This window comes from Paenibacillus sp. TY11 (genome assembly GCF_059772165.1).
In genome coordinates this window covers 1-57,671 of record NZ_JCBAIQ010000016.1, presented here as the reverse complement: position 1 = coordinate 57,671, position 57,671 = coordinate 1, and the positions used below count along the sequence as shown (strand labels likewise).

Here is a 57,671-nt window from a genome sequence, read left to right as displayed (position 1 = left end):
GTATATCCACCAAGGCGACCAGCGAGAGTGAAGCTTTAATTAAGCTGACGGCTACGGAAGTAGAAATTCAGCAGCGACTTTCCGAATATATGTATGCAAGCGAGGATGTTACGCTGGAGAAGGTTATCGTAGATCTAATGGTCAAACGCGGACTCACTGTGAGTGCGGCGGAAAGCTGTACAGGTGGAATGCTGATGGAACACATCACTTCCATACCGGGCAGTGCTGTTATGTTTCAAGGTGGCATCGTGTGTTATTCCAATGAAATGAAGATGAAATTGCTCAACGTGCCTCAAGATTATTTGGAAGGGGATCATGCGCCAGGTGCAGTGAGTGAGGAAGTAGCCCTTGTGCTTGCAGAGCAGGCGAGAATGATCATGGACAGCGATTTTGGACTTTCAGTTACTGGTGTAGCTGGACCTGGATATTCCGAACGGAAGCCAGTCGGTCTGGTGTATATTGGCATTGCTGAGCGCGACAAGGAAACGGAAGTACATGAGCTGAGACTGAGTGGTAACCGTGAAACAATCCGTCTGCGATCAGTCAAAGCAATCCTGTACAGATTGTGGCGCAGACTGGTAGAGAACGAGAAGCTCTCTTAACTATCTATTACAGTGTGGGTCGTAGAGTTGTTTTAGATAGATATTCATGATATAATCATCTTATCGGAAGAACCGTTGCAAAGCCTTTTGCTAGCGGTTCTTTTTTTGTTTTAAGAGACAGGTATAATTATAGAAGAGAGCTGTGCGAACAAAAAAACGAATGTATGTTCGAAAAAATGCTTGGCAAGCGTGTCAAAACAAGGTATTATTAAAGTACAAATAATGAAGGATGTGAGTTTATTGTCAGATCGTCGTGCTGCGCTGGATATGGCGCTCCGTCAAATAGAAAAGCAATTTGGTAAAGGTTCCATTATGAAGTTGGGTGAGTCTACCCACATGCAAGTGGAAACGATCCCCAGTGGTTCGATTGCTTTGGATATTGCGTTAGGAACGGGCGGCTTTCCAAGAGGCCGGGTTATTGAAATATACGGACCGGAATCATCCGGTAAAACGACAGTAGCTCTTCACGCTATCGCAGAGGTGCAAAAAACAGGCGGACAAGCCGCCTTTATCGACGCCGAGCATGCGCTTGATCCGTCGTATGCAAGCAAGCTGGGTGTCAATATTGATGAGTTGTTACTATCGCAACCAGATACAGGAGAGCAGGCGCTTGAGATTGCGGAAGCCCTTGTACGTAGTGGAGCAGTAGACATTGTAGTTGTTGACTCCGTAGCGGCACTTGTGCCGAAGGCAGAGATTGAAGGCGAAATGGGAGATTCCCACGTCGGTCTTCAAGCACGTTTGATGTCGCAGGCATTGCGTAAGCTGTCTGGAGCCATTAATAAATCGAAAACCATTGCTATTTTTATTAACCAGCTGCGTGAAAAAGTGGGTGTTATGTTCGGTAACCCTGAAACAACACCAGGTGGACGTGCCTTGAAGTTTTACTCTACGGTACGTTTGGATGTTCGTCGTATTGAAAGCTTGAAAATGGGTAACGACATTGTGGGTAACCGCACACGTATTAAAGTCGTGAAAAACAAAGTTGCCCCTCCTTTCCGTCAGGCTGAAGTGGATATTATGTACGGTGAAGGCATTTCCAAAGAAGGTAGCTTGATTGATATCGGTACGGAGCACGACATTGTCGACAAGAGCGGAGCCTGGTATTCCTACGAAGGTGAGCGCCTTGGTCAGGGACGTGAGAATGCAAAGCAATTTTTGAAGGAAAATCCGAACATTGCCAGTACAATCGAACAAAAAATTCGGGTGGCCAGCAATTTGATTACAACGGTTGCTCCGCCTACAGAAGAAGAGTTGGCACAGCAAGCCAAGGAAGAACAGGAATTATTGGAGCTTGAATAAAGCTTGGTGAATCCTGGTGTGTGTACTGGAGCCAGGGTTATGGCACAGTCCGTTTGAATAGCATGATTCTGATGCCCTGCACAGTTGTGCAGGGCATTTTTGCATCAATTAAAGTCTGCTTTGTCAGCGGAATCTAACTTTTGCGTAGCAGGTGATCAGAGACTGCTTTCGTGAATTTCAAAGTGAGGGAAACATATTGCAGTTGGACGATGAAGATGAATACACTTCGGAAGAAAATAAGCAGCAAGGGATCTCTCTTTTTCCGGATCATGAGGAATTGATGATTACTAGGGTAGAGCAGGGACAGGGACGCAAACGTGGAAGGTATATCATTCATTTTGGCCCGTATTCACTGTCTGTATTGGAAGATGTAATGATCAAGTACAATATGTTCAAAGGAACGTCATTCGTCAAAAAAGAACTGGAAGACATCGTTCTGGCAGATGAAAAGCAACAGGCTTATGTACTTGCGCTTCGCTATTTGGGGCGAAAGCCTCGCACACGTCAGGAAATTGCCCAGCGTTTGGTGCAAAAGGAACTGGATCAGTCTGTTATTGACGAAGTACTGGTCCGACTGCAAAGGGAGCAACTCGTGGATGATGATTTATACGCCCGCCAGTGGGCAAGGCAGCGCATAACAAGCCAACGTAAGGGGAAGATGTGGGTTAGGCAAGAACTTCGTCAGAAGGGCATCTCTAAAGCCTCTATCGGGGAAGCGTTAGGTGAGATCACCGACAATGAGGAGTGGGAGAGCGCTTTGATGGTCGGTCGTAAGAAATGGAATCAGATACGTGGTGATATAATGGAGAAAAAAAGGAAAACCTTCCCTTTCCTCATGAGACGCGGATATTCGGGGGATATGACACGCCGCGTGGTCAATCATCTTACTGCGACCGAGCATGAGGCGGCTTCCGATGACGAGGAATTATTGCAGTGGGAGGAATAGTTGCCAAACGGCTGCTGAACCTTTGGCTAGTATGAACGGACAGGATGAGCCGGTTATTACATGGAAAGCTGCACGGTAGTCTACTAATGTTTGCATTCCCTTGACAATGCCATTTGTCAAATAATAAAATATATATGAAACGATACTTGTGGAACGCCCTTTTTCCTTCCAAAAAAGCGGAATCCATGGGTGAGTTCTCATCGCCAAATAACAAGTGATGCCGCTATGCCAGGCGGAATTGTACATGTGAGAGCATGTGCATATGAAATGAAACGACCTTGTGTCGTTATCTTAGTTTGACGATCAAAGTAAATGTGACAATTGCAAAAAGTCCCAAGGAATGCCTTGGAGGAACCAACGGGGAGGTGAACAGTATGATGACTGCGATCTGGTTCGTTCTCGTTGCTGTAGCCGCGTTATTCTTTGGGTTCGGGATTGGTTATTTTATTCGCAAATCTATTGCAGAAGCTAAGATCTCCAGTGCGGAAGAAGCTGCCGCGCAAATCGTGGAGAACGCGAAAAAAGAGGCAGAAGCGCTGAAGAAGGAAACGGTATTGGAAGCGAAAGATGAAATCCATCGCATCCGTGCCGAAGCTGAAAAAGAAACTCGTGAACGTCGCAATGAAATTCAACGACAGGAACGAAGATTGCTGCAAAAAGAAGAATCGCTGGATAAAAAATTGGAATCGCTGGAACGCAAAGAAGAACAAGTGGCCAACAAAGAGAAACGAATCGATGAAACCCAGCAGCAAATTGATTTGATTTACAAGAGCCAGGTAACTGAGTTGGAGCGTATTTCCAATCTGACGATGGAGGATGCAAGAAGTATTATTCTGACCAACGTAGAACAGGAAGTTCGTCATGAAACAGCTCAGATGATTAAGGAAATTGAACAACAGGCCAAAGAAGAAGCGGACAAAAAGTCTCGTGAAATCATCACACTGGCCATCCAACGTTGTGCGGCAGATCATGTAGCAGAAACGACGGTTTCTGTTGTTACGTTGCCGAACGAAGAAATGAAAGGCCGGATTATCGGGCGTGAAGGCCGTAATATCCGTGCACTTGAAACCCTTACAGGAATTGACCTCATTATTGATGATACGCCGGAAGCTGTTATATTGTCCGGATTTGATCCGATTCGTAGAGAGATTGCGCGTACTGCGCTTGAGAAGCTCGTAGCGGACGGTCGGATACATCCGGCTCGTATTGAAGAGATGGTGGAAAAATCCCGTAAAGAGGTGGACGAACGAATCCGTGAGTATGGTGAACAAGCCACCTTTGAGGTGGGTGTGCATAGCTTGCATCCGGATTTGATTAAGATCTTGGGACGTCTCAAGTTCCGTACGAGTTACGGACAGAACGTATTGAAGCACTCGATGGAAGTTGCATACTTGACAGGTCTGATGGCCGGGGAACTGGGCGAGGACGTTGTACTGGCAAGACGGGCAGGCTTGCTGCATGACATCGGGAAGGCGCTAGATCACGAAGTGGAAGGATCACACGTTGAAATTGGCGTGGAACTGGCGAAGAAGTACAAGGAACACCCGGTCGTCATCAACAGTATTGCTTCACATCACGGCGACTGCGAAGCGACTTCAGTGATCGCCATGCTGGTTGGGGCGGCAGATGCCCTGTCAGCAGCAAGACCGGGAGCGCGGCGTGAAACGCTAGAGACGTACATCCGTCGTCTTGAGAAGCTGGAACGCATCTCCGAATCTTTTGAAGGCGTTGAAAAATCATACGCGATTCAAGCCGGACGCGAAGTTCGTGTCATGGTACAGCCAGAGAAAATTGATGATGCGGAAGCATTCCGACTGGCCCGCGATATTACGAAAACGATTGAGAATGAACTGGACTATCCGGGTCATATCAAGGTTACCGTCATTCGCGAGACCCGTGCGGTAGAATACGCAAAATAAAAGCATTTCAATGAAAAGTGGCCGCTGCTTGTAGGGCCACTTTTCATTATGTAAGGCAGACTAGGGAGGGCTTTCTATCAACGTATTATTTATTGGAGACATCGTCGGCAGTGTAGGCAGAAAGGCACTGAGGGAGAATCTTCCTTCGCTAAAATCAAAATATAACCCGCATGTTATTATCGTCAACGGAGAAAATGCGGCTTCGGGAAGAGGAATTACCCCAGCCATCGCCAGAGAGTTTTTTGATTGGGGCGTTCATGGGATTACGATGGGGAATCATACATGGGACAACAAGGAAATATTTGATTTTATAGATGATGAGCCGCGGATCATCCGTCCAGCTAACTTTCCACCAGGAACACCGGGCAGGGGTTATACAGTTGTAAAAGGTGGAGGTAAGGAGCTGGCAATTGTTAATCTGCAAGGAAGAACCTTTTTGCCAGCTATTGACTGTCCATTCCGTGCAGCCGATGAAATTGTAGATGAGCTGCGCAAAAAACATAAGCATATCCTAGTCGATTTTCACGCCGAAGCAACCTCGGAAAAAATCGCTATGGGTTGGCACTTGGATGGACGTGCATCAATCGTGGTAGGTACGCACACACATGTACAGAGTAATGACGATACGATATTGCCACAAGGAACTGCGTATCAGACAGATGCGGGAATGGTAGGTCCTTATGAGGGAGTGCTTGGAATGCAGAAAGAGGCTGTGTTACAGAAATTCCAGACCCAGCTTCCGGTACGCTTTCAAGTGGACATGGGCAAATGGCACTTTCATGCCATCAGCGTAGAGCTGAATGATAATGATGGAAAAGCTCGTAAAATTCAGAAAATCAGACTTAAAGAAGATGAATGGCGGATGGATTAACTTTTTTGTGAGTTACTTAAGGAAAGAATAAGGAAAACTGTCACCAAAAAGCAGGAATTTTTTGCTGGCCCTCGAATAACATCTAATAGTGGAATCAAACCATCATCATTCCCAGGGGAGGTACTTACTATGGATGTATTAAAAGTATCAGCAAAATCCAATCCCAATTCAGTTGCAGGCGCACTCGCAGGAGTACTGCGTGAACGCGGAAATGCAGAATTACAGGCGATTGGAGCGGGTGCACTAAACCAAGCCATTAAAGCGGTAGCCATTGCCCGGGGATTTGTCGCACCAAGCGGAGTGGATTTGATTTGTATTCCTGCTTTTACAGACATTGTTATTGATGGAGAAGACCGGACTGCGATCAAACTGATTGTAGAGCCAAGATAATAAATGGAAGTGGCCTGAGCCTGTTTACGATTTGTAAACGGGCTTTTTTGCATTGTGGGTCTGCTTCTATGATTTTTAAAATAAATTTGTGGTGGTGCATCAATTTAAATGGAGGTAAAGTGCATGAATGATAAGCTAAAAGCGAGTTGGCCAGTTGTTGACTTTCACTGTGATGTGTTATGTAAAATGCAGCTCGATTCGCGGATAGATTTCAGTCATCCATCGCTTGATGTTACAAAAGAGCGTTTGCTAGAAGGCAACGTGTGGTTGCAAACGTTCGCTATATATATTTCACAGGTATTGGGCACGCCCAAATTTGAGCATGTGGTTCGTCAAATTGAGCTGTTCAGGCAGCATGTCACCTCTACCTCAGGTGGGTTGAGACCTTTGCTGTGGAGGGAAGACTTGGCAATACGTAAAAATACGTCCGCTGTGCATCAGGCGGAGCAAATAAAGCAGACAGGAGAAGAGAAACAGGCGGAAAAACGAACCCATTTGGATGGTAATGGAACGGATCATACATGGTCACCTTGGGCGTTGCTTTCACTGGAGGGGGCAGATGCGCTGGAAGGGAATCCGTTTTATGCGGAATTGTGCTATGCCATGGGAATACGGTTGATCGGGCTGACATGGAATTATGCGAACTGGGCAGCTGACGGCATTATGGAGCATAGAGGTGGCGGCCTGACTCGCAAGGGGCGTGATTTGGTCAATCGCTGTAATGACCTGGGCCTGCTGCTAGATGTATCGCATTTGTCCGTACAAGGCTTCTGGGAGGTGCTGGAGGAGGCGGCTCTACCACCCATTGCCTCGCATTCGAATGCCTTCGCGAGATGTGCTCATCCCCGTAATCTACGGGATGAACAGATTCGTGCACTGATCGCCCGTAACGGACGGATTGGTTTGACCTTCGTCACGATGTTTCTCAAAGAGCAGGGTACGGTAACCTCTGAGGATCTGCTACCGCACATTGAGCATATTTGTTCATTAGGTGGCGAACGACATTTGATGTTTGGGTCTGATTTTGACGGTATCGAACACCATGTGCAAGGGCTGGAGCACTCGGGGAAATATCCGGTTTTTGCAGATCTGCTGCTGAAGCATTACCCTGAGGAGCTGGTCAAGGGATGGCTGGGAGGACATGCGCTGGAATATTTGCAAACGAATCTGCCTTCCAAAATGTCTTCTTAAATAGCTATTTATAGCAGTTATTTTTGGCTACGCACACCCTTGACAAAGCGAGATCTATTACGAAATAATTGGAGCATCTTAGAATTGCATGGTGCTAAATTAACGCTTGCCGAAATATGACATACGTTGGAGCGAGCCTGACGGGTCACCATGCTGCACCGCCATATCAGAGGGAGGCTCCATTACATAATGTTGATAAAAAAGGTTACCTGGCTTGAACTCTTTTATGACTTATTGTTCGTAGCCGCTGTCTCCAAGGCCACTCATGTTTTACTACATGTTGAGCATGGTAGTATTTCATGGGAACATCTAGGGAAATTTATTTTGATTTTTATTCCGATATGGTGGGCATGGGTGGGACAAACTGTCTACAATAATCGTTTTGGTCAAGACAGTCTAACGCATCGAATCTTTATGATCATGCAATTGTTTTCCGTATTAATCATGACCGCCAGCCTTAATATAGATTTTGATGCGTATTATGTATCTTTTCTTGTTGGCTATATTGGTTTAAGAGGTTTGACTGTCGTTCAATATTTACTTTCGGCACCCAAAGAAACGGCTCATAAACAGGAAACAGCTCGTTTTTTCGGAACCTATTTGTGGATCGGAATAGTCATCTCTAGTTTCTCCCTCTTCTTTGACTCTTGGGTTCGATATTTGATTTTATATACCGGCATTGCTGTTGATATCCTCGTTCCTTTGGTTGGTCGTAAAAAATTGGTGATCACACCTATCCATACGGAGCATCTTTTAGAGCGCTTTGCACAGTTCACCTTAATCCTGCTTGGCGAATCAGTGATAAGTATGCTTTCTGTTTTACAATCCGATCATTTTACGGTCTCTTCCGTTGTATTTGCTGCTTTAGCTTTTGTATTAGTTATCGCAATCTGGTGGCAATATTTTGAGAATGTGGAAAAGCACGTAGATAAATCAAAACAAACAGCAGGACAGACTATTATTTATGGTCATTTGTTTATTTATCTTTCACTTAGCATGCTAGCTGCTTCGATACAGCTCTTGTTTTTGGGACAAGTAGCTTATATCTTTGTACTTTGCTTTACCTTTGCATCTGTTTTTATTTACTTTTTGTCGGTTTTACTGGTATTCCATCAGTACAGACTAAGTCATCTTAAACCAAGCTTCAGAGTCATTCTTTTCTTAACTGGAATCCTCTGTGTCTTATTTATTCTTAATGTATTTATTGTTGTTCCTTCTCATCTCATCGTAGCTGAAATCATGCTATTCTTTCTCCTGTTTGCTAAAACGACGGTTTGATCCGATTTATATGGACGATATTTAAGGCTGATTAGGGCGAAAAAGGGAACTTTATGCGCTCTCCTTTTCTTTCTTGGCAAAATAGGCGTATAATAGCATAGATGTGTAAAGTATTGTATAGAGAAAAAGGAGTGACCACACGATGAGTAAAATCGTACCTGTCGGCGTTTCCGCCCGTCATATTCACCTGACTCAAGAGCATATTGAAATTTTGTTCGGAGCAGGCTATCAATTAACTGAATTTAAACCTTTGTCCCAACCAGGACAATTTGCCGCAAATGAAACGGTAGCTGTAATTGGTTCTAAGGGCCAATTTGATAAGGTTCGCATTTTGGGACCCGCTCGTCCCGCTTCCCAGTTGGAAATCTCTCGCACTGATTCCTTTGCTATTGGTGTAAAAGCACCTGTACGCGAATCTGGTAGCATTGATGGTACACCAGGAATCACGGTAAAAGGACCAGCAGGAGAAGTGGAACTGCAAGAAGGCGTAATTGTAGCAGCCCGCCATATTCATTTCCATACATCTGATGCAGCTAAATGGGATATTAAGGACAAGCAGTTGCTGAAAGTACGTGTCGGCGGCGAACGTGGCCTTGTATTTGAAAATGTTCTTGCACGTGTGTCCGATTCTTTTGCTTTGGATATGCACATTGATACAGATGAAGCGAACGGAGCCGGTGTGAAAAACGGTGACAACGCTGAAATCGTAGACTAATATACACGTATTTAAATGCCGGAAGGCTTAAAGAGTCCGATTCTTGCAAAAGAATCGGGCTTTTTACATACTATATAATTCACAAATACTTCACTTATGTACAAAAAGAACATTGGTTCAAATTGCACTCAATGGTATCTGCGGTTGGTCTATGGCGATGGCCTATAAATCATGCTATAATTTAGTGTAATGCCTTTTTTAAAGGTTTTTTAGAACTTAAAATAAATTTACCCATGCCTAAAGATACAGTAAAATCACAAATTAGTTCGTGAAATAGATGGTGTAAGGAGTGACCAAGGAATGGAAAAGAAAACAAAAGATTACTCCAAATATTTTGATTTCTCGGATGCGAAGATTATTTCTGAAGATGAGCATAGCAAAAAGATCCGTATTCGCGGACGTGAAATCAACATTATGGCGGAGCCGAACCATAGAAAAGAAAAGCAGCGCGGTAAAGAGGATGTACAGGTATTGTATGATAACGCAGTCCCGGATGAGCTAAAGCATATCGGTGAGGGCAAGCATTATATCGTATACACATTCGGTTGCCAAATGAACGAGCATGATTCCGAAACCATAAAAGGCTTGCTGGAGCAAATGGGCTACCAGGCAACCGAGGATCGGAAGGAAGCAGACATCATTTTACTGAACACTTGTGCTATCCGTGAAAATGCGGAGGATAAAGTATTTGGCGAGCTGGGTCACCTCAAGCATCTTAAAACAGAAAAGCCAGGACTGCTGCTCGGCGTATGTGGCTGCATGTCACAAGAAGAGAATGTCGTTAACCGGATTATGCAAAAACACGGTTTTGTCGATATGATTTTTGGTACCCATAATATTCATCGTCTGCCTCAGCTCGTCAAGGAAGCACTCTTTAGCAAAGAAATGGTGGTCGAAGTGTGGTCTAAGGAAGGCGACATTATCGAAAACTTGCCGAAGAAGCGCGAGGGTATGCGGGCTTGGGTGAACATTATGTACGGTTGTGATAAATTTTGCACCTATTGCATTGTTCCCTTTACACGTGGTAAGGAAAGAAGCCGTCGTCCAGAGGATGTTATCGCTGAAGTACGGGATTTGGCACGTCAAGGTTTTAAAGAGATTACCTTACTGGGGCAGAATGTTAACGCTTATGGCAAGGATTTGAAAGATTTGAATTACAGATTTGGGGATCTGATGGATGATATGCGCAAAATCAATATCCCGCGTGTACGTTTTACGACATCACATCCACGTGATTTTGATGACCATTTGGTTGAAGTGCTTGGTAAGGGTGGCAATTTGGTGGAGCATATCCATCTGCCTGTTCAATCCGGTAATACGGATATATTGAAGAAAATGAACCGAAAATATACCCGTGAGCGTGTTCTGGAACTGGCTGCGAAGATTAAAGAAGCTGTTCCGCATGTTTCTTTGACAACAGATATCATCGTAGGTTTCCCGGGCGAAACAGACGAGCAGTTTGAAGATACTCTATCTTTGGTGCGCGAGGTTGGCTATGACTTTGCCTACACATTTATTTATTCACCACGTGAAGGTACGCCAGCTGCTTCGATGGAAGATAATGTGCCTATGTCGGTCAAAAAAGAGCGTCTCCGGCGTCTGAACATTGCTGTGAACCAAAACAGCCTTCGCTTTAATAGTCGATTGCGTGGCGAGGTGGTTGAAGTGCTGGTGGAAGGCGAGAGCAAAAATGACAGCGAAGTGCTTGCCGGTCGTACCCGTTCCAATAAGCTGGTACATTTTGAAGGTTCTAAGGATCTGATTGGTACCTTTGTTCAAGTGAAAATAACGGAGCCTATGACCTTTTACATCAAAGGTGATCTGGTTCAAACGGCAGTAGCGGTTAACGGATAAAAAGAATAGTCTAGCGGATTGCATGCGGTTTGAGTAAAGGGCTGTGTGCAAGGCCGTCTAAGTGAGAAAAGGAGCGATGGACAATGACAGAGGAGCGGTTGCAACAAACAGAACTTCAATCGGCGGCGCGCCAGCATGATCATTTGGTCAATCGCGATATGATATTGGCAAAAGCCAAAGAGTTGGCGGGTATTTTGAGTAGCAGTGAGGAAGTACAGGTATTCCGGAAAGCAGAAGAAAAGATTCAGGATCATCAACGCATCCAGCAACTGATTGCAACGATGAAGAAGAAGCAAAAGGAAATTGTAGCATTTGAATCCTTGAAGAATCAAAAAATGATTGCCAAAATAGAGGCTGAACTTCAGGAGCTACAGGAGGAGCTTGACGGTATTCCAATTGTAACGGAGTTTCAGCAGAGCCAGGTGGAAATTAATGAGCTACTGCAAATGGTGATCATGGCCATCCGTGATACCGTTGCTGAAAAGGTCAACGTAGAAGAGGGAAAAAGCACTTCCTCCTCTAATTGCAGTGACTAGAATGAGATTTATGGTGTGGAGGCTTAGCTTCCACGCCTTTTTTTCGGAAGCAATTAGCCATCGCATATGTTTATGAGACATCAAGAGAAATGGGACAACATAGAAGGGACGGAAGCAAGGGAATGGATAAGTTGCGTAAGATGCTAGAAGGCGAAAATAATACTTTTTGGGAGTTTTTAGGGTGTGAACTGATTACAGCTGATGCAAACGAGGTACATATCGCTTTGGAGGCCAAACAACAGCATACCAATGTGATGGGTATTGTTCATGGGGGGGTGCTCACTTCATTGATGGATCAGGCGATGGGGATGGTCAGTATGGCTTCACGAAATATGGATCCATGTGTAACGACGAACCTGAATGTTCATTTTTTGTCAGCCATGAGGCAAGGACGATTGGAGGTCAAGGCGCGGATTCTTCATCAGGGAGGCCGCACTATAACCACCGAGGCAGAAGTAAGGGATAGCGAAGGTACACTCGGTTCTACATCTACAGCGACCTTCCGAGTATTACGAAAACAAGCAAGTGATTCAGGTAAGGCCTGACGCTTGACAAAAATTTTTATTATGTCATAATGAATTTATCAAAACGATATAATATGGTGATGCCAATGGATAGCAATCGTATAAACGAAGAGGCGCAGAAGGCGTCGTACAACATTAAGAAATACCGCACCCCGGATGGTGCCCCGGCGGATATCGTTATGTTTACCTTAACGAAGCGGGAACGTAAGACGGTAACAAAGACATTGCCGATTCGGGAGCTGAAAGTGATGCTCATCAAGCGCCGCAGTTGGCCGTTTGCGGGACGCTGGGCGTTGCCTGGAGGGTTTTGTCAGGAAGATGAATCCATGTATGGAGCGGCCAAACGGGAGCTGTTAGAGGAAACGGGTGTGGACGGCGGGCATCTGGAGTATTTGGGTGTATATAGTGGACCGGGACGTGATCCGCGCGGGTGGATCATATCGCATGCGTTTTTTGCGCTGGTAGAGGAATGGATGTTGGAGCAGCGTCAGGCGGCCGATGATGCTTCCGAGGTCGGGCTATTCACGATCCGCGAAGCGTTGGAGGAATTGGAGCTGGCATTCGATCACCGGGATATCATAGTAGATGCTTATCGCAAAATTCAGTTGCAGATGCTTCAGACGACGATAGCCAAGCAGTTTTTACCGCCACATTTTACACTGGGTGAATTGTATCAGGTGATTCAGAGCGTTGTACCGGATTTCGAAGAGCCGAACTTTATTCGCAAAATAACATCGACTCGTAGCAGACAGGGAATACTGGAAGAGGTGCGTGATGAGAACGGCAAACCGCTCAGTTCCAACCAGTATTCACAAAGACCGGCACAGTTGTACCGTTTTAGTGACAGAGTACCGCGTTTATCTATCTATACGTAACGTCTAATGGAATAGGCTACGATATAGAACGTACAATCTCACTTTGAGGATAAGGAGCTGACTGTACGATGAAGGCACTGATTGTTATTGATTACACGAAAGATTTTGTGGACGGTAGTTTGCCTGTAGGACAACCTGCGATTGAGTTGGATGAACGGATCGCAGCAATTACGCAGGCATACGTGGATCAAGGGGACTTTGTTGTCATGGCTGTGGATTTACATGAAGAGAATGACCTTTATCACCCGGAGAGCAAGCTGTTTCCTCCACATAATATACGTGGAACCAATGGACGACAATTGTATGGCAAGCTCCATAGCCTCTATGAGCAACAAAGTGATCTTATCTATTGGTTGGATAAAACACGGTACAGTGCCTTTGCTGGCACAGATCTGGAGCTCAGGCTGCGTGAACGTGGTATTCTGGAAGTTCATCTGATGGGTGTGTGTACAGATATATGTGTGCTGCATACCGCTGTAGATGCTTATAACAAAGGTTTTGCTATTACCGTGTACAAGGACGCTGTGGCGAGCTTTAATCAGGCTGGACATGATTGGGCTTTGGGTCATTTTGAGGGAGGTCTTGGAGCCGCGGTACGGTCGGCTGAGGATACGGTTTTACGCCAGAAGAAGTAAAATAACTTAACGATTGAGCACCAATGTCCGATAACAAAATGGAACCGGATATTGCTGAATCTGGGCAGATGAGGCGGTACGCCGCCACAAAGCCGGGGACAGTCAGAGAGGATGATTACGATGCAGTCAACGAGCCTCGCATTACATACAGATAAATATCAGATTAATATGATGTACGCCCATTGGGTGAACGGAAGTCACCAGCGTAAAGCTGTGTTCGAGGCGTATTTTCGTAAGCTCCCCTTCGGTAATGGATACGCGGTGTTCGCTGGTCTGGAACGCATTGTGAATTACATTGCAAATTTGCGGTTTACAGAAGAGGACATTCGCTACCTGTCAGAGCAGGAGGAGAAGTATGATCCCATGTTCATGGAGGCATTACGCCAGTTTAAGTTTGGCGGAACTGTCCATTCGATGAAAGAAGGGGCACTTGTTTTTCCGAACGAACCTCTGGTACGTGTTGAAGGAACGATTATGGAAACGCAGCTTGTCGAGACGGCGTTGCTAAATTTTATGAACTATCAGACACTCATTGCGACAAAGGCGTCGCGCATCAAGCAAGTGGCAAGTGACGATACACTGCTCGAATTTGGCACACGGCGTGCGCAGGAAGCAGATGCGGCGATTTGGGGAGCCCGGGCAGCTTATGTCGCAGGCTTTGACGCGACTTCTAATATGCTGGCAGGCGAGCACTTTGGAATCCCGACGAAGGGGACACATGCCCATTCGTGGGTGCAAACCTTTATGACAGAGCAGGAGGCGTTTGACGTGTATGCGAAGGTTTTGCCAGATCAAGTTACGCTACTGGTAGATACCTTTGACACGTTGGAGAGCGGTGTTCCTCATGCGATTCGGACAGCAAAGATGCTGGAGAGTCAGGGCAAGCGTATGAATGCAATCCGTCTGGATAGCGGTGATTTGGCTTATCTATCCATTCAGGCGCGGGAAATGCTCGATGCTGAAGGCTTGGATTACGTACAAATTGTAGCTTCCAATGATTTGGATGAAAATACGATTTTCAATCTGAAAGCCCAAGGGGCACGTATTGATGTATGGGGTGTAGGAACACAGCTTATTACAGCTTCGGATCAACCTTCACTTGGCGGGGTGTACAAGCTGGTTGAGCGGGAAGTGGATGGCGAAATGCTGCCGACGATTAAGATTTCGGGTAACCCAGAAAAAGTATCTACACCAGGCAAGAAGGATGTATATCGCATTGTGGATAAGAAGAAGGGGAGAGCCGTAGCCGATTATATTTCTTTCCCGGATGAAGAGCGTCCGCGTAATGGTAAGCGTCTGAAGCTGTTTAATCCCTTGCATCCGTATATGAAAAAGTATGTAGAAAATTACGAAGCCGTACCGATGCTTGAGCCTATTTTCGTAAACGGACAGAAGGTATATGAGCTTCCCGAGCTGGATGAAATTCGTGCCTATCATAATTCACAGTTGAAACTGTTTTGGCCAGAATATTTGCGGAAGCTGAACCCTGAAATTTATCGCGTGAATCTTAGCGAAAAGGTGTGGGAGCTGAAGCAAAAGCTGATTGACAGCTACATGCAGCCCGAAGTTGAAGAAAAGGAATAGTTTGAAGAGGCACCTCATGAATGTATGGGGTGCCTTTTTGTGTCGTGTGGAAATAGGAGCTTATTTATAAATTTCTCTCATAACATGTCGCAGCTCAGGGACAATAATGCGTTCCATTGCCAGACGAACGGCTCCGCGTGAGCCAGGCATAGAAAATACAGCTGTCTGGCCCACAGTGCCAGCTACAGCCCGGCTTAATATAGCTGCTGAACCAATGTCCTCGGCAAAGCTTAAATAACGGAAGATTTCCCCAAATCCAGGTAGTTCCTTATCCAGTAGAGACGACACGGCTTCATATGTTGTATCACGTGGAGAAATACCGGTACCGCCTGTCAAAAGTACAGCCTCGATGTCATCCTGTGCCGCAGCTTCGGATACTAACTGCCGGATACCTTCATAGTCGTCCTTGACGATGACATATCGAACAACCTCATATCCATTATTTCTCAGTAGATCCATGAGCAGTCGTCCCCCAGTATCTGTTTCCACGGTGCGTGTGTCAGAGACGGTCACGACCATGCAATTAACCTGCTGCGGGGATTCCTGCCGATGCTCCTCTACAGAAGACATATTCATTGAAATGTTCACTCCTTGATCGATGGTTAGACATACACTTTTTACAATAGAGGAATGACTGAGCGTATGCAAGTCAGAAACAGGGGCTAAAAAGCCATGTGATTAATATCCTTGCGCTTGCACGTTGGAATATAGTACACTTCCTTACATAAGTCGGGATTTTTTGGTTTTATTTTGTTGAAAGCGCGAACATCAAATGATTAGTCTCAACGGTCAGTGGGTAATAGTACAGCAGGGTCAACAACTGGGAGGTAATGTAATATGAATCATTCATACCAACAATGCGTAGATGCTTGCCTGGAATGTATGAACGCTTGTAATGTATGTTACGTAGCGAGTTTGAAGGAATATGATTTAGCTATGCTGCGTGAATGTATTCGAGTGAGTAGGGAATGTGCAGAGATATGCGGGTTTGCTGCTCAAATGCTGCAGCGCGGAACGGATTTTGCCGAGCAAATCTGTGAACTATGCGCTAAAGCCTGTGAGGTATGTGCTGCTGAATGCAGCAAGCATTCCCATGATCATTGCAAACATTGTGCAGAAGCCTGCCGTCGTTGCGTTCAGGCCTGCCGCCAATTGGTGGCAGTGTAATTACATATATGAACTAGTGCCTGAAGAGGAAATAAAAGGTTGCTTTCTACTGAATAGGTTTGTATAATGATGGGAATTAACGTCATGGAACGGGAGAGTAGCAACGGAGTCGTATCATTACAGCGAGCCGGAAGAGGTGGAAGCCGGTATGAGATCCGATGTGAAGCGCACCCGGGAGACGGTTGATCCAACGAGGAGAACTTTTAGTAGATCAGCCCGGCAGACACCGTTATTAGTCATTGGAGTGAAATCGCGATTTGTGTAAGTTGGCTTTAGCTGCACAACCGATTTACGAAGAGTGGTACCGCGGGGATATTGAAGTTCTCGTCTCTTGAATTATTTCAAGAGGCGGGGGCTTTTTTTGTTAGATACTATGGAAGAAGGAGAGAGAAAAACATGTTGTTGATTGCTACTCAAGCTATATTGGCCCATACGGGCTTGGAGGAGAAAGAAGTTTTATCTTTATTTGAGGTGCCTCCACAGCCTGAATGGGGAGATGTGGCGTTTCCCTGTTTTGTACTGGCTAAAAAGTTTCGAAAGTCTCCACAGCAAATTGCACTGGAATTGGCGGAGCTAGTAAGCCATGAAGAAGGTTTAACCGCTTCAGCATCGGGTGCCTATGTAAATATAATACTGGATCGATCTGTTCATATTCCGCTTATGTTTGCTGAATTGAGCAAGGCTGATTTCCTCAAGCCCAATATCGGACACGGACAGCGGGTGGTGATTGATATGTCTTCGCCCAATATTGCCAAACCGTTTGGTATCGGTCATCTCCGCTCTACTGTTATCGGTGCTGCCTTGTATCGCATACTTGGTGAGACCGGATATATTCCAATTAGTGTGAATCATCTAGGGGATTGGGGGACACAATTTGGCAAGCAAATTGCGGCCTATAAAAGATGGGGAAATGAGGAGCAGCTACAACATGATCCGATTGGTGAATCGCTAAAGCTATATGTGCGTTTTCATCAGGAGGCTGAGCATGACCCGTCTTTGGAGGATGAAGGCCGCGAGTGGTTCCGACGTTTGGAGCATGGGGACGCTGAGGCTCAGCGACTATGGGAGTTTTTTGTTGAAGTCAGTCTGGGTGAATTTGATCGTATGTACCAGCGTCTGAACATTACATTTGACCATGTGCTGGGAGAAAGTTTTTACAATGATAAGATGCAGGCAGTTGTCGCCCAATTAAGAGCAAAAGGACTGCTGGAGGAAAGTGATGGGGCGCTCGTGGTTCGTCTGGAAGACGAACAGCTGCCGCCGTGTCTTATTCTGAAAAAGGATGGGACCACCATTTATCCGACACGTGATCTGGCAACAGCGATTTATCGTCATGAGGTGATGAAGGCTGATCGATTGCTGTACGTCGTTGGCGGGGAACAGAAGTTGCATTTCCAACAGGTGTTTGCGGTGCTGAAGCATGCAGGGGAGGCATGGGCGGAGCAATGTGAGCATGTGCCGTTTGGATTAATGCGGTTTGCAGGTAAGAAAATGTCCACAAGACGCGGCAAGGTTGTGAAGCTGGAGGAGGTGCTGGATGAAGCTGTAGCGCGTGCTCAAGCCATCATTACTCAGAAGAACCCTGATTTACAGGAACAACAGGCAATAGCCGAGGACGTTGGCATCGGGGCGATTATTTTTGGTGATTTAAAAAACAACCGTCTGAATGAAGTGGATTTTTCGTTGGAGGAGGCGCTGACCTTTGAAGGCGAGACTGGGCCTTATGTGCAGTATACTCATGCGCGCATACGCAGCCTTCTGGAGAAAGCTCACGCTTGCGCTGATGTTAATTCTAATTCTAGTGACAACGCCCTTGCCCAGGATAGGCATTCTCCTGATTTGAATGACGCATCGGATGAAATGTTGGGTGATGCAGGCTGGGCGCTGCTTAAGCAATTGGATCGCTATCACGGACAGCTGATACGTGCGGCTCGACAACTGGAGCCTTCGGTTATTGCGAGATTTGCATTGGATACGGCACAGGCGTTTAACCGTTTTTACGCCAAGGAACGGATTGTCGATGGTGGACGGTGGCGTATTCAGTTGGCAGAACAAACTGCGGATATTCTGGCATGCACGCTGCAACTTCTTGGCCTAAAAGCACCTAATCGGATGTAAACAAAGCGAATAAAGGGGAGCGAGATACAAGTGAGTATTCTTGCAACAATGCGTAATGTAAGTAAACGATACAAGAATGTAGCAGCCTTGGATAACGTTACTTTTGCTATTGAGCAGGGAAATTTGATTACGATTGTAGGTAAAAACGCTTCCGGCAAAAGCACACTGCTGCTTTTGTTGGCGGGATTGCTGCGACCCAGCTCTGGCAGTATCGAATGGCGACCAGAATCTTTGATAACCATTGGTTATGCGCCTGATCGGCTGCCGCAGCTGAATTTTACACCACGGCAGTATTTACAGCATATGGGCTTCATGCAGGGGATGCAGCGGGACGAATTGAGGCGAGAAATTGATTTTCGGCTGGAGCAATTTGCATTAATACATGCCGCTGATCGTGACATGCGTGGTTTTTCCAAAGGGATGCTGCAAAAGGTTAACCTGGCACAGGCACTTTTGGGAAGACCGGAGTTATTGTTGCTGGATGAGCCACTTGGTGGCGTGGATGAGGACACGCAAATTACGATAATTCAGCTTCTGGGCGATTTAAGGGAACAGGGCATCACAGTATTGGCCTCCACTCATGAGCCACAGCTTGTACAGCAGGCAGCGCAGCAGGTGCTTGTTCTGGAGTGTGGGCGCCTTGTGGCACAATACGACCCGCATTATGTACTGCGCACAATACAACAGATTGTATGCACAGGGATCTCGGCGTCGGAGGTAGAGAGCTTGCTCTCTAGTGAGCAGACGGAGTGGATGGTCGATAATCATCATGATCGTATTCGTTTGGCTGTAGAGAAGGAGGCGGGAGATCGGCTGTTGATGAAGTTGATTCAGTCAGGAGCCTCTATTGTTTCCGTACATCAGGACGCGAAGTGGTCCAATGATATAACTGATGCTTCCAATGCTGTTGTAAGTCGGGGACGCGAGGGGGAGGGAACGACCTTATGATTTTTGCGATCCGTTACGTATTGCAAAGCTATACGCGTTCACGACGTTATGTACCGCCTGTTGTAATCTATTTATTTGCCATGATGCTGATCTATTCTTACAAGCCCAGCACTATAGCCGACAGCTATAGTGTTACTGCCCTTTTATTGTTTTTTGCTTCCGCATGGCTGGGAATCAGTCTATTGAACCACGAGCATCCGGTACAAAAGCAGCTATCAGTTCAGCATACTCGACGTCACTGGATATATTTTAGCGCTGAGTTAATAGCTGCGTATATACTGCTTGTTTTTATGACAGGTGTTGCAGTGATTTACCCGGTAGTTTTCAAAATGTTTGAGCATGTACCTTCTACGCTGCAATGGATCGTTGGTGTTACAGGTCATTTATCGCTTGCATTACTAGGGTTGTCCTTATCGCTATTTTGCCAGCGAATTTTTATAGTGAAGATGAATCGTAGCCTGTCATTGGTTATCATCGCGCTCACTGCATCGCTTGCCGGACCGCGTCTGACGGAGTTGCTTCCCGTCGGAGTTCATTGGATGATATGGATTCTTCCCCCTGCGCATCTTATAGTAAATGCAATGATGAACCAGGATCAGATGCATACGGAAGATGTTATTTGGGCGTTGCTGCTTCCCGCGGTGTATGCTTTTGTAATGATAGGTGCATACATAAAGATTGTGAGCAGAAAAGAGCTAGACGGGTTACACTAATCGCAGGTATTCCGCTGTTTTGCAACCAATTTGTGCATATTTGAAACATTTGATGATTCTATTGCGTCGGTAAGTATAGAAGCAAAGAAACATGGAGGTGTATCTCATGAAAAAAAATAAAAGCGTGACAGCTGCCCTGCTTGTCGTCTGCTCATTGGCAGTGGCTACGTCGGCTTCTGCTTTTCGTGATATAAAGGGAGCTGAACAGGAGAAGATCGTAAACTCGCTTCAGGGCAAAGGAATTATTCAAGGAATAACCAAGGATAAGTTTGCACCAGATCAAACACTCACGTATGCACAAGGAGTACACTTGGTTGTTCGTGCGATGGATCTTAAGGTTATGCCTGATTTCACAACGGGTTCCTTTGCAAACATTCCGGCTTCCGCATGGTATGCCCAGTCCTATCGGATTGCAGCCCAACACCAAATCCCTTTGTCACCGGATATTGATCCGAGCACCCGTATGACAAGAGAACAATTCGCGAATATTCTGTATAAAGCAGTGAGTGCAACTGGAGAATATCCAACCGTCCGTATGTACATTAATGTAGCGGATGGCAAGAAACTGGACCAAGAATCAAGCGAAGCGGTTCAATTCCTACTGTTGACCAAAATTGCAAAATTGGACGAACAGAGCAACTTTAATCCGGATCGTAAAGTAACGCGGATGGAGGCAGCGGAAATGGTCTATAATGCATCCGAATTTGTGCAAAATCATAAACCAGTTGAAGCCACTCCTGAAAATCCGGCTGAGCCTGCAGATCCGGTTCAACAAAACGGTATTAGTATGAGTATAGAGAAGGCGAATGACCAGCAGAACAAAGTGACAATCACCCGTTTGCAGGCACCTAATCCAGGTTACGGTATTGAAGTGGATCACATTGACTACGTAGATAATACGAATGCAGTAATTTACTACAAGTTGACTAGTCCAAAGCCGGGGGAAATGAACATTCAGGTCATTACGGATACCCACACAAGTACATTGGTAGACAGCAAGTATAAGATTACGCTCAAAGCGGTAGATGGAACAGTGCTTCCGCCCACAGGAACAAGCACATCTGTAGCTAAATAAAATTACAAGCCACATGTCCTATATAAAAATAAAACCAGCAAGTCTCCAATGTGTATAGGAGACTTGCTGGTTTTTTAATGCAAAATGTTAATCGTTAGCCCCAAGCAATACGGCTATTCGAGCTTTAAATGCTGACTTTGCCTGTAAGCAAGCCATCTTGCGCAGGAGGTGTAGCAGAGGATGAAGAAGGTTCTGTTGCAACCGTTCCCGACTGGAGCTGATACATTTGGAAGTAACGACCGCCTTGGGCCATAAGCTCGTCATGACTACCCCGTTCAACAATTTCACCTCGATGCAGCACCAAAATTTGGTCCGCACTGCGAATGGTGGACAACCGGTGGGCAATGATAAAGGTCGTACGTCCCTTCTTGAGTACCTCGAGAGCGGATTGGATGAGCGCTTCCGTTTCGGTGTCAATATTGGCTGTAGCTTCATCCAGAATTAAAATTGCAGGATCAAAGGCTAGTGCACGAGCGAAGGAAATAAGCTGGCGTTGCCCGGCTGATAAGGTACTGCCTTTTTCAATAACGGGCTCATCAAATCCTTGCGGCAAATGGGCCAGCAGTTTGTCGGCTCCAACGTCATGCAGCGCTTTATTCACCTGTTCTCTCGTGATTCGGCTGTCTCCTAGACTGACATTGGAGGCTACCGTACCTGTGAACAAATATGGATCTTGAAGAACAATACCCATATGATGGCGAAGCCATTGTTTAGGAATGTCTTTGACAGATGTCCCGTCAATGGTGATCGTTCCTTTTTGCGGATCATAGAACCGGAATAGCAGGTTGATAATCGAACTTTTACCTGATCCGGTATGTCCGACAAGGGCAACGGTTTGGCCGGGCTGTGCTGTAAAGGAAATATGTTTAAGCACATCATCCTTTTTGTAGGCAAAGGAAACGTCGTTAAACTCTACCTGGCCTTTGTAGCGCGGCATAGTGCCGTCCGTTACTGGCTCTCCAGTTTCGTCCATCAACTCAAATACGCGTCCTGAGGATACGATGGAAGTATCCAGTACGGCGAGTTGGTTGACCATACCCGTCATAGGCTGGAACAGTCTTCCCAGCACATCGACGAAGGCATACAATACACCTAGTGATACAGCACTACCTGTAGTGCCGAGCGCCTCAGATCCGAAATACCACAACACGACGGCAAAGGCGAGATTTCTCAGCACGTTGACTAAATTGTGTGAAGTGAAGGCGTTCAAATTCAGCATTTTATTCTGATGCTTCATATAGTCATCATTCAGTTCTTCAAACTCTTGCTGCGTTTGTTTCTGGTGCCGGAATACGCGAATAATGGACATCCCCTGAATAGATTCATTGATAATCGCATTAATCTCACTGAGTCTGGATCGAATGATCGTATTATAACGAGTGGCGACCTTGCGGTACAATACAATCCACAAGATCAGCAGCGGTACAATAAACAGAGAGATAAGACCCAGTCTGAAGTCCAGCAAAAAGAGTGCAACATATACTCCTGCCATCGTCACAATCCCTGAAGTGAAATTCGAGAGCACAGCCACAAACAAATCTTTGACTGCCTCAGTGTCATTCGTAACACGGGATACGACCTTGCCTGCGGGCAAGTTATCAAAAAAGTAAACTGGCAACCGCTGGATGTGCGCGTAGAGATCAAGCCGAAGCTTTTGAATGACCTTGTTCGCCGAGGATTGTAGCCAGTATGTTTTGCCGAACTCAGCAAAAATCGAAATGACCAAGAAGAAGCAATACCAGCCAATCAGCTGAAAGATGCCGGGCATTTCCGGTTTGTAAAAGCTATACAGCTCATCAGCTGTCAGAGCCTTGGCTTCATAGCGAAAGGTATCGGAACCGCGTGTCACGGTCAGCGTTCCGTTCGTAAAGGAGCGGTTACCGTCAGCCACTTGGACCGAGCCATCGACAAATACGAAAGATTTCCCAACTTGTAAAATCCTCGCTTCGCGACCTTTGGCCTCCCCGGCCTCAAAGCGATCTTCACGCTTAAAGTGGGTTCCAGCATAACTTACAGTGCCGTCCACACTAGTCGTTTCATAAAATGGTTTTTCAATAGCGAGCATATGGTCGTCGATCATCGTTTTGGCGATGAAGGGACCGGCCAGCTCGGCGGCTACTCCGATAGCCAATGCGATGAGAGCGGCGATAAAACCCGCTTTGCTCGTCAGCGCGTACTGGAATAGCCTTTTGCCGATATTGGGTTTCATTAGGATACCTCCCCTGAGGTCAGATCAGATTCCACTTGTTGCCGTTCATACTGTTGCCGGTACCATCCGTCAGCCTGAAGCAGCTCGCTATGGGTTCCTTCCTCAATAATACGTCCTTGCTCCAGCACGACGATCCGGTCTGCATGTTCTACAGCCGAGAGGCGGTGGGTGGAGATCAAGGTTGTTTTACCCGAGCGCTTACGTCGGATATTGTCAATAATCCGTGCTTCCGTCCGGGCATCTACTGCAGATAGTGCATCGTCAAGCACTAGAATATCCGGATCACCGATAAAGGCGCGTGCCAGCGAAACACGCTGCTTCTGGCCACCTGACAGGGCGATGCCTTTTTCTCCGACCAGTGTATCCAGCCCATCGGACAGGGTACCCAAATCCTGGTCAAAGGCAGCAGTACGTATAGCTTCCATGATGTCGTCATCATCTGCACGAGGTTTCCCGAACTGAATGTTCTCGCGCACCGATTTGGAAAACAAAATTTGCTCTTGCGGCACGTAGCCGATCCAGCTGTGTAATTGTTCCACTGCAATGTCCTCCAGGCGTGTGCCGGAGATTAAAATATCACCGCTGCCCGTCGGATATTCATGCAGTAGCTGTTTGAGTAGAGTGGATTTCCCACTGCCTGTTCGACCGACGACGCCTAGCGTTTCTCCGCGTTTTAGCTCCAGATTCACATGTGACAGATTGTCAATAGTGGAGGTAGGATAACGGAAGGTAACGTCTTTCATCCTGATGGATTCGGGGCGGTCAACTGGAACAGGTAGAGCTGCATCCTGAACGTCTGGCTGGACATCGAGAGTTTCATTAACCCGGTCCAGGGAAGCGCTACCGCGCTGCATAATGTTAATCAGCTCGCCAATGGCAAACATCGGCCAAATCATCATTCCTAGATACATGTTAAAGGATACCAGTTCGCCTAGCGTGATATCGTTATGAAATACCAGATAAATACCATAACCGAGTCCGATGACGTAGCTAAGTCCTACGCATAAGCGAATCGTCGGTTCAAAGAGAGCATCCATCCGGGCGACAGCCAGATTTTTACGAAATACATCATCGGTAATATCAGCGAAACGCTTTTCGTCCATTCGCTCTTGCACGTAGGCGCGAATGACCCGTATACCTGCCACCGACTCCAACACCTGATCGTTCATATCACCAAATGCATCTTGTGCCAGTGTGTAACGCTCGTGAACGGCTTTACCGTAAATGCTCATTGCCAGCGCGATAAAAGGAAGGGGCAGGATAGCTGCCAGTGTCAATTTCCAACTGATTAGGGTGCCCATGGCAACCAGTACAACGCTCAGATAGACCGTAGAGTCTGTTAGTGTTAGCATGCCGAAGCCCGCTGTACTAGCTACAGAGCGAAGATCGTTCGTGGCACGAGCCATCAGATCGCCAGTGCGATTGCGTTCAAAAAATGGAGGGGTCATCCGCAGCAGATGATTCATAAAGCGTGTGCGCAGTAGGCGCTCCACCAGATTAGCACCACCAAACAGCTTGTGCATCCATATGTACGTAACGTAGTAGATGACGGCGAGAAGGCCTAAGATAAGAAAAATGTAACGCCAAAGGGAGGACCAGGAAATCGTACCGCGCACGATCTCATCAATGGCGCTACCTAGCAGCCGAGGAGGAGCCAGCTCCACAATACCAACGGCTATCAGCATAAACAATCCAATGGAGTATCGGCTTCGTTCTCTTTTAAAAAACCAACTTAAATTTTTGAGTACCGAAAACAAGAGGAATCCCATCCTTTCATGACAAGCTCATTCGAGAGTTGTGTACCATTTTGAAAAAACAACAGCGGCTGTTGCCTTGAGCTTCATCCGGCAGCAGGCGCAAAAAAGGCATACCGTCCGCAGACGATATGCCTTAAATCTCAATATCATATGGCGCGCAGGTATTTTCAGCACACTCACCACTGAAAAACTGCTTAAACGCAGGCAGCCACTCGTATTAAACCATACAACGTGAATGGCCCAATTCTGAAGGATGCAACAGTGGAGATGCTCCGGTATGAAGTTGTTGTGTTTGTAGATATGGGTGAAATGCAATAGGAAATTTTAGCACCGGTAACACTCCTTTCTTCCTCAAAATGGGTTCATTCTAACATGAGTAACCGTTCGAATTGGTAATAAATTTCAAAATGGATCTCGTATGGTTGAATCTTATCACCCTTTTTTGCGAATTGTCAAACCTTTTTCAAATAAATGTATATGACTTGTCCAAGAAGCCCGCTTGGCTGGAACGGTTGGTGGTCATTATAAAAGATGCTATGATATAGTTGGCAGGACGTCATTGTACAAGGAGATGAGCATAACGCATGAGCATACAGGTAACTGAACCTGCGGCACAGTGGTACATTAAGGAGCTTGGTTTGAATCGCGGAGATTCGATCCGTTTTTTTGTTCGCTATAGTTCTGGCGGCGGGTTGCATCCAGGCTTTTCTCTGGGAATTGCCGTAGAGCCTCCGCAGCACCCCGTATTACAGCATGAAGCGGCTGGCATTACGTTTTATATGGAGGACCAGGATTATTGGTATCTGAAGGGCCATCATCTGGAAGTTAAATATTTGGAGGAACATGACGACATTATTTACACCTATGTTGAGGATGGACAAGCTTAATGCTCCAACGTTAAAAATAGCGTGCAAGTAGTTGTTTATGGACATGAAAAGCGGCGGAGTATCGTGTTACAGGAGATGAACCTGCACATGATGCTCCGCCGCTTTATTGTGGTTAAGGCGGGGATGCCGTATGTTAAGGGTTGTTAAGCATCGGACCATCGACTGCAAAATCAAAATCATCAATGTCGTACACATGTACAGGTACGGAAGCTTCAATAATGCGGTGGATCCAGTCCAATTGATCAGTCAAAATGGGTAATGCTTCACGCTGAGCTGTCAACACCAGTTCGGTCTCAATCGGATCAAAATATTCTCCGTAATGCGCCGTATCAACAGCATTAATGACAATGAGTGATGTATTGGCGTCGAATAGAATAGGCAAGCTTTTGGCCCAAGGCATCTGAAGGGAACGCCGAATTTTTTTCTGATTCAACGGTTCTTCAAAATAACTGATCAGCTCGCTTACCTTTCGCTTCACATGTTGATCGTCCATAGGATTATCCATGAGAGGCTCCGTGCTATCCTGGAATTCGTATAGCTCTAGCAGTGATGTATAAGGCACTATATATTCCACAGGGGCGGGAGATGTAAGCAGCTGGCCGTATATAGCCACCATTACAGCTTCCGTTACAAATTGTCGAGACATCGGTCAAGCCTCCTGCATTTACCAAATTATGCGATAAGAGTATAACACAAAGCGGGACTGAATTCAGCCTGACATGCAGATTGCTATCATTCATTCGTATATTTGTTGGACGGCTCTTTTCAATCCTATGTCTGGCGCTGGACAAATACGCTTTTTATCAATAGTATTTGCTGGCGCCAACAAAAGGATAAGCCAAGGAATTTAGGAGCGGCCGATTAACAGAGAGAGCAGTCCGGCAGCAATCAGAGGTCCAACAGGAACTCCTTTAAAGAAGGCAACGCCAATAACAGTCCCGATCAGTAGACCTGTCACAATAATGGGCTGTCCAGACATCAGAGTTACTCCGCGGCCGCCAAGATAGGCTACCAGAATCCCTATACCAATCGCGAGCAGCGATTTCCAGTGCAGGAAGGACTCCATTACCTGATTGATGCTGATTTTACCGCTGGCTAGCGGGGTCATGACCCCAATCGTCAAAATAATAATTCCGATCGTCAGGCCATACTTTTCAAGCCAGGGAAAAGCAGTATGAAAGCTGGTTACCCGCAGCAGCAGTAATACAACCATGGCAATAGTCACGGTAGAGTTGCCACTGACAATTCCAAGACCAGCCAGTACCAGTAAGATAAGTGAGCTGTAATCCATACAGATGTTCTCCTTCGTTCATTTAGCTTTGGATATGTTCGGCGATTTGACGCCCGTGCCAGCGACCTGTTTCAATAAACACTTCATTGGCATTGCTGCCTGAAGCGATTACCCCGGCGACATATATACCTGGTATGTTAGTTTCCATCGTGGAAGGATTAAATTCTGGTTTGTCCAGATCCTCAGCCATGTGGACGCCGACAGACTCCAGTAGTTTTCGTTCCGGGTGAAATCCGGTCAATGCCAACACAAAATCATTTTCGAGCCGGAATGCTTCTGTATCCAGCGGAGTGACTACGACATGGTCTGGATGAATTTCGGTAATGCGTGCGCCTAAGTGCAGCGTGATCTTCCCTTTTTGTACCATACTGTCGAACAGTGGACGAACCCACGGCTTGATGTATTGGGACAACTCGGTTCGACGATATACCATATCAATCGTAGCCCCGACCCGTACCAATTCCATCGCGGCATCTACCGCAGAGTTACTGCCACCGATGACTGCGACCCGGGTTCCTGTATAGGGATGGGCTTCGCTGAAATAGTGAGTGACTTTATCCAATTGTTCCCCGGGAATGCCCAAATAGTTCGGATGATCAAAATATCCTGTAGCCACTACGACATAGCGTGACGAATACGTTTTGGTTATTTCCCGTTTGCTCAGGGTATGTACGGTAAATGTACCGTCATCCTGGCGTTGAATGGACTGGGCCTCCTCATAATGCTGAATGTTCAGGTTATAGTGTGTTGCTACTTTACGATAGTACGCCAGTGCTTCATGACGAAAAGGCTTATCATTAGGGGTGCTGAACGGAACATCACCGATTTCCAGTAGTTCGGCGGTGCTGAAAAACTGCATGTTCGTCGGATACAGAAAAATGGAGTGAACGATGTTGCTTTTTTCAATAATGACGGTTTGCAAACCTCTGCGGCTGCATTCGATTGCAGCGGATAGTCCGCAAGGTCCGCCACCAATAATGATTACGTCGTGCATTTGGAAGAACCTCCAGTTGTATTGGTTTATTACACCAGTTTTGTAGGGTTAGCATTATTTTGATGATTAAAAACTGCTCTTTGGATTGATACAAATTGCTCGGGTATGTGAGAAGTTTTCAAATAATAATCCTACCGTAATGCGTACACAATATCCAGCCGTTTTCAGAAAGAGATGATGGAAAGGGAGGATTGACAGATAATTTTAGCAAACATATAATTAGATGCATATCTATTTAGTGTGATTGAATTCGCTTGCACAGCAAGTATGTAGTAGTGAAAAGAGGTGCAATAACGATGCAACTGGATAAAATGGTCAATTATCATAAAGCGCTTGCTGATCCGACGCGTATGCGTATATTACTCCTTTTGTCCCGTGGGGAGATGCATGGTCAAGCTTTGGCGAAAAAGCTGAATTTATCCCAACCGACTGTTACGCATCATGCTTCCAAACTCCGTGAGGCTGGGTTAATTAAGGAACGACGGGATAAAAATACGGTGTATTTTACACTGAATCCAGAGCTGATCCGGCAGCATGCCGAGGCGACGGTGCGTTTTATTTTCGAAAAAGGAGAGGGAGAGGAAGAGATGTCAGAGCTGAATGAGACGCTGGAGACGACGGTATTACGCAATTTTTTTGCGAAGGACGGCAAGTTGCGCCAAATCCCTGCACAGTATAAGAAAAAATTGATCGTACTTCAGATGCTGGCAGAAAAGCTGGAGCCAGGCCGCATGTATCCTGAACGTGAACTAAACGAGTGGATCAAGCAATACCATGAGGATTTTGCGACGATTCGGCGTGAGCTGATTATGCATCAGTTTATGTACAGAGAACGCGAAATGTACGAATTGAACCCGCGTGAGATGTGGACGCGCTGGGATCAGGTGCGTTAAACGAAACTTGCAAAGATTTTAAAAAAGTTTCGCATCATCCTTGACAGACAATTGATGGACTTGTATGATAAAGGAAATTTTAGGAGGAGGCGATGTTATATGCGTACGAACATGAATGGATGGGTTCAGCAGCAGAATGACTTGTCTCCCGTACGGACAATGCACGGTTAAAGACTGTATAGATATATAGTCTTGGCTTAGCAGTTGGTTGGAAAGTAGAACCAACGAAATCCGCAGGGAGTGATTCCCTGCGGATTTTTTATGGTTAGGCTTCTTGTTATCGGCCATAGCTATACCCTCCGCAGGGGGTTCCCTGCGGATTTTTTGCGTTGTTTGCTTGCGGGGAGAAAAATGTACACTATCAAATCACATTACAATCAAAAAATTACACGATGATTTCAGGAGGAAAACAATGAGTATACATGAATACGGTTGGTCTGATTACTGGAACGGTTTTTGGGACCAATGGAAGCAAAGCTTTGAGGAACGAGTAGGAAATACACAGGTACGTCCTGCCCGCTTGATTGCCGATTATGGACAAAAGGTGAAGCTTATTACGATGGATGGAGAACGCTGGGGAGCCGCTTCTGGTAAGCTGCGGCATGCTATTGTAGATCCGGCGGAAATGCCGGCTGTAGGGGACTGGCTGGCAATCACCACGCCGGATGAAGTGTCGGATGCAGTAATTCATGCCGTCTTGCCACGCAAAAGTCGAATATCTAGGCAGGCCGCGGGCTTTGAGACGAAGGAGCAGCTGATCGCGACAAATGTGGATACCCTTTTCCTTGTTAATGCGCTGAATCATGATTTTAATATGCGCAGACTGGAACGGTATTTAATTATGGCTTGGAATAGCGGGGTAAACCCGGTTGTCGTGTTGAGTAAGAGTGACCTTTGTGACGATGTCGAAGAGCGGATCGCAGAAGCGGAGGGGGTTGCCCCCGGTGTGCCTGTTATCGTTATTTCTGCTTTGCAGAACGAAGGTAGAGAGCAACTGGAGGCGTTTCTTCAACCTGGCTGTACGGTTGCCTTAACAGGTTCTTCCGGTAGTGGCAAATCAACGATAGTGAACTGGCTCTCTGGGGCTGAAGTTCAACTGACGCAGGATGTGAGGGAGGAAGACAGCCGGGGCAGGCATACGACCACTCACCGACAGCTTTTTCCCATCGCAAAGCAAGCTGTTCTACTGGACACACCCGGTATGCGTGAGCTTAACCTGTGGGATGATTCTACGGGTGTCGCTCATACGTTTGCCGATATTACGGAAATGGCACAGAAATGTCGTTTTGCTGATTGCAAGCATAAGGGCGAAGCTGGATGTGCAGTGGAGGAAGCTATACAGAGGGGGGAAATGTCGGAATCCAGGGTTAACAATTATCGCAAGATGCAGCGAGAACTGGAATATCAGGCGCGCAAGGAAGCAGACCGGCGCAGAAAGGATAGCCGTTCAAGCACAACCCCGGGCCGTAGGGATCAGCGAAGCGGCTGGCGACGTGATGTGGAGTGGTAAGCCGAGCTGCAATGAAACATCATTTGTAAAAATATAAGAAAATCTAAGTTGTAGTCGGCATATGGTGTAAAGGGGTGAAAATATGCCGAACTACAGCATTGTGGTGGATTTATCGGATCGTCGTTTATATTTAAAAGATGGAAGTCAGATCGTTCTTAGTTATCCAGTCGGTATTGGTAAGTTGGCTACACAGACACCGCATGGGCAATTTACGATTATTAACAAACAGCCCAATCCCGGCGGCCCTTTCGGAGCGTTCTGGATGGGGCTGTCCAAGCCGCATTATGGCATTCACGGCACCAACGAACCATGGTCCATTGGCAAGATGGTGTCACATGGCTGCATTCGAATGCAGAATAAGGATGTGCTGGAGCTTCACGAGAAGGTAAGTATAGGCACACCGGTCACGATACAGCCATAGCGGCTAGACGACATAGGATTCTGCACCTACTCAGACGTTGACACCGCGTCATAGGCTGTATCTGTGAAGTGTACTTCATGGTGAACGGCAGTAAGTTTAAGCTATGTGCTGTCTCATTACGATTTGGGTTGGATATGGACACGGGCTTCAATCCGTTTGGAGCCCTCTTTGTCGTCTGCGGATTTGACTAGCGATCCCGATAGACGTTCTCCCTGTGTACCGTACGCTTGTTTGGCGTTGACCCATATATCTTCGTTCGGTTCGAAGCTTATGACCATGGTGTAGCGGTTGGCAAGGCTCGGCTTTTTGACCCTCATGCTGAAGGAACCGTCAGGCATGACTTTGGTTTGATCATCGTAGCCAAACTGCCATCGCCCCGGAAAATCAATCGTGAGCTTAACGTCCGACCCTTCCAGCAAATTGCTGCGCGCATATATATGATAATATTTTCCTTCTTGCTTCACATCAGGCTTAATCCACACTTGAGGGCTACCGTAGTCCTTTGGTTTGTTCCAGACAGGTTTAACCAGAGGGGTATTGCGGTCTTGTTCAGGATCAAACTCAGCCCCAATCCGAACTTCTTGCAAAAGCTGTTCGTTTTCTTCGTATTGATATACATAAGGCCCTTCCAATTTGTCGCCACCGCTGCCATAAAGATTTCGTATGTCATTGTCTTGATCATCCGGACGGAACAGAACAGTCAGGTCCATACTGCCCTGTATACCGGGACGTTGCACTCGGAGTACAAAACTGCCGTCCTTTTGGATGGTTGTCTCGTCCGTGTACCCAGTTAACAGGGAGTTTCTGACCGCAAGATTCCCTTTAATCCGTGCTCCAGCCGGGAGGTTGGAATGTCCTGTAACCTTCACGGTATTGTTATCTATACTTACGTCACCTGATATTTCGACATAGCGGCTGCCTTGCTGATGTACAGGTGTATGCTTGGCAGCTCGTTCATCAAGTGATGATGCACCTTGGTTCGGATTACCCGTTACGGTGTAGGCACGCGCTTCAGCTTCATGTTGGGCCATACTTCGGGTTGAGGCTTTCTCCCTGCTGCATGCAGCCAGCATAATTAGGATTAATGACGTACATAAAAGGTTCCAGCCTATTTTGGTAATCATGTGTTTATTCATGGTTTCTGCTCGCTCCTTGTCCGTAGCTTCCAAGCTTAACGTGATAAAACTTTCGAAACTTTATGTATTTACCCTAATTAAAGGGTATGTAATCCCGTCTGCTTTATCCTATAAGGAAACGTACATGTTTAAACAACAGGCAGAATGGTTAAAAATGGATAGCCTGATCATCCCCTTGAAAAGCAGGGGCAGCTTGCTGTAAAGGAGCCTGAGTCATATGTCCATTGACCGTTTTATTTTGAAAAAGCTGGACAACTGCCGGGAAGAGCATACACGCGCTAATTTACTAGAACTGTTTAGAATACGAATTGAGAAGGCGCAGAAAAAGGAACGAGGCGGTAAAAAAGGTTATCGCAGAATACTATAAGTAGGGTCTGATCAAAATGCATAGGCTGCGGTTAAGTCACATGTATCATGTTTCAAAGCCGCTGATATAGAGAGGGTGCTGAATGCCCCTCTCTTTTTTGTGTCTAATGCGGACAAAAAAAAGTCCCTCTTAATAGAGGGACAATGCCAATGAATCATTTTCACTAACGCTATGCAGGATGGCTTCACAACCGACAATCTCTATACTGATCAAAGAGTTAAGACATTTTTGAAGGGCACGCTTGCCGCTGGAGATTTTATTCTCCAAAGTGTTACTTAGAAGTTTTAATGTTTTTTGTACGGGTTGCTTATTTTCTTGATTGAAGTATACGGGAATACGTTTGTTTTGAAATGTAATTAATGTTCTCACAAAAATCACCTCACCTGAGTTATTTCATGGCTTTATTGTAGTGCCCGTTTCTTAAAATTACCTTAAAAACACCTTATAAAAACATAAAGGTCTGAAAAATTTACAAAGTGTTCACAACAATCTGGGCAACAATCGAATTTTGTTCTAACTAATCGAGAAAATGACGTATACACCCATATTAAATACGATTAAATACGTTATTTTGAGTCAAATGACCCTACTAATATATAAAAATATGTCTAAAGTCACTGAATTATTTTGAGAGTGGGTATTTTGTAACAAATTGACAGCCTAATAGGCGGATGCTACAGTTACGATAGCCATATTTCCGTAGAAATAGGCTTTTTGCGTGAGATTTGCTGTATATATTAAGGATCGGGAGGGATGACAGATGATCCTGACCGTGCTTTCAGGACGACAGGAAACAGAGTGGTTTGACATCGAGGTAGCTGATGAATACTCGGTGGAACATTTAAAGCTGATGCTGGGTGTGCGTATTTTTGGTGAGCCTCCGGCGGAAGGTATGCAATATATTATGGAAGCAAAGTTCCCGGAAGGGCTTTGGTTCAGGGTGGAGGATGACCAGCTACTCACAGGAGCAGGCTTGCGGGAAGGCTGTACTGTGCGTATTCAGCGCGCTTTTTCGACAACTCTGGAGGAAGCGCCTGTATATGGAAGGCGTTCTTTGTTTCAAAGTGAAAAAAATGGGTAAATACACACATGAAATTATATGAAACCTTGGTAAAATGAAATAGTAACCGAAAAGGGGGACTTTTGTCTTGAATGTATTATACCAGCGATCCCCGAGATTAAGGCCGGCGCTCCGAGAGGAGAAGCTGGAGATTTTACGGCCTCCGGCTGAGCCGAGCAAGCCGTCTTTTTCTATTATATCTATACTTATTCCGTTAATGATGACGTTGGTGACTATAGGCTTTTACGTATATATGAGCAAAACAGGCAAGATGGGCAACAGTAACTATTTGATGTTCCAGATGGTCACTGTGGTCATGATGCTTACATCTTATACGATTCCTTTTTTCGTCTATTTAAATAATAAGAAGGAATACAAGCGCAAGCTGGAGGAACGGGACCGGATGTACCGGGAACAGCTCCAAAAGCATCGTGAAGAACTTGAAATGAAACGCGAGGAGCAAATTCGCACATTATATGAAATTCACGGTGACCCGCAAATATGCACTCAAATCGTCAAAAACCGCAACAGTTCTCTTTGGGAACGATCACCGGAGGATGAGGACTTTTTGCAAGTGCGTATTGGGACTGGACAAGTTCCCTTTCATATTAAACTGCAAATCCCACGCCCGGACGGTTATGACCGAGATCCCTTGTTGGGAGCTGCGGATGAACTGGAGGAAGAATTTCGTCTGGTAGACGCTGCTTCCATTGCATTACCGCTGTTTCAATCCAAAGTGGTTGGACTGGTCGGAGAGCGGGAGCATACCCTCGCTGCGTTAAGAGTGATCTTGGCACAAGTGACGGTTCGTCACTCGCCAGATGAAGTGAAAATTGCTTCCTTCTATGATGAGCGTGAGGAAAGTGAATGGACTTGGATGCGCTGGCTTCCACATGTGTGGGATGATGACAGAATCCAGAGGATGATGTCAGACCGCAGCAGTAGCGCCCATCAATTAGCTGATTTTCTGTTTGCCAGACTGAACCGCCGTAAAAATAATCGCAATGAACGTCATGGCAAAGGGATGGAAGTTCCGTGTTATGTGGTCGTTTTATCTGACAGCCAGCTGATTGAGGAAGAACCTTTGCTGCCGTTGTTGCTGGAGGACGGCCGAGCGATTGATGCGTGTACGATCGTGCTCGCTTCTCGTAAAGAGGCTTTGCCGATGCAGTGTCAGCTGATTGTGGAGGCTACCAAGGAGCAGGGCGTATATGCCCGCAAATCAGAATCGGCGGAGGTTGAACAGCAAAGTTTCAAACCGGATCGTTTGTCAAAAGAGGAAGCCGATGCATTGGCGCGGTACATGGCACCTATTCGCTTGAAGCGTTCCTCGGCTTCTGATATTCCCGCTGTGCTGCCTCTGTTTGATATGATGAGCGTAGCGAGTGTGGAAGAACTGGACGTGGCAGATCGGTGGCGACGTAATCGCCATCCTGATACCTTACCTGTGCCGATGGGCGTGCGAGCAGGCGGCAAGAAGATTATGATTAACCTTCATGATAAAATAGAGCGTCAAGGACATGGCCCCCATGGCTTGATCGCCGGTACGACAGGTTCAGGGAAGAGTGAGGTTATCCAGTCCATCGTAGCCTCGCTCGCTGCCGAGTTTCACCCGCATGATCTTGCTTTTATGCTGATTGATTACAAGGGTGGAGGCATGTCCAACACGTTCGTTAACTTGCCACATGTTGTGGGTACGATCACGAACTTGGACAATAATTTGATTGAACGTGCCAAAATATCTCTTAAAGCAGAACTGGTTCGTCGACAGAAGATATTGAACGATGCAGGCAATTTACAGCATATTGATGAATATTACAGACTACTCCGGCAGCGGCAGGAACAACCGCTGCCTCATCTGGTTATTATTATTGATGAATTTGCACAATTAAAGCGGGATCAGCCAGAGTTTATGGACGAGCTAATCAGTATTGCCGCGATTGGGCGGACATTAGGTGTCCATCTGATTTTGGCGACTCAAAAGCCCGCAGGTGTCGTAGATGATAAGATCTGGAGTAACTCCAGGTTCCGCATTTGTTTACGGGTGCAAAGCGAAGGTGATAGCCGTGATATGTTGAAAATACCGAATGCCGCCTGGATTACTAAACCGGGACGAGGATATTTTCAAGTTGGTAGCGACGAGGTGTTTGAAGAGATGCAGTTTGCCTGGAGCGGTGCGCCGTATATAGGCAACAGCGATATTTCTTCTGCACTACCTGTACATGAAGTGAGACTGAACGGGAAACGTGAAGCGCTACTGACGGGCGGTGAACGGGCAAGCTCAGGCTTAAAAGGAGAAGAAGCTCCTAAACAGCTTCAAATTTTTATTGATTATATTGCAAAAGAGGCTGCTAAGGCAGGAATCGAACGGCTTCAGGGACCGTGGCTTCCGCCGCTGCCTGAATTGCTGGATTTAACTAATCTGCCTGCATGCACAGAAATAGATAGTACATCATCATCTTTGGAGCTGAAGGCTCTTATCGGTCTGGTCGATGATTTGCCGAATCAGCGGCAAGAGCCGATTTATGCATCGCTGGATCATGGTCATTGGGCTGTGTATGGAATGCCGGGCATGGGGAAAACGACCTTTTTGCATACGTTGCTGATGTCCACGGCTCAGCGTTTTACTGCGAATCATTGGAACGGTTATATCATTGACATGGGGCGAACGATGCGCGACTTTGGGGAACTTCCCCAAATTGGTGCTGTTATGATGGCTGAGGAGGATGACCGGATCAAACGGTTGTTCCGTTATCTGTTCAAGATGGTGGCTATACGCAAGGAAATGCTTTCCGAGGCTGGCGTCAAAACAATAAGCTCTTATCGACGTTCTGCCGTCGAGGATGTACCGCAAATTGTCGTAGTTATTGATGGATACCTTAATTTCCGTAATGCTTATCCGGATGAAAATGAACTGCTGGAATCTCTTTTGCGTGAAGGAGGTAGTCTAGGTATCACATTTATCATTACAGCGAACCGGATTACCGATGTGTTTGAGAAATTCCGCAGTAACATACCGAATGCTGTTTCTTTTGAAATGTCCGACCCTAGTGACTATTATTATGCGGTAGGACGACCGGCCAAAACGCCAGGACCGTTAATTCCAGGCCGCGCTCTGGTTAAAGGGCATGTTCCTCCGCTGGAGTTCCAGACGGCGTTGCCTTCACCAGGAGAAGATGAGGCGGAACGATCAGCACAGCTACGCCGCAATATCGCTGGCATTGTGCAGGAATGGAAAGGCAAGCACGCACCAGCCATTCTCCCATTGCCCGAGCGGATTCCACTGTCGGAACTGCTTCAGCAGTGGGATCGGACGAGTGGACCATCGAGTGCGCTTCCTTACGAAGTACCTGTAGGTCTACAGAGTGACGATCTTGAGCCTTTTCTCCTGAATCTGAAAGAAGGGCCTAATTTTATCGTTGGTAGTCCTATGGAAGGTGGAAAAACCTCTTTTCTAATGAGCTGGATTATATCGCTGGCTTATTACACATCACCGGAGCAATTGGAAGTCTATACGATCGATACACGCTATGGAGGCGGGGGACTATCGCGATTACGGCATCTTCCTCATGTCAAGGCAGCTGCCGAAAGCGAGGAAGAAATGGGACCTCTGGTACAGCAAGTGCATGATATCGTTCAACAGCGGAACAAGGAGGGGAATGATCCCGAATTGCTCCTGGTCATTGATGATGCGGATATGTTGAGCAAGCAACTGAACGATTTTATGATAAAGGATCAGCTCTCCGCCATTGTACGGTTGGGACGTGATCGCAATGTGCATGTCGTGCTATCAGGTGTGCCATCTGATTTCCCTACCTTTGGTGTGGACTGGTTTAATGATGTCAAGGCAAGCCAAAGCGGTATGTTGTTTGGAACACTGGATTCGAATGATTTATCGTTCTTTCGTATCCCTTATTCGGAAGCGAACGCCGCTGCTGGTGGACTAAAAGTCCTGCCCCCTGGGCAGGGATACTACGTACGGCGCAAATTTACCAGGATAAAAGCGGCAATTCCCTTCTCAGAGCAAGAGAGCTGTGAGGATTGGATAACGAAAATTCGTGACCGATGGCATGTTGTAGTTTGAAGGGAGGTGGCTCATAATGTTAACGTTTCAAGCTTCCAAGCAGAAGTTAATAACCCTCAAGGCGAAGGAACTGTTTTTTCTGGCAGGCGTATTGGGTTCTGACAGACTGCTTGGGGTGGAAGATCCGTTTAAGGGCTATCTAGCAGAGGAGTTGGCGGAAGAGTGGGAGCAGGTAAAAGCTGCTCTTTTGGAAAAGGGTTATCTAAAGCGGGTAGATAAGGGCAAAGAGCTAGCAATGCCCCCTACCGTTTTTTCAAGAGTCGCTATCGCGGGATTATCCAACAGGGCTTGCCGTATACGCTATGTACGGGGAGGTAAGCGGTTTGAAGGCTATCTCCATTGCACGAACGAGCGTGTGGTGGAGCTCGTGAAATCCGTTGATGAACCCGATGAGTATCGACTGTACGATCTGGGTAATGTGGAAAAGGCTTGCGAAACATTGATTGATAAAATGGGCTGGGTAGATCGACTTGTGCCTGAATCCCCCGCACTTATGTTCTCCAAGCAGGCATTTAATAAAATTTACGAGCAATCGGCTGGAGAGAGTGTGTCTCTAATCAGCAGTAAACTGACCGAGGCTAGCGGAGATGCAGAGGGGGCTGCAAGACTGGCTCAGTCTCTGAGTTCCCGTGTAGCCGAGGGAGAATTGCAATTGCTGGTCTGGAACGGCAGGGAGTGGGAATCACAACGGGCAGCCTTTGTCCTGTGTCCTGCAATGAACTGGATATTTCGGATGAGCTCTAATGGTAACGGAGACTGGCTGATTGCAGCTATGGCTTCAAGAGATCAGTTTGTGGATTTATTATTGAATTGGTTGAAACAGTCAGCAGTGACTGAAGAAGTGACAGAAGAAGGGTGATGGATATGCGCATTCGAGTTGAACCGGATGTGCTTCGGGGGCTTAGCGGGCAGCTACAGCATGCGGCGGAGCAAATTCAACAGTTAACAGCAGGTTTGGAGCAGGCGTTACAATCGCTGGATTGGGATGTATCTGCACGCGAGGCGATCTTGAATCATTGGATGCAGGCCAAGCGGATGTCGGAACAGATCCATGCTTACCTCCATACATCAGGTACACAACTGAACCGAAAGGCAGAGCAGTTTCAGTCTGTTGACCACAACTATCAAACGATTCTGTCATTTGCCAGCCAACCATTGGGACGACCCGTCACGATGCTCGATTGGTCGAATCAGCAATCACCGTCTATTCTGCCTGGGCAAGCTTCGGAAGGAAGCAGTCTGATTTCAAACCCGCAGTCTGTCGTACATGCCATTGCTGGTGTACAGTCTTCGGATGTAGAAACGCTGCATCAGGATATTCTGAAGCAGGCGTCTTCTAGCAGTCCGCAGGATTGGTCTTTTACTGATCCGTCTATAGCAAGGGATCAGCCTGTCGCTTAGTTGGGATAGTTCCGGGACTATCTGGATCGTCTGTAAAATCCACATGAATTCGTTTCACATTTCCCGGTTTTATGGGACTTATTAGGTGGGTATTTTATTAAGATTATACTGTTAGATGCTGTTATATAGTTAAAAAGTGGGATTATTACAATTAGGTCCTTTGCCTTTTGTAGGGAATTAAATAGCCATAGTACAATTTGAATCAGATAAAACAAAAACATTTTTTATCATCAAGGAGGACGCAAAAAATGGCAGGACGCATTTTAATTACCCCAGAGCAGGTTGATCAGGTAGCTAACCAATTTAAACAAAGTGGTGAGCAAAGCCAGCAGATCGTTTCCAGTTTGACCCAGTCCATCTCAGGTATGGAAGGTCAATGGGAAGGTATGACTAAACAACGCTTCTTCCAAGAGTTTCAGGAAGCTAGCAAACAAATGCAAGCTTTCGTAACGACTTTGAATAGCATCAGCCAAGAATTGACGGCTATCGCTAACAAATTCCGTACGGTTGACCAAACGAAATAAGTTGCCTTGCCTGATAGGCATCAACTTATCATATACCACTCTATAAAGAAGCAATATGTGAACCATTCCTCACGGTTTGGCACAGGATGTTCAGGAAAAACCGGGCGATCTTCGGATACCCGGTTTTCTTGCCATCCATAGATGTATATAATAAGGTGAGGAAAACTAGCGTATTGAACGATGTAAGGAGAGGGATGTTTCATGTCTTTTCAACCGAATCCGGGAGACGAATTGATCATAAACGGCACAGCTTATGTGGTTGGACGACATCCCGCTGCACCCGGTTTAGCCTATGCTCAAGCAGGGCGGCAGGGAATTGTATACCAGCTGAATGCCAAAAACGGAGCGCCGCATGAGGCTAAAGCCCTTAAAGTGTTTTTTCCGAAGTTCCGTATTCCGGCTATGGTTTATCAATCTGAGCATATGGAAACATATGGGGATATTCCCGGTTTGCAGGTATGCAAGCGTGATGTGCTCACTCCAGAAAGAAACGGAAGTCTGATCGCCGAGCAGCCTGATTTGCTGTATGCGGTGCTGATGCCATGGGTTCATGGTATGACATGGTTCGATTGTCTCACAGATCAGCGTCAGCTTGAGGCTTCCGATAGTCTGGCTTTAGCCAGAGCACTGGCAGGGATCGGTTCAGCTATGGAGCAAAAAGGATTGGCGCATTGTGACTTATCGGCGCCGAATGTTATGCTTCCGTTTTTTTCTGAAGTGGAACTGCCTGAAGGCACGTCAGCTGTGGAATTGGTGGACGTGGAGCAAATGTATAGTACCAAAATGGATCGTCCAGACGCTTTATTGGCAGGTTCGCCAGGGTATGCCGCACATCGTACCGTCCACAGCGGGTTATGGAGCGCATATGCAGACCGTTTTGCAGGGGCTATTATTATTGGAGAAATGCTAGGCTGGTCTGACCGTGTGGTGGTCGACAAAGCGTGGGGCGAAAGTTATTTTGATCAGCATGAAATGCAGACACCTTGTGAACGTTATTTTATTTTACGAAAATCGCTTGAATCCCGTTGGGGTAGCAAGGTGGTAGAACTGTTCAGCCGTGCCTGGGATAGTCAGGATTTAAGCAGTTGCCCTACCTTTGGCGAATGGCTGGTTGTACTTAATGCGGTTACTGAGCAGGAAATTCCAGTTGAGACTATCGAGCCGGAGGCTGAGGCGACAGAAACCGTAGAATCGGTAGTCATGGGCGGCTCTTCCGGTGAAGCTGCATCCTCTTTGGCAGCACCTGCACCGCTCAAGGCTGAACAGGCTGCACTGCTAAATCAGGCCGCCCTGGAGCAGGGACAGCGTGGGGTAACGGACAAGCTGTTCCGACAGGCACGTGATCTGGAGCAGCAAAACAAACCTGCTGCAGCGCTGGAAGTATACCGGTCGTTGTATCATTTTGTAGAAGACGGCAGTCCTTTGCATGTGGAGGTGTCGGCTGCGATCACAGGGCTGGAAGAGCAGTTGAATCCCAAGACGCCGGAGCAACCTGAAAAATCAAGAGCCTGGTATCGCTCCAAAGCGTTTATCGTGACAACTGCGGCCGCAGTCGTTCTATTGGCAGCTGGAATCCCAGCCGTGAATATTCTTGCAGATCAGTCCAATCAGCGGCAAATCGAGGCAGCCAAGCAGGAAGAGGCAGCGAAGGCCACAAAGGCGGCCGAGGAAAAGCTGGCAGCCGAGCAGGAGGCCGCTCAAAAAGTACTGACGGAGAAACAACGACAGGAAGCTGAACAGCAGGTCAAACAACAGGCTCTTGCTGCCCAAAAGAAACAGGAAGAGCAGAAGAAACAACAAGCCCTTATCGCTCAACAGGTTAAATATGAAGCCTATCTGGCCCAAAAGGAACAAAACAAGCAGGCGGCTGCCAAGCTGGCGTTACAAAAAGCGTATGATCAACAGGCAAAGTATGAAAAATACTTGGCTTTGAAAAAGGAGCAGGAAGCCCGTGCCGCCCAGGAAGAGGCAGCTCGTAAGGCAGCAGCTGAAGCGGAACAAAAGCAAAAAGAGTCGATGCATGCACGTAACAAGGAGAACGTTCTCCAGCTCATTTCCCTGTATAACAAGGCTTATGCCTCTCAGGAAGGTGGAAGCATAGCGAAGGCAAAGAGCTTTGCCAAGAGTTTTAGAGCACTATATGATAGTAATCCTTCTTATTATCGTTCGGTAGGTGAAGTGGGATATCGGGCTTCCTCTATCTATAACTTTTTAGGGGATACGAATTTTAGACTGCCTAAAATATAATACTTCATATATTTATATATGGGCGGAGTGATAGATAGAAAACAGATGGAGATAGAAGGTAACTGAGGGGAGCATGTACAAACCATGAATTATACAATACAAGCTTCACAACGTACTCCCGCCCTGATCATTTACCTGATTGACATCAGCGCGTCGATGAACATGCTGATGGAAGGGCGGCGACGCATTGACGTTGTATATGAAGCTATATCGCTGGCGATCCGACAGATGGTTTTCCGATCGACCAAAGGAAATCGGCTAACTGCGCGCTATCGGATTGCGATTTTGGCTTATAGTGACGATGTGTATGACCTGCTGAATGGTGTCAAGGGAATTGATGAAATTGCGGCCATTGGTTCGTTACCCGATTTGACACCCAAACGGTTCTCAGATTCAGCAAAAGCCTTTTTGCAAGCTGAACGTATTTTGCAGGCGGAGTTACCAGGGATGCAGGATTGTCCTGCACCTTTGGTCTGTCATATGACAGATGGGGTTTCTACAGGCGATGATCCGGAACCGATTGCGAAGCGCATTATGAGCATGAGTGTACCGGACGGCAATGTACTGGTGGAAAATATATTTTTATCCGACAGGTTGCTGGAAACGCCTATTCAGGACCCCCGTCGCTGGAAAGGTCTGACGCATAATACGTCGTTGCAGGATGAACATGCTGTGAAATTGCGTAATATGTCTTCTGTACTCCCTGAAAGCTATCGGGAAATGCTGTTTGAGGCAGATTATCAGTTAGGTGAAGGAGCTATTATGATGCTGCCTGGAACCTGTGCGGAACTGGTGTCCATTGGGTTTCAAATGTCGGCCGCAACGCCTGTACGGTAAGGAGGTAAAAGCATGAATCCACTGCTGTCCCTGCTCCCCGCGAGCAAAAAAAGGGGAATGAATGCAAGGCTGACTCAGCAATTTGCTTACATAAGCTCTCAGACGGGCGATCAGCCTTTATCATCTCATCACAGTCGTTTTATGTGTCGTTATGGCTATGGAAGGTCTGCCGAGTCTGCCAGCATGGGGGAAAGCGGACAGGATTTTGCCGCGGTACGTATTCATAAATCCGTCTGTTGTTTTGTCTTGTGTGATGGTGTCGGGCTCAGTTACCGAGGAGATTTTGCAGCCCGCTATCTGGGTTCTTCTTTACTGGATTGGATGGAACATAGGCAGGATCTGTCTGCTGATCAACTGAGGGTGTATCTTGAACGTTTGGCAGGTACAGCCGCAGAGGAACTGGAGCGGCAGCCTCTGGATCACGAATCAGGCTTAATGCGTTCGGTATTGGAAGATAAACGTCGTCAGGGAAGCCAGTCCATGTATATTTGCGGTAAAATCGAACTGCCGAAGCGAGGTAGCCGTGGCCGTCTCCGACTTGCCTGGCAAGGGGATTCACGTTTGCGATTATGGAACGGTGCGGAGGAAATCAGCGAACTGTTCGATCATACCTTCTCTACAGCGGAGCGCTGGTCTACAAGTCGTGGGCCGATTGGAGGTAAGCCTCATTGGTACGAAAGAAGCATCCCCGCAGATATGCCGATGAGATTACAGGTATATACGGACGGTTTATCCGATTTGGACCCCATTCGCGAGCCTGTCCCTGATGAGCAGATACAGGTATTGCTGGATGCATCCCATACCGGGGGACTTGATGATGATGCTGCATTTATTGAGCTGCAGTGGTAAATGAATAAGCAAAAGGACGTATGCATCCATACCGATGGTTGTATATCGTCCTTTTTTTGATGAACCCATAGAGAAGAATGAATTGTTAAGATATTTATGGAATACAACCGAGGTAGAAGAAGAAAAGATACGCTAATTGGCTTAAAAATCGTTCTTTTCACAAATATCGCAAAAGAATAGCAAAAAATGCGCAAAAATGGTGATTATAAAGTATATCCTTTTGGGTAATCTTGTGATTATACAGGTTACTGAAAGGGAGCGATACATATGAGCTACACATATGCAGGAGGCGCGCGCTTTGAAGGCAAAACTGCTCTGATCACAGGGGCTGGTTCTGGCATTGGCAAGGCAACGGCCATTCAAATGGCCAGAGAAGGAGCAAATGTCGCTCTTTTTGACGTAAGTAATGAGCGTATTTTGGAGACAGAAAGAGAAATTAATGCCTTACGAGAAGGGTCAGCGCGGGCATTTGACGTGGACATTGCCGATCCGGTGCGTGTGGAAAAAGCAGTTCTGGAAGCGGTTGAATTATTTGGCGGACTGCATATCATTTTTGCCAATGCGGGGATTAACGGGGTCGTCGGACCGATTGAGGATTTGAGCTTTGAGGATTGGCGGCAAACATTGTCCACGAATCTGGATGGTACTTTCCTGACGGTGAAGTATACAATACCACATTTGAAAAAGAACGGTGGCGGCAGTATTATCATTACCAGCTCCATTAATGGAAATCAGCGCTTTACCAGCTTTGGGATGTCAGCCTACAGCACATCGAAGGCGGGTCAAACCGGTTTTGCTAAAATGGCTGCGCTGGAGCTGGCCAAGTTCCGTATTCGTGTCAATGTCATCTATCCGGGTGCCATTTCGACGAATATTGATGAAACCACGGAGAAATCGGAAAGGTTAAAGCAGATTACCATCCCCGTCAAGTTTCCCGAAGGAGGGCAACCATTGGCTGATGGACCGGGTCAACCCGAGCAGGTAGCTGATTTGGTGACATTCTTGGCCTCTGATCATTCGCGTCATATTACTGGCGCACAAATTGTAATTGATGGGGCAGAGTCGTTATTGTTTTAGAAATAGAGCATTCTCTGGGACAGAGAAAAGTTTTATGGTATCCTGAGTGTATTATCTTGGTTGCGGTGCGAATGTGAAGCTCACATAAAAACCCCGGATCCTTCGCACCTCGAAATTTGTCGAAAAGCATTCGAATCAGTTTTCTTCGATAGAAGTCAATGGTTGATTCAAGCTTTTTTGGCATCGTTTTTTTCGAAAATGTATGGAATTGATATCATTAGGGTATTAATTCCTGCATTTTCGCTGTCGCACTCTATATGAGTGCGTGGATTGAAATATTATCCGGGCGCTTTATATCGGCTATGAAGTGGAGCGTCGCACTCTATATGAGTGCGTGGATTGAAATCTTGCTACTGCCCTTCGGAGTGACTTGAGCGGTAGTCGCACTCTATATGAGTGCGTGGATTGAAATCTTGCTACTGCCCTTCGGAGTGACTTGAGCGGTAGTCGCACTCTATATGAGTGCGTGGATTGAAATGTTGCTGGTAAGCGAGTAAACGGCATGCTGTTGAGTCGCACTCTATGTGAGTGAGTGGATTGAAATTTCACAAGTACCGCTCCCATGAAATGAATAGAAGACACGTTGCGGAATTGAACCGCGCAAGGGTTCTGACCAGGCTGTTATTGTTTTCACTGGTTAACTGGTTCCTTGCCGCCTGCACGTGCCGTAAAGCCCCGGAATAACTCGGGAAGTGACTCTGGATATTGCTGAATTACAGGAGCTCTGCTGCGATTTGTTTGAGCACTGGCGGTGTTGGGATGAGTTGGCCGTCACCTTTGTTGCCCTTGATGTAGGCTTTATCCTCGTGGGCATAATATACATCGCCTTGGCCCTCAACGACCGGGTAGCCGCTCTCATCATCAGTTAAAGATGTTTGCACGTGTTTGCCATGTTGTGCGGCGTGCTCCTCATCGTGCAAGCGCGGGATGCCGTCATTACTCAAAAATGCGAAACGTGGTTGTGTAGTAGACATAATCATGTCTTTCCTGAAATGATTTTGTTGAGAAATCAAAAAGGCCGACACATTGGCCGACCTGATTCACCGTGGCTCGAAAGCTGTGGTGTGTTCCTTATTTGATTTTCCATCCCTATATCCGCAAATCCAGCAGAGTCAGACTCACACGGATTAGAACCCTTTAAAGATGCTAGTACAAAAAGCGAATCGGAAATTGACGGTTATTTAAAACAAATGGGCTTTACTGACGAAGAATTAGGGTTCACTCCATTGGAATTAAAAAAGGACATTGCGAGTAACGGTGGCACTAAGATAAAAATTGAAGAGTTAGACCCTGAAGTTGTTATTAAAGATGAAAATGGCAAAACAGTTGCACCATCTGATAAAATTTCTACTCAAGATGTAAAAGATGGAATCTTCAAAATGTACGGATATGCATTTAAACTCGAATCTCCGAACAGTAAAGAAAATGCCTACCATGTTTATGCTTCTTATAACTGGGAAAGAGGTCCTTTGGCTTATTACACTGATACATTGGCAATGGCTTGGCAAAGTAAAGTTACTCCTTATCGTTCTCCATATAGTGTCCATAACTGGAGAAGCGGATCGCACCTTTATCAGTACGAAAACCAACTACAGAAACAACAAAACGAAGGTGACTCCTTTGAGGTAGATGTTTTAGGATATCCAGATCCGCAAGATGGATTTGCAAGACAAGAAGTAAGAGCTCCTAAATCAATTACTGGCCAAACAGGCTCAGTGGAAATTGCTTATGCTCACAAGACTATTCCTGGTGTGGCATTGGCGATACTTAACTATTTCAGCATAGACTTCTCTGGAGCAGGACAACAAGAGTACCAAGACAGATTCAATTTTACTTACTAAAATAATTCACAAAAAAATAAAGGTACCGGGATAATCTTTGCCCGGTACCTTTAAATAAGTTGGAGGTAATAAAAATGGTCTATCTATATATGCTTGTCAGTCTCATAGTGTTTTATCTCGTAGTTTTCATTCTATCTCTGTTCAATATTAATATAATTAAAGGTGATGAGACTACCTATATTTTACTGGTCCTCATAATCGGAATCCTTCTTCACAATTCTGAAAACAAACAAAGATAAGTAGTCGTACACCAATAAATTCGGCTATATAACCTCTCTACATACCCCACCTAATATACTTCGCATCCAGTTCTGCCTCCTTGTCCACGTTGTATGTGGCGATTTCCTCTGTCTGCTTGCTGATCGCATTTGTAGATTGATGTTCTCTATATGAATACGCCTAAGTGGTTGCTGCTTCCGACGAACAGAACCGATCTGACGATACTGCCGAACTGTCTCCAAATATTCCTCCACCGCAAGGCGGGTGGCTTTTTCGTCGACCGGCAGAATATTGAACGTTAATTGTAAGTTGTTTTTTCTTCTTTTCCCCAATGTAATCTCCTCACCGTGTTATAATTTGGTGAAGGTTTGAAACTACTGACCCCCGCGGGCCCGGCCAAGGAATGCGGGGGAATAAGGCAAGAATATGAGGGTGTACAGGGGATAAAATGTGGAAGAACCACCGAAGGATGAAAAATCCTGTGCGGTGGTTCTTTTTTTTCACTCGTCTTGTATGCCATCATTATAGGGGGAGGCGATGAAGGATGTTCCAGGATTTCAAGCTCGTCAGTGACCGCCCGGTCTCGATACAAGTAAAAGAATACGTCAATCGTTTAATTATAAAAGGGGCGCTTCAGGCGGATCAGAAGCTGCCCTCCACACGAGAAATGAGCGTTCTGCTTAAGGTGAGCCGCAATACAGTCATTGCAGCCTATGAAGGCTTGGAAGATGACGGATTTACGTATGCGATTCCCGGAAAGGGTAGTTATGTGGCCGCCATGGTGGGTCAGTCGGCCGTAGATAACGGAGGATCTGACGGCTCTGCCACTTGGGAGATCGACTGGAAGGCAAGAATGAACGAGTATGCTGTATCAGCTGTTGACCTGGATATGATGAAGCAGGGCATTCGTGCCCAAAAGGGAACCATCTCGTTCACAAGCATCGCTCCGGATGAGCAGCTGTTTGATCTGGGGGATGTAAGGCGAGCTTTTATGGACCGGATGGCAATCGAAGGGCAGGTGCTGCTCAACTACGGCTATGCCAAGGGCTACAAGCCGCTGATTGATTACCTGATGCATTATATGGAGAACAAGGGCGTCGATATAAGCGGCAAAGATATGCTGATTACAGGCGGGTTTACAGAAGGCTTTGACATTGTGCTGTCGGCTTTACGCCCTTCTGCACGCCGCGGAGCGGCAATTTGTGAAAATCCGACCCATCACACAGCGATCAAAAATTTGAAGTTGCAAGGATTTGAGATTACCGGCATTCCGATGGAGCGTGACGGTATTGATGTGGAGCGGCTAGAAGCGGTACTGCAGACGAATAGCTTCGATCTGGCCTATTTGACTCCTTCCTATCACAATCCGACAGGCATCGTCATGTCGCCGGCAAAGCGCAGCGCCGTTATGAAATTAATGACGCGCTATCAGATTCCGGTGATCGAGGATGGATTCAATGAGGAGCTGCGATACTCGGGAGCGCATGTTGCGCCATTAATAGCGACAGCAGGGCAAGGGAACGGAGTAATCTATATTGGCAGCTTCTCCAAGGTGCTGTTCCCTGGCTTGCGAGTAGGCTGGGTGCTTGGAGACCGAGCGCTGATTGACACTCTGGAAAGCATTAAGCGTGCGCGCACCATTCATACCTCAACAATCGATCAATCGATTTTATACCAATATATGCTTAATGGAAATTTCGATAAACACGTAAAAAAAGCACGTACAGAGTATAAGCGAAAATATGAGTTGACAAAGGCATGCTGTGAAGCACATCTTCCTGAGGCGCAGGTGTCTGGTGACGGGGGCTTGCATTTGTTCCTTACCTTCCCGACAAGCGTAAATACACGCCAGCTGCTAGAAGCTTGCACAGAACAGGGCGCCATATTTACACCGGGAGACAAGTTTTTTATTCAAGAAGGCGAAGGGACGAATACATTGCGGCTTGGGTTTTCACGAGTAACGGATGAAAATATCAAACGGGGTATTCAAATAATCGGCAAACAGACGCGTAACTTTCTTAAGGCATAATGATTTGAAAAGAGCTATAGAGACGGAATATTGTTCTGGAGAAGCACCAGCGATCGGAAGAACAACCCGTAACCACATAATGATTTTGAAGAAAAATGAGGTGTCATGATGAAAATTGGCGTTATTATGGGCGGTATTTCCTCTGAGCGTGAGATTTCTCTACAGACAGGTCAAGAGATGATCAATCATTTGGATCGCAGTCGTTATGAAGTGGTTCCAATGGTGATCGAGCAGCGAGCGGATTTAATCGCGCAGGTCCAGCAGGCAGGCATCGGTATCGCGCTGCTGGCACTGCATGGTCAGTATGGCGAGGACGGCACGGTGCAGGGAGCGCTGGAGACGCTGGGCATTCCCTACACAGGCAGTGGTGTCCTGGCAAGCAGCTTATGCATGAATAAGCAGTTGTCCAAGACGCTGCTGAATGCAGCGGGTGTGCATACGCCTGCAGGCCTTTGCTGGCAGGGGATGAACGATTATGATTCGCAGGTGGTGGAGCGTTTGGGCTACCCGATTATTGTGAAGCCGAATACGGGGGGATCAAGCATCGGCATCCAGCTTGTACAGAATGAGAAGGAGCTGCTGCCGGCTGTTCAGGAGGCTTGCAGCTTGGATCAAGCGATCTTGATTGAGCCCTATTATAAAGGGACGGAGATTACCTGCTCGATCGTGGATGGCGAGGTATTGCCGATTATTAGCATTAGCTCCGTTCGTTCGAAGTGGTTCGACTACAAAGCGAAATATGAGGTCGGCGGCGCTGAGGAGAAGGTGATCAAGCTTCCCCCCGTTATTGAGCAGCGTGTGCGCGAGACGGCACTGGCCAGCTACCGGCTACTGCAATGCAAGGTCTATGCAAGGGTCGATATGATTTTGTGTCAGGATAGGCCTTACGTGCTGGAAGTGAACACATTACCGGGAATGACCGCCAACAGCCTGCTTCCGAAGAGTGCGGCAGCTGCGGGTATAACCTTTACACAGCTGCTGGACCATATTATTACCAGCTCGCTCCATGAGCGGAAACAGGAATGGGGGATGGCGTAATATGTTTGGTGAAAAGGGTACAGGGTGGTTTGTATCCTCGCGCGTACGGGATATTCGGCCATCGGGAATTCGCGCTTTTTTTGATCTGAATGCAGCAGGCGGAGATACAATCGCCCTTGGGGTCGGAGAGCCTGATTTCGTTACACCGGAAAAGGTACGTGAAGCTTGCATTCAGGCATTGCGTGAAGGGCAAACGAAATATACTTCGAATGCCGGCTTGATGGAGCTGCGGGAGGAGATCTCTGCTTATTTTTCCGGCAGCTTCGCGCTTTCCTATGACCCCGAGCAGGAAATGATCGTGACGGTGGGGAGTAGTGAAGCCGTCGACCTGGCGCTGCGAGCAGTGATCGATCCGGGTGACGAGGTGCTAATTCCGGCACCAAGCTATATTGCCTATGAACCCATTACCCATCTGCATGGCGGTAAAATTGTAGAGGTGGCGGCTACGGCAGAGGAGCAGTTCAAGCTGACCCCGCAAGCGCTGCAAGCGGCAATTACGCCTCATTCAAAGGCTTTAATGATCAATTATCCGTGTAATCCGACTGGAACAGTTATGACGAAGCAGGATTGGCTGCCGATTACAGAGCTCATTATCAAACATAATCTGGTCGTCATTTCGGATGAAGTGTATGCCGAACTGACTTACGGGAGAAAGCATGTCAGTATCGCCTCTTTGCCGGGCATGAAGGAGCGTACGATTGTCATCAGCGGTTTTTCCAAAGCATTTGCGATGACAGGCTGGCGGGTAGGCTATGCGTGCGGTCCGCATGAGCTGATTGCCGGCATGCTGAAAATCCACCAGTACACAGCCATGTGTGCGCCCACCATTGCACAGATTGCCGCGCTGGAATCATTGCGTCATGGCTTGGCTGCCAAGGATGAGATGATGGCGAGCTACAACGAACGTCGCAAGCTGTTTGTGGCCGGCTTGAATGCAATCGGGCTTGCTTGTCATGAGCCTGAAGGGGCTTTCTATGCCTTCCCTTCAATTACTTCTAGTGGCATGTCATCTGAGCAGTTTGCACTTCGTATGCTGAAGGAAGCGAAGGTGGCGGTCGTACCGGGACATGTATTCGGATCAGGCGGAGAGGGCTTTATTCGCTGCTCATATGCAGCCTCGTTCGTCGATTTGGAGAAGGCGCTGGAACGGATGGGAAGGTTTATGCAGGTAATGCAGCCGGTATGATGAACAGGGTTAATAACTCAACTTTTGCCGAACGTCTTCATAAAATATTTACAAATACCTTTATGATTTTCGAAAACATAAAGGTATTTTTCTGATCAATGTAGTCGATATTTCCGGATGTATTTACCCAAAGCCAGAACGTTCAGCTTTGGTGTTAACTGGTGGAACCCTGCTTTTAAATGCGCTATCGATGAATTAAATATATTCGAATGTGCGCTTCCTCCTTCACAGGTGGCAGAACTGGCAGAGGTGAAATAAGTCCAGGCAGGTATTTGTTGCTAAGACAAAAAGCGAGTCTGTCCAGGTGCGAATGTGAAGCTCACATGAATTCTCCGAGAGATTCGCACCTCAGATTTTGTCGAATTATATCGAATGTGAACAAATTTTAAACGATCGCAAGAGGATGAGGTAATATTAGATGCGTTTTTGCCAAAGTAACGCTAGAATGTTACTTAAATAGGGGGCATTTGACCCATTTTCGCTGTCGCACTCTATATGAGTGCGTGGATTGAAATTGTCATAAGCGAGTTTGATGTGTGGGGTAGCGTGCGTCGCACTCTATATGAGTGCGTGGATTGAAATCGGCATGATTGGCTCGGTCTTCGGCTCTTTCTTTTTAGTCGCACTCTATATGAGTGCGTGGATTGAAATTTTACCGTGTAACTATAATCATCGTCTCTTTTCTCGTCGCACTCTATATGAGTGCGTGGATTGAAATCTTGGTCTCGGGAAATCCCATAGGAACCACCATCTTGGTCGCACTCTGTATGGAGTGCGTGGATTGAAATCACCATGATTCACCGTGTCGTTTACTGCGATCGTTGTCGCACTCTGTATGGAGTGTGTGGATTGAAATTAAAGCGTTATGCAGCGATTTTGTTGGGCTACGCAATAGGTATAGGGTTATTTTACGCTTTGGGATATCAGATGAGCGCTATGGGAATCTATGCAATTTTGACAGGAATTGTGATTGGAGAAATAATCAACTTCGCATTATCAAAGCGAGAGAAATGACCTATGTATCCCTTGATTGCATCAACATCAGGGGATTTTTCATGTAATTAAAAGGTCCAACAGAGTTTCTGCATGGGGCCTCTTTATCATTTGCTGGTGATGACATAGGGAAATGAATCCGTCATGTCAACATTGTGAAACCTTTTACTAGGAACCATTCAATGATTTCAGGATGTCGCTTGTTCAATATGTCTCAATATGTGTGAGTTATGCTGAATTTTCGTTATAAACATTAGTTGCATAATATATTGACAGATGGTTAATTATGGAGAAAAATAGAGGGTTATTTTTAAAATAATGGAATTTTTATGTGAAGGGTGGTTATGACTTGAAGCATACACCTACGATTTCAGCGGAGTTTGAGGATTATCTAAAACAAAATGATATGACGTTGAGTCAATTTGCCGAATATTCAGGGGTTCATCAAAGAACGCTTAGTAATTGGATTACTCAGCATCGTCCTGTTTCCGTACAGCAGCTAGACCGAATTACTGCGGCTATGGATTTGCCAGAAGGCTATTTTTACGATCTATACATAGAAAATTACATCATTGAGCTTTCTCCGAATTTTAGGCGAATCGAGCCATTATTGTATCGTTGTGCGGAGCTGGACAAGCTGGATGCAATCCGTCGAATGGTTGGACATATCATGGATAATCCGCTGTATGCATCCAGGCTATTTGATGTTGCAGAAGCATTATTTGAACAGGGACGATATGCTGCTGCGCTGCCTCTCTATGAGAATGTCGCAGAAGTGGAGAAATATCAGCATTCTGAACGCTTGGCCACCTGCCAATATCGTATATTCACGATTCAAGTTGGAGATGATCAAAGCCGAAATCTCAAGGTAGCAACGCTATTTGAACCCTTCATGGAGCGACTGGATGAAATAGATCAACTTGATGCCCTAAAAGATTTAGCGAATGTGTATCGTTCTTTGCGCTTATGGGATCGGCTTGATGCGACAGCTCGAAAAATGAGAGATAAAGCGGAAATCCAATATTCGATGAAGCATCAGCAGAAGAAGCGAGAGGGTTCTGGCAAGAAAACAAAGTGTCCGTTATTCGCATACATTACTTATGCTGATTTACTGTGCGCCAGTGTCTGTGAAGCTCAAGGTGATTATCAACAAGCCCTACAATATACATACGCCTACGCAAACTTGGATTGGGTCATAGAGACGGATGAGAACACTCAACACTGGGTCAACTTGTACAAACATTGGTCAGAAGGTAATACGTATGTAAATAAACTATTGTCCGGAGATATGAGTGTGCTTCCTAATTATGTTGAATATATTAGTGTATCATCAAATACCACTAAAGAAATGGTTACTCAATTATTGAATATTATGGTGGCGGCTAACCGATTTCAAGTTGATGTGGATGAAATACTTCAGCAGTTCGAAACGGAGATAGATTCGATCACCCAACAGCAACCATCTGCTGATATGTACACTCATCAAGTGGTTCCAGAACAATCAACGCGTTTTAAATATGAACTGGCTAAATACTACTTAAATAAAGGCAATTACTCATATGGATTTAAATACTTACTAGACGTTTTATCTATATCATTAGTCATTAACAAAGAAGCCTTTTTCATTAGCTGTATAAGATTATTTGAGCAGTTCAAACAATTTGCAGACTTTAGAATGTGTACAAAGTATGAAAGTTTAGTTAGAGAAGGGCGAAAAGAAAGATTATTTTATTATTAATAGTTATTAATCATTTCTCAGTGTTGATTCCAAGTTGAATAAAATAAAATATATATGGAAAACGAAGAAGGTAGAATGTTACTGTGCAAGTAAAGCGGTCGCTTTTGCCACGAATTTTAACCTTCATCGGACTTTTTTTAGGAAATCCGGTGGCGGTGGGAAACACCATCCGACTGCGCAGTGGAGCATAGGTAACTTTTAAGTTCAGTTTGAAGGAGTTTTCTTATCATTTACCAAGTAAACATAAAACGCCAAAAAAGTGCCTCTGGAATGCTCCAGAAGCACTTTTTTTGTCGAGCCAATTTTCAAAAAATCCAAAAGTTTACGTTTTTGCATTAGGATATGACACAGAAGGGGGAATCATGCTGATGAATCAAGGTGTGACTTTACTTCGTGTCGAACGGGCCAGAAAAAGACTGTACCAAGTCCAGAAGAAATACGGATTTTTAACGCATCCCAAAGTGATTGAACAATCCATGAAACTGGATGAACTATTGAATCAATACCAAATATACAAAATGAAATCTTAGCAAATGAGTTCATGACATGTTGCTAAAGGAAGAGCGTGAAATCCAATCTCCAATCTCCAAACCCCAATCAAAATTCTAAATCCTAAATCCTAAATCCTAAATCCTAAATCCTAAATCCTAAATCCTATACTATGAAGAGGTGATAACGTTGTTGAACAAACGAAATCCTGTAACCCCCTTTTGGTTGGAAAATCAAAGAAAAGCTAGTCGAGAGGCAAATGGATCAGAGAACATTTTGTGATACCTATCATATTCCTGCTAGCCGCTTGTCCAATCTCATTCATGGAACACGTAAGGCCAAAAAATATAGAGTACAAGTATGTCAATTGCTTGGGATCGAAGAATAACCCCCTCTCTCCTTTATGGATACAGGACATCCTAATGATATGTAGGCTACAGTGGCAATGGACCCCTTGTTTATTTAAAATAGATTGTACATAGGATGCTTATACAAGGAGTGGATAGGATCGATGGGGATGTTCTCCAGAATGGCAGAGCAGAAGATTGCCGAGGCGATGGCCAAAGGTGAGTTTGATCATTTACCGGGAGAGGGCAAGCCACTGGTGATCGAGGATTTGTCACATGTTCCAGAGGAGCTGCGGATGTCGTACAAGCTGTTGAAGAATGCAGGCATTTTACCGGAAGAACTTCAGTTACAAAAGGAATGTGTTCAGCTACGTGATTTGCTTCACGCTTGTCATGAGGCAGGAGAGCAACAACGGATCAGTCGCAGGCTGACTGAAAAATCACTTCGTCTCCGTATGCTGCTGGAGGAAAGAGGGCTGAATACGTCGTCTGTATTTTATGAATATGAGTCCGCTATACGTAAGCGACTGGAGGAATAGAAGCGAGAGGAGCAAAGGGCGGATGCCCCTGCCCGTACACTTTAATCTCCGTGCTTTACCTCATTACCGTTGCAGTGCAGATAATCTCGTGAGGCATTGTTTCGTCAGAATGACGGGTTCTTTGGGCAGCTTGTCCAAATGAAAGTCATCGATTAAATCCACAGCCTTCACAGGCTCAGGTGAATCCAGCAACCCGGAAAAATAGGCGAGCCAGCCAATGACCGCTTCCGGTGAGATACCTTGTCGACGCATGGCCCGGAGTGCTACGCCACCATGTCGCTTGGCCAGCCTTCGTCCATCAGGGCCCAGAACAAGGGGAACGTGTGCGAAGCGTGGCGGCTGCAAGCCTAGAGCTTGGTACAGCAATAGCTGACGGGGTGTCGAATCGAGAAGATCATATCCGCGCAGTACGTCGGTCATATGCATATCCGCATCATCGACAACGACAGCCAGCTGATAGGAAAACATGCCGTCGGCTCGTTTGACGATAAAATCGCCCCCCTCAGCCGCACCAAAGGCCACATGACCTGCTACCTGATCATGAAACGAAATAACGGCATCTGGATGTTGCGGCACTTTAAAGCGAAGTGAAGGGAGTTTATGTTGTGCTTTGGCTACGACATCTTGAGAGCTAAGGTTACGACATGCCCCCGAATACGCAGGCCCTTCACCAGACAGTCCATGTGGAGCATGGGCGGCGGCCAGAATGTCGGCCCGACTGCAAAAACAAGGATACAGTAAATCTTGCCTCTGTAGTTTCTCCAATGCAGACTGGTAGCGTTCCAGCCGCTGGCTTTGAGTGTAGGGGCCGTAGGGACCGCCTACGTCGGGTCCTTCGTCCCAATTCAGCCCGATCCAGCGCAAGTCTTCCATAATCCCTTGCGCCAACTGGCTGCGAGCTCGCGTCATATCAATATCTTCCATGCGCAAAATATAGGTTCCGCCCAGGGAACGAACGTGCAGCCAGGATAATAAGGCAGTACGAGCGTTTCCTAAGTGTATCCATCCCGATGGTGTTGGGGCAAATCGTCCTCTGATGGGTTGGACCTGTAATTCCATACGAAAGTGACCTCGATTCTATGTTCCGTCCTTCAGCAATCCATATCAACTATATTATAAAACGATCTTGCCGCGAGTGCATCCCGACAGGTATAGGAGTTAACACAAGAAACTTACATAGCCGCGATGGCCAGACGGGAAATTAAAATATCTGTATAATAGATTTAGAAGAATTATGCACGACAGACCGAAGAGAAGTCCCAGAGGGGCAGCTTAACCTTTTCTATTCAGTGCTCGATAATTACAGGTAATGAAAAATTCACAATAATAAAGGAATTAAAACTTAGATTCTACGCATCAAGCGTATCATTGGAGAGATTTCATTGACAGATAAACAACTGCCTATTATGCAAGTGATCCCCGAGCTTAAACATGCGCTGCAATCCCATTCGGCTGCGGTACTGATTGCACAGCCGGGAGCGGGGAAAACGACGGTAACACCTCTGGAGCTACTGCATGAGCCGTGGCTGGCAGGGCAAAAGATGATTATGCTGGAGCCGAGGCGTTTGGCAGCGCGTGCAGCAGCAGCGCAAATGGCAAAAGCGCTCGGAGAGCCCACCGGGAAGACCGTGGGTTACCGGGTTCGTATGGATACAAAAGTAGGGCCAAACACGCGGATTGAAGTGGTTACGGAGGGCGTGCTGACCCGGATGTTGCAACATGATCAGGCGTTGGAGGGAGTCGGCCTGATTATTTTTGATGAGTTTCATGAACGCAGCCTGCATGCAGATTTGGGATTGGCACTTGCCCTGCAAAGCCAGGCGCTGCTGCGACCGGATTTGAAGATATTGATCATGTCTGCCACCCTGGAGGCAGAGCCTGTATGCAGACTATTAGGGGATGCGCCATTGCTGGAATGTCCCGGCACTGTATTTCCGGTAGAAACCATGCATATGTCCAAGCCTTCATCAATTACATTAGAGTCCTTTACGGCTGAGACGATAGAACAGGCGCTTCATGCTCATGAAGGCGATCTGCTGGTGTTTTTGCCAGGGGCTAGAGAAATTCATAGAACGGAACGAGAATTGGCTTCAAGGCATTTGCCAGCACACGTCAAGGTAATTCCGCTGTACGGCAGCATGAAGCTAGAGCAGCAAGATGAGGCAATACGACCATCGGCTTTGGGCAGTCGAAAAGTGGTATTGGCCACCTCGATTGCGGAGTCTAGCTTGACCATCGCCGGAATCACGGTGGTGATCGACAGCGGACTATCGCGGGAGTCTGTATTTTCCGCGCGAACCGGCATGAGCCGTTTGACCACGGTCAAAGTGTCCAAGGCCTCCGCCGATCAGCGGCGCGGACGGGCGGGCCGCCTCCAGCCGGGCGTATGCTACCGGCTGTGGAGTGCGCAGGAGCAAGCCGCGCTCTCCGATGCCAGCCGCCCGGAAATCGCCGCGGCGGATCTG

The 57,671-nt window shown here is 46.4% G+C and carries 54 protein-coding genes, 1 pseudogene and 1 other annotated feature (1 of these 56 running past the window's edge); of the genes and pseudogenes, 44 read left to right on the top strand and 11 right to left on the bottom strand.

Annotated features, from left to right (window positions below; all coding sequences use genetic code 11):
• The 15 genes from AC6EJC_RS17750 to AC6EJC_RS17680 form a co-directional block, all read left to right on the top strand.
• Positions 1–602 carry the final stretch of a competence/damage-inducible protein A gene (locus AC6EJC_RS17750; protein ID WP_444955109.1) on the top strand. 667 nt of this gene lie to the left of the window's left edge, so 602 of the gene's 1,269 nt are visible here — the last part of the coding sequence; the start codon falls outside the window, past its left edge; the stop codon is at positions 600–602.
• A gap of 240 nt (positions 603–842) precedes the next feature.
• Complete coding sequence (recA, locus tag AC6EJC_RS17745; RefSeq protein WP_023988239.1) at positions 843–1,904, top strand: recombinase RecA; 1,062 nt, start codon at positions 843–845, stop codon at positions 1,902–1,904.
• Between the two features lie 196 nt (positions 1,905–2,100).
• Entirely contained in the window at positions 2,101–2,850 is a 750-nt protein-coding gene (locus tag AC6EJC_RS17740; RefSeq protein ID WP_444955108.1) for a regulatory protein RecX, read from the top strand.
• Between the two features lie 374 nt (positions 2,851–3,224).
• Entirely contained in the window at positions 3,225–4,769 is a 1,545-nt protein-coding gene (gene rny / locus AC6EJC_RS17735; RefSeq protein ID WP_013309958.1) for a ribonuclease Y, read from the top strand.
• A 76-nt stretch (positions 4,770–4,845) separates the two neighbouring features.
• Positions 4,846–5,640 (top strand): TIGR00282 family metallophosphoesterase, encoded by a 795-nt coding sequence (locus AC6EJC_RS17730; RefSeq protein ID WP_165176691.1) that lies wholly within the window; start codon positions 4,846–4,848, stop codon positions 5,638–5,640.
• A 129-nt stretch (positions 5,641–5,769) separates the two neighbouring features.
• Positions 5,770–6,030, top strand: coding sequence for a stage V sporulation protein S (locus tag AC6EJC_RS17725; protein ID WP_007430104.1), 261 nt, complete (start codon positions 5,770–5,772; stop codon positions 6,028–6,030).
• Between the two features lie 123 nt (positions 6,031–6,153).
• Positions 6,154–7,221, top strand: coding sequence for a dipeptidase (locus AC6EJC_RS17720; protein WP_444955107.1), 1,068 nt, complete (start codon positions 6,154–6,156; stop codon positions 7,219–7,221).
• 189 nt (positions 7,222–7,410) lie between these two features.
• Complete coding sequence (locus AC6EJC_RS17715) at positions 7,411–8,499, top strand: low temperature requirement protein A (RefSeq protein WP_444955106.1); 1,089 nt, start codon at positions 7,411–7,413, stop codon at positions 8,497–8,499.
• Between the two features lie 142 nt (positions 8,500–8,641).
• Positions 8,642–9,214: a phosphate propanoyltransferase gene (gene pduL / locus AC6EJC_RS17710; protein WP_013309962.1), complete on the top strand. Its 573-nt coding sequence runs from the start codon at positions 8,642–8,644 to the stop codon at positions 9,212–9,214.
• Between the two features lie 300 nt (positions 9,215–9,514).
• A complete protein-coding gene (miaB, locus tag AC6EJC_RS17705) occupies positions 9,515–11,068 on the top strand; it encodes a tRNA (N6-isopentenyl adenosine(37)-C2)-methylthiotransferase MiaB (RefSeq protein WP_444955105.1) in 1,554 nt (517 codons plus the stop codon).
• 83 nt (positions 11,069–11,151) lie between these two features.
• On the top strand, positions 11,152–11,604 hold the full coding sequence (locus AC6EJC_RS17700) for a YlbF/YmcA family competence regulator (protein WP_444955104.1): 453 nt from the start codon (positions 11,152–11,154) through the stop codon (positions 11,602–11,604).
• A gap of 122 nt (positions 11,605–11,726) precedes the next feature.
• Entirely contained in the window at positions 11,727–12,149 is a 423-nt protein-coding gene (locus AC6EJC_RS17695) for a PaaI family thioesterase (RefSeq protein ID WP_444955103.1), read from the top strand.
• A 65-nt stretch (positions 12,150–12,214) separates the two neighbouring features.
• Entirely contained in the window at positions 12,215–13,003 is a 789-nt protein-coding gene (locus AC6EJC_RS17690; RefSeq protein ID WP_444955102.1) for an NUDIX domain-containing protein, read from the top strand.
• 68 nt (positions 13,004–13,071) lie between these two features.
• The gene (locus AC6EJC_RS17685; protein WP_444955101.1) at positions 13,072–13,638 is read left to right on the top strand and encodes a cysteine hydrolase family protein; all 567 of its coding nucleotides are present in this window, start codon (positions 13,072–13,074) and stop codon (positions 13,636–13,638) included.
• 120 nt (positions 13,639–13,758) lie between these two features.
• Entirely contained in the window at positions 13,759–15,222 is a 1,464-nt protein-coding gene (locus AC6EJC_RS17680; RefSeq protein WP_444955100.1) for a nicotinate phosphoribosyltransferase, read from the top strand.
• A 60-nt stretch (positions 15,223–15,282) separates the two neighbouring features.
• Here the strand turns inward: AC6EJC_RS17680 and AC6EJC_RS17675 are convergent, their stop codons facing one another.
• Positions 15,283–15,798, bottom strand: coding sequence for a MogA/MoaB family molybdenum cofactor biosynthesis protein (locus AC6EJC_RS17675; RefSeq protein ID WP_444955099.1), 516 nt, complete (start codon positions 15,796–15,798; stop codon positions 15,283–15,285).
• 261 nt (positions 15,799–16,059) lie between these two features.
• Between AC6EJC_RS17675 and AC6EJC_RS17670 the strand changes: the two genes are divergently transcribed.
• The 5 genes from AC6EJC_RS17670 to AC6EJC_RS17650 all read left to right on the top strand — a co-directional run bounded on the left by AC6EJC_RS17670 (position 16,060) and on the right by AC6EJC_RS17650 (position 21,243).
• Positions 16,060–16,389, top strand: a complete 330-nt coding sequence (locus AC6EJC_RS17670) for a four-helix bundle copper-binding protein (RefSeq protein ID WP_023988251.1) — start codon at positions 16,060–16,062, stop codon at positions 16,387–16,389.
• Between the two features lie 76 nt (positions 16,390–16,465).
• Positions 16,466–16,724: a binding site (T-box leader), on the top strand.
• A gap of 61 nt (positions 16,725–16,785) precedes the next feature.
• Positions 16,786–18,507, top strand: a complete 1,722-nt coding sequence (argS, locus tag AC6EJC_RS17665) for an arginine--tRNA ligase (protein ID WP_444955098.1) — start codon at positions 16,786–16,788, stop codon at positions 18,505–18,507.
• Between the two features lie 30 nt (positions 18,508–18,537).
• The gene (locus AC6EJC_RS17660) at positions 18,538–19,455 is read left to right on the top strand and encodes an ATP-binding cassette domain-containing protein (protein ID WP_444955097.1); all 918 of its coding nucleotides are present in this window, start codon (positions 18,538–18,540) and stop codon (positions 19,453–19,455) included.
• Positions 19,452–20,168, top strand: coding sequence for a hypothetical protein (locus AC6EJC_RS17655; protein ID WP_444955096.1), 717 nt, complete (start codon positions 19,452–19,454; stop codon positions 20,166–20,168). The genes AC6EJC_RS17660 and AC6EJC_RS17655 overlap by 4 nt, the downstream gene beginning before the upstream one ends.
• Positions 20,169–20,274: 106 nt before the next feature.
• Positions 20,275–21,243 carry an S-layer homology domain-containing protein gene (locus tag AC6EJC_RS17650; protein ID WP_444955095.1) on the top strand — a complete coding sequence of 323 codons (969 nt, stop codon included), beginning with the start codon at positions 20,275–20,277 and terminating at the stop codon, positions 21,241–21,243.
• 124 nt (positions 21,244–21,367) lie between these two features.
• Here AC6EJC_RS17650 and AC6EJC_RS17645 read toward each other — a convergent pair whose 3' ends face one another.
• Together AC6EJC_RS17645 and AC6EJC_RS17640 are read right to left on the bottom strand one after the other, a co-directional pair.
• Complete coding sequence (locus tag AC6EJC_RS17645; RefSeq protein ID WP_444955094.1) at positions 21,368–23,452, bottom strand: ABC transporter ATP-binding protein; 2,085 nt, start codon at positions 23,450–23,452, stop codon at positions 21,368–21,370.
• Positions 23,452–25,209 carry an ABC transporter ATP-binding protein gene (locus AC6EJC_RS17640; RefSeq protein ID WP_444955093.1) on the bottom strand — a complete coding sequence of 586 codons (1,758 nt, stop codon included), beginning with the start codon at positions 25,207–25,209 and terminating at the stop codon, positions 23,452–23,454. The genes AC6EJC_RS17645 and AC6EJC_RS17640 overlap by 1 nt, the downstream gene beginning before the upstream one ends.
• Before the next feature lie 584 nt (positions 25,210–25,793).
• On the opposite strand from AC6EJC_RS17640, the gene AC6EJC_RS17635 reads away from it, so the two are divergent.
• Complete coding sequence (locus AC6EJC_RS17635; protein ID WP_444955092.1) at positions 25,794–26,096, top strand: HesB/YadR/YfhF family protein; 303 nt, start codon at positions 25,794–25,796, stop codon at positions 26,094–26,096.
• Between the two features lie 133 nt (positions 26,097–26,229).
• On the opposite strand, the gene AC6EJC_RS17630 is transcribed toward AC6EJC_RS17635, so the two are convergent.
• The 3 genes from AC6EJC_RS17630 to AC6EJC_RS17620 form a co-directional block, all read right to left on the bottom strand.
• Positions 26,230–26,742 (bottom strand): ADP-heptose synthase, encoded by a 513-nt coding sequence (locus AC6EJC_RS17630; protein WP_444955091.1) that lies wholly within the window; start codon positions 26,740–26,742, stop codon positions 26,230–26,232.
• Positions 26,743–26,943: 201 nt separating this feature from the next.
• Positions 26,944–27,387: a DUF441 domain-containing protein gene (locus AC6EJC_RS17625; protein ID WP_029517055.1), complete on the bottom strand. Its 444-nt coding sequence runs from the start codon at positions 27,385–27,387 to the stop codon at positions 26,944–26,946.
• Between the two features lie 22 nt (positions 27,388–27,409).
• Positions 27,410–28,381, bottom strand: a complete 972-nt coding sequence (locus AC6EJC_RS17620; protein WP_444955090.1) for a YpdA family putative bacillithiol disulfide reductase — start codon at positions 28,379–28,381, stop codon at positions 27,410–27,412.
• Positions 28,382–28,677: 296 nt separating this feature from the next.
• On the opposite strand from AC6EJC_RS17620, the gene AC6EJC_RS17615 reads away from it, so the two are divergent.
• Positions 28,678–29,274, top strand: a complete 597-nt coding sequence (locus AC6EJC_RS17615; RefSeq protein WP_444955089.1) for a DUF2087 domain-containing protein — start codon at positions 28,678–28,680, stop codon at positions 29,272–29,274.
• Between the two features lie 18 nt (positions 29,275–29,292).
• On the opposite strand, the gene AC6EJC_RS17610 is transcribed toward AC6EJC_RS17615, so the two are convergent.
• On the bottom strand, positions 29,293–29,562 hold the full coding sequence (locus AC6EJC_RS17610) for a hypothetical protein (protein ID WP_444955088.1): 270 nt from the start codon (positions 29,560–29,562) through the stop codon (positions 29,293–29,295).
• Positions 29,563–29,686: 124 nt separating this feature from the next.
• Between AC6EJC_RS17610 and rsgA the strand changes: the two genes are divergently transcribed.
• The gene (gene rsgA, locus AC6EJC_RS17605) at positions 29,687–30,784 is read left to right on the top strand and encodes a ribosome small subunit-dependent GTPase A (RefSeq protein WP_444955087.1); all 1,098 of its coding nucleotides are present in this window, start codon (positions 29,687–29,689) and stop codon (positions 30,782–30,784) included.
• A gap of 82 nt (positions 30,785–30,866) precedes the next feature.
• The gene (locus AC6EJC_RS17600) at positions 30,867–31,205 is read left to right on the top strand and encodes a L,D-transpeptidase (protein WP_444955086.1); all 339 of its coding nucleotides are present in this window, start codon (positions 30,867–30,869) and stop codon (positions 31,203–31,205) included.
• Between the two features lie 116 nt (positions 31,206–31,321).
• Here AC6EJC_RS17600 and AC6EJC_RS17595 read toward each other — a convergent pair whose 3' ends face one another.
• The gene (locus AC6EJC_RS17595; RefSeq protein ID WP_444955085.1) at positions 31,322–32,341 is read right to left on the bottom strand and encodes a flagellar motor protein MotB; all 1,020 of its coding nucleotides are present in this window, start codon (positions 32,339–32,341) and stop codon (positions 31,322–31,324) included.
• Positions 32,342–32,558: 217 nt separating this feature from the next.
• On the opposite strand from AC6EJC_RS17595, the gene AC6EJC_RS17590 reads away from it, so the two are divergent.
• The gene (locus AC6EJC_RS17590) at positions 32,559–32,708 is read left to right on the top strand and encodes a hypothetical protein (RefSeq protein ID WP_016821028.1); all 150 of its coding nucleotides are present in this window, start codon (positions 32,559–32,561) and stop codon (positions 32,706–32,708) included.
• A gap of 129 nt (positions 32,709–32,837) precedes the next feature.
• On the opposite strand, the gene AC6EJC_RS17585 is transcribed toward AC6EJC_RS17590, so the two are convergent.
• Complete coding sequence (locus tag AC6EJC_RS17585; RefSeq protein WP_013370782.1) at positions 32,838–33,077, bottom strand: hypothetical protein; 240 nt, start codon at positions 33,075–33,077, stop codon at positions 32,838–32,840.
• Positions 33,078–33,468: 391 nt separating this feature from the next.
• On the opposite strand from AC6EJC_RS17585, the gene AC6EJC_RS17580 reads away from it, so the two are divergent.
• From AC6EJC_RS17580 to AC6EJC_RS17540, 9 genes are all read left to right on the top strand, one after another.
• The gene (locus AC6EJC_RS17580; RefSeq protein ID WP_444955084.1) at positions 33,469–33,789 is read left to right on the top strand and encodes a hypothetical protein; all 321 of its coding nucleotides are present in this window, start codon (positions 33,469–33,471) and stop codon (positions 33,787–33,789) included.
• Positions 33,790–33,856: 67 nt separating this feature from the next.
• Positions 33,857–37,852, top strand: a complete 3,996-nt coding sequence (gene essC, locus AC6EJC_RS17575) for a type VII secretion protein EssC (RefSeq protein ID WP_444955083.1) — start codon at positions 33,857–33,859, stop codon at positions 37,850–37,852.
• A gap of 16 nt (positions 37,853–37,868) precedes the next feature.
• Entirely contained in the window at positions 37,869–38,711 is an 843-nt protein-coding gene (locus AC6EJC_RS17570) for a hypothetical protein (RefSeq protein ID WP_444955082.1), read from the top strand.
• A gap of 5 nt (positions 38,712–38,716) precedes the next feature.
• The gene (locus AC6EJC_RS17565; protein WP_444955081.1) at positions 38,717–39,253 is read left to right on the top strand and encodes a WXG100 family type VII secretion target; all 537 of its coding nucleotides are present in this window, start codon (positions 38,717–38,719) and stop codon (positions 39,251–39,253) included.
• A gap of 248 nt (positions 39,254–39,501) precedes the next feature.
• The gene (locus AC6EJC_RS17560; protein ID WP_013309990.1) at positions 39,502–39,777 is read left to right on the top strand and encodes a WXG100 family type VII secretion target; all 276 of its coding nucleotides are present in this window, start codon (positions 39,502–39,504) and stop codon (positions 39,775–39,777) included.
• Between the two features lie 201 nt (positions 39,778–39,978).
• Positions 39,979–42,024: a serine/threonine-protein kinase gene (locus AC6EJC_RS17555; protein WP_444955080.1), complete on the top strand. Its 2,046-nt coding sequence runs from the start codon at positions 39,979–39,981 to the stop codon at positions 42,022–42,024.
• Between the two features lie 84 nt (positions 42,025–42,108).
• On the top strand, positions 42,109–42,861 hold the full coding sequence (locus tag AC6EJC_RS17550) for a vWA domain-containing protein (protein WP_444955079.1): 753 nt from the start codon (positions 42,109–42,111) through the stop codon (positions 42,859–42,861).
• 12 nt (positions 42,862–42,873) lie between these two features.
• Positions 42,874–43,710, top strand: coding sequence for a hypothetical protein (locus tag AC6EJC_RS17545; RefSeq protein ID WP_444955078.1), 837 nt, complete (start codon positions 42,874–42,876; stop codon positions 43,708–43,710).
• 267 nt (positions 43,711–43,977) lie between these two features.
• Positions 43,978–44,787, top strand: a complete 810-nt coding sequence (locus AC6EJC_RS17540) for an SDR family oxidoreductase (RefSeq protein WP_444955077.1) — start codon at positions 43,978–43,980, stop codon at positions 44,785–44,787.
• A 713-nt stretch (positions 44,788–45,500) separates the two neighbouring features.
• On the opposite strand, the gene AC6EJC_RS17535 is transcribed toward AC6EJC_RS17540, so the two are convergent.
• Positions 45,501–45,761, bottom strand: a complete 261-nt coding sequence (locus AC6EJC_RS17535; protein ID WP_444955076.1) for a hypothetical protein — start codon at positions 45,759–45,761, stop codon at positions 45,501–45,503.
• Between the two features lie 252 nt (positions 45,762–46,013).
• On the opposite strand from AC6EJC_RS17535, the gene AC6EJC_RS17530 reads away from it, so the two are divergent.
• The 9 genes and pseudogenes from AC6EJC_RS17530 to AC6EJC_RS17490 all read left to right on the top strand — a co-directional run bounded on the left by AC6EJC_RS17530 (position 46,014) and on the right by AC6EJC_RS17490 (position 55,206).
• Positions 46,014–46,628 carry a hypothetical protein gene (locus tag AC6EJC_RS17530; protein WP_444955075.1) on the top strand — a complete coding sequence of 205 codons (615 nt, stop codon included), beginning with the start codon at positions 46,014–46,016 and terminating at the stop codon, positions 46,626–46,628.
• Positions 46,629–47,391: 763 nt separating this feature from the next.
• A complete protein-coding gene (locus AC6EJC_RS17525; RefSeq protein ID WP_444955074.1) occupies positions 47,392–48,876 on the top strand; it encodes an aminotransferase-like domain-containing protein in 1,485 nt (494 codons plus the stop codon).
• Between the two features lie 108 nt (positions 48,877–48,984).
• The gene (locus AC6EJC_RS17520; RefSeq protein WP_444955175.1) at positions 48,985–49,914 is read left to right on the top strand and encodes a D-alanine--D-alanine ligase; all 930 of its coding nucleotides are present in this window, start codon (positions 48,985–48,987) and stop codon (positions 49,912–49,914) included.
• A gap of 1 nt (position 49,915) precedes the next feature.
• The gene (locus AC6EJC_RS17515; RefSeq protein WP_444955073.1) at positions 49,916–51,100 is read left to right on the top strand and encodes an aminotransferase class I/II-fold pyridoxal phosphate-dependent enzyme; all 1,185 of its coding nucleotides are present in this window, start codon (positions 49,916–49,918) and stop codon (positions 51,098–51,100) included.
• Positions 51,101–51,949: 849 nt separating this feature from the next.
• A complete protein-coding gene (locus tag AC6EJC_RS17510) occupies positions 51,950–52,114 on the top strand; it encodes a hypothetical protein (protein WP_444955072.1) in 165 nt (54 codons plus the stop codon).
• A gap of 328 nt (positions 52,115–52,442) precedes the next feature.
• Complete coding sequence (locus AC6EJC_RS17505) at positions 52,443–53,831, top strand: helix-turn-helix domain-containing protein (RefSeq protein ID WP_444955071.1); 1,389 nt, start codon at positions 52,443–52,445, stop codon at positions 53,829–53,831.
• 362 nt (positions 53,832–54,193) lie between these two features.
• Entirely contained in the window at positions 54,194–54,361 is a 168-nt protein-coding gene (locus tag AC6EJC_RS17500) for an aspartyl-phosphate phosphatase Spo0E family protein (RefSeq protein ID WP_444955070.1), read from the top strand.
• A 151-nt stretch (positions 54,362–54,512) separates the two neighbouring features.
• Positions 54,513–54,708 (top strand): annotated as a pseudogene (locus AC6EJC_RS17495) (XRE family transcriptional regulator).
• 123 nt (positions 54,709–54,831) lie between these two features.
• Complete coding sequence (locus tag AC6EJC_RS17490; RefSeq protein ID WP_444955069.1) at positions 54,832–55,206, top strand: DnaJ family domain-containing protein; 375 nt, start codon at positions 54,832–54,834, stop codon at positions 55,204–55,206.
• Positions 55,207–55,269: 63 nt separating this feature from the next.
• Here AC6EJC_RS17490 and gluQRS read toward each other — a convergent pair whose 3' ends face one another.
• A complete protein-coding gene (gluQRS, locus tag AC6EJC_RS17485; RefSeq protein ID WP_444955068.1) occupies positions 55,270–56,265 on the bottom strand; it encodes a tRNA glutamyl-Q(34) synthetase GluQRS in 996 nt (331 codons plus the stop codon).
• Positions 56,266–56,588: 323 nt separating this feature from the next.
• Here gluQRS and AC6EJC_RS17480 point away from each other — a divergent pair.
• Positions 56,589–57,671: helicase-related protein (locus AC6EJC_RS17480; RefSeq protein ID WP_444955067.1), on the top strand; the 1,083-nt coding region annotated here is incomplete at its 3' end.

Bases quoted from the DNA above. Each gene is read 5' to 3' on its own strand.
- rny (WP_013309958.1), top strand. From the start codon at position 3,225: ATGATGACTGCGATCTGGTTCGTTCTCGTTGCTGTAGCCGCGTTATTC.
- AC6EJC_RS17725 (WP_007430104.1), top strand. From the start codon at position 5,770: ATGGATGTATTAAAAGTATCAGCAAAATCCAATCCCAATTCAGTTGCA.
- AC6EJC_RS17720 (WP_444955107.1), top strand. From the start codon at position 6,154: ATGAATGATAAGCTAAAAGCGAGTTGGCCAGTTGTTGACTTTCACTGT.
- AC6EJC_RS17715 (WP_444955106.1), top strand. From the start codon at position 7,411: ATGTTGATAAAAAAGGTTACCTGGCTTGAACTCTTTTATGACTTATTG.
- pduL (WP_013309962.1), top strand. From the start codon at position 8,642: ATGAGTAAAATCGTACCTGTCGGCGTTTCCGCCCGTCATATTCACCTG.
- miaB (WP_444955105.1), top strand. From the start codon at position 9,515: ATGGAAAAGAAAACAAAAGATTACTCCAAATATTTTGATTTCTCGGAT.
- AC6EJC_RS17700 (WP_444955104.1), top strand. From the start codon at position 11,152: ATGACAGAGGAGCGGTTGCAACAAACAGAACTTCAATCGGCGGCGCGC.
- AC6EJC_RS17695 (WP_444955103.1), top strand. From the start codon at position 11,727: ATGGATAAGTTGCGTAAGATGCTAGAAGGCGAAAATAATACTTTTTGG.
- AC6EJC_RS17690 (WP_444955102.1), top strand. From the start codon at position 12,215: ATGGATAGCAATCGTATAAACGAAGAGGCGCAGAAGGCGTCGTACAAC.
- AC6EJC_RS17685 (WP_444955101.1), top strand. From the start codon at position 13,072: ATGAAGGCACTGATTGTTATTGATTACACGAAAGATTTTGTGGACGGT.
- AC6EJC_RS17680 (WP_444955100.1), top strand. From the start codon at position 13,759: ATGCAGTCAACGAGCCTCGCATTACATACAGATAAATATCAGATTAAT.
- AC6EJC_RS17675 (WP_444955099.1), bottom strand. From the start codon at position 15,798: ATGAATATGTCTTCTGTAGAGGAGCATCGGCAGGAATCCCCGCAGCAG.
- AC6EJC_RS17670 (WP_023988251.1), top strand. From the start codon at position 16,060: ATGAATCATTCATACCAACAATGCGTAGATGCTTGCCTGGAATGTATG.
- argS (WP_444955098.1), top strand. From the start codon at position 16,786: ATGTTGTTGATTGCTACTCAAGCTATATTGGCCCATACGGGCTTGGAG.
- AC6EJC_RS17655 (WP_444955096.1), top strand. From the start codon at position 19,452: ATGATTTTTGCGATCCGTTACGTATTGCAAAGCTATACGCGTTCACGA.
- AC6EJC_RS17650 (WP_444955095.1), top strand. From the start codon at position 20,275: ATGAAAAAAAATAAAAGCGTGACAGCTGCCCTGCTTGTCGTCTGCTCA.
- AC6EJC_RS17645 (WP_444955094.1), bottom strand. From the start codon at position 23,452: ATGAAACCCAATATCGGCAAAAGGCTATTCCAGTACGCGCTGACGAGC.
- AC6EJC_RS17635 (WP_444955092.1), top strand. From the start codon at position 25,794: ATGAGCATACAGGTAACTGAACCTGCGGCACAGTGGTACATTAAGGAG.
- AC6EJC_RS17630 (WP_444955091.1), bottom strand. From the start codon at position 26,742: ATGTCTCGACAATTTGTAACGGAAGCTGTAATGGTGGCTATATACGGC.
- AC6EJC_RS17625 (WP_029517055.1), bottom strand. From the start codon at position 27,387: ATGGATTACAGCTCACTTATCTTACTGGTACTGGCTGGTCTTGGAATT.
- AC6EJC_RS17620 (WP_444955090.1), bottom strand. From the start codon at position 28,381: ATGCACGACGTAATCATTATTGGTGGCGGACCTTGCGGACTATCCGCT.
- AC6EJC_RS17615 (WP_444955089.1), top strand. From the start codon at position 28,678: ATGCAACTGGATAAAATGGTCAATTATCATAAAGCGCTTGCTGATCCG.
- AC6EJC_RS17610 (WP_444955088.1), bottom strand. From the start codon at position 29,562: ATGGCCGATAACAAGAAGCCTAACCATAAAAAATCCGCAGGGAATCAC.
- rsgA (WP_444955087.1), top strand. From the start codon at position 29,687: ATGAGTATACATGAATACGGTTGGTCTGATTACTGGAACGGTTTTTGG.
- AC6EJC_RS17600 (WP_444955086.1), top strand. From the start codon at position 30,867: ATGCCGAACTACAGCATTGTGGTGGATTTATCGGATCGTCGTTTATAT.
- AC6EJC_RS17595 (WP_444955085.1), bottom strand. From the start codon at position 32,341: ATGAATAAACACATGATTACCAAAATAGGCTGGAACCTTTTATGTACG.
- AC6EJC_RS17590 (WP_016821028.1), top strand. From the start codon at position 32,559: ATGTCCATTGACCGTTTTATTTTGAAAAAGCTGGACAACTGCCGGGAA.
- AC6EJC_RS17580 (WP_444955084.1), top strand. From the start codon at position 33,469: ATGATCCTGACCGTGCTTTCAGGACGACAGGAAACAGAGTGGTTTGAC.
- AC6EJC_RS17570 (WP_444955082.1), top strand. From the start codon at position 37,869: ATGTTAACGTTTCAAGCTTCCAAGCAGAAGTTAATAACCCTCAAGGCG.
- AC6EJC_RS17565 (WP_444955081.1), top strand. From the start codon at position 38,717: ATGCGCATTCGAGTTGAACCGGATGTGCTTCGGGGGCTTAGCGGGCAG.
- AC6EJC_RS17560 (WP_013309990.1), top strand. From the start codon at position 39,502: ATGGCAGGACGCATTTTAATTACCCCAGAGCAGGTTGATCAGGTAGCT.
- AC6EJC_RS17555 (WP_444955080.1), top strand. From the start codon at position 39,979: ATGTCTTTTCAACCGAATCCGGGAGACGAATTGATCATAAACGGCACA.
- AC6EJC_RS17550 (WP_444955079.1), top strand. From the start codon at position 42,109: ATGAATTATACAATACAAGCTTCACAACGTACTCCCGCCCTGATCATT.
- AC6EJC_RS17545 (WP_444955078.1), top strand. From the start codon at position 42,874: ATGAATCCACTGCTGTCCCTGCTCCCCGCGAGCAAAAAAAGGGGAATG.
- AC6EJC_RS17540 (WP_444955077.1), top strand. From the start codon at position 43,978: ATGAGCTACACATATGCAGGAGGCGCGCGCTTTGAAGGCAAAACTGCT.
- AC6EJC_RS17535 (WP_444955076.1), bottom strand. From the start codon at position 45,761: ATGTCTACTACACAACCACGTTTCGCATTTTTGAGTAATGACGGCATC.
- AC6EJC_RS17525 (WP_444955074.1), top strand. From the start codon at position 47,392: ATGTTCCAGGATTTCAAGCTCGTCAGTGACCGCCCGGTCTCGATACAA.
- AC6EJC_RS17520 (WP_444955175.1), top strand. From the start codon at position 48,985: ATGAAAATTGGCGTTATTATGGGCGGTATTTCCTCTGAGCGTGAGATT.
- AC6EJC_RS17515 (WP_444955073.1), top strand. From the start codon at position 49,916: ATGTTTGGTGAAAAGGGTACAGGGTGGTTTGTATCCTCGCGCGTACGG.
- AC6EJC_RS17500 (WP_444955070.1), top strand. From the start codon at position 54,194: ATGCTGATGAATCAAGGTGTGACTTTACTTCGTGTCGAACGGGCCAGA.
- AC6EJC_RS17490 (WP_444955069.1), top strand. From the start codon at position 54,832: ATGGGGATGTTCTCCAGAATGGCAGAGCAGAAGATTGCCGAGGCGATG.
- gluQRS (WP_444955068.1), bottom strand. From the start codon at position 56,265: ATGGAATTACAGGTCCAACCCATCAGAGGACGATTTGCCCCAACACCA.